Source organism: Aporhodopirellula rubra, from assembly GCF_014192335.1.
Taxonomy (GTDB): Bacteria; Planctomycetota; Planctomycetia; order Pirellulales; family Pirellulaceae; genus Rhodopirellula; species Rhodopirellula rubra.
Map to the genome: position 1 here is coordinate 217158 of NZ_JACHXU010000010.1, position 57671 is coordinate 274828.

A 57671-nucleotide genomic window follows, 5' to 3' on the forward strand; every position below is an offset into this window, starting at 1 on the left:
GGCGATCTTGACGGCGGCGATTCCGTTGCGTTTCCCGGTACGGGTTTGCAACATGAACAGCTTGCCCTTCTCGATGGTGAACTCGATGTCCTGCATTTCTTTGTAATGCGTTTCGAGCGTCTTCTTGATTTCCATCAATTCCTTGTGAGCCGCTTTGTCCCATTTGCCCATTTCTGAAACGGGTTGTGGGGTGCGGATCCCGGCGACGACGTCTTCGCCTTGGGCGTTGATGAGGAACTCACCGTAGAACTTGTTTTGTCCGGTGTTCGGGTCGCGGGTGAAACCGACGCCCGTTCCCGAGTCATCGCCCATGTTGCCATAAACCATGGCTTGGACGTTAACAGCGGTACCGATCAGGTTGGCGATTTCCGAGTTACCCTTGGCTGCTTCGATGCGGCGGTAAGAGATCGCTCGGTCAGCGTTCCACGAACCGAAGACGGCTTCGATTGCGAGTTGGAGTTGCTTGATCGGGTCTTGTGGGAAGTCTTCGCCGGCGTCTTTCTTGTAGACGGCTTTGTAGGCTTCGCAAAGTTCGCGAAGGCCTTCGGCAGGCACGTCGGTGTCTTCGGTGACCTTGTATTTCTTTTTGATCTTATCGAAGGCTTCTTCGAAGCTGTGGTGAGGAAGCCCCATCACGACGTCGCCGTACATGTTGATCAAACGGCGGTAGGCGTCGAAAGCGAACCGCTCGTTCTTGGTCGCTTTGGCGAGACCTTCGACGGCCACGTCGTTAAGACCGAGGTTGAGAATCGTGTTCATCATCCCTGGCATCGAGACGGCCGCACCGCTGCGGACGCTGACCAGGAGTGGGTTGTCGTTGTCACCGAATTTCTTGCCGAGTTCATTTTCGAGCGTTTCGACTGCTTCGTGAACTTCGTCCATCAAACCTTTGGGAAGTTGCTTGCCGCTCTTGTAGTAGTCGCCGCAGACTTCGGTGGTGATGGTGAATCCGGGAGGCACAGGCAGCCCGATCGAGGTCATTTCGGCGAGGTTGAGGCCTTTACCGCCCAGGAGGGCTTTCGGGTGACCCTTGCCTTCGGTTTTCTTTTTACCGAAGTAATAAACCATTTTGGCTGCTTGAGATTTCTTTGCCATCGTCGCTAGATGTCCCTGTGGGGGTTCTTGATTTGGGATCCGAGTCGGCCCAAACCGCAAGTCGACGGCGATCGCGCCGTCAGGAGGCGCTCACTCGCGCCGGGTTCAGTACCGGGAATTAGCCGGAAAGCGTATTTGCCTTGCTAGATTAGGTCAATCGTACCGGGGTCATTCCGCGTCAAAATGACCGCTATTTTCGCAGGCGTGACGGATTATGTCGCGCCGCACGATCTCGTTTGCGAGCAACCGGTGCCCATTGCTCGATGGCCGTTCGGCGCAGTGGCGGCACGCGCGTGCTCAATTTCAGCAGTTGAACCCGATCAACTGATCGCCGTTTGGAATCGAATTGTCGCCGTGAAATTGATGGTCCCGGTGAGATCGTGGGAGACCGACGGCGGTTGGATTTGTTCTCGGCGAAAGCGACCTTGATGCCATGTTGCGGCGGCGATACCCTGATGGCTCGAGTTACATGGATGTTTCACGCGAGTCATGGGCCTGGGAGGCCGAGCGATGCGCAAATCTCGAGATTTCTTGCGTTCCCGCATGCGTCTTTTCTCTAGAGACGATTCTAACTGCTGCGGTGAGGCTCCTTCTGCCCGCCCATCCGGCGCCGGGACGCTGGGAAAAGACGTCGGTACGACCGACGGTCAATCCTCTGTCCATGCCGCGGTCGCGAAGGATTCGGGCTTAGATTCAGCGGTCGATCTGGGCATTTCGGACTCCGATTCTCGCAACGTTTGGGGCTCGTTCGATTCCGGATCGGGGTCAGAAGTGTTCGGCACCGGACCGGCGAATTCCTCAAACGCCACGAACGGCAGCGGCACCGATTCGGGAATATGGCGACGTGGAGCTCCCGTTACCGGATTGCTCCAGCGGCACTCGATCCGGACAAAATTATTTTTCGGCGTGGTCACGCTCGCCTGCACGATCGTTTTGTTGACCATCGTCGGTTTGGTCGGTTTTTACCGATACCGGACTCTCGCGGACGCGATCAGCACGCGGGCGACGGAATTGTCTTTGGCGACCGAACTGAGCCGGTGTGCGACGGCCGCTCGCGACAGTAACACACGGATCTGCCTGATGAAGTCGCGGGAGGGGATGATCGATTCGTCCGTCCTCGCCGAGTCGGGATTGAAATTTGAGCGGACCAATTTCGATCAAGCAATGTTGGAACTGTCCGTCGCCTTCAATCGTTATGCGGTCGCGGTCGGTGTTGACTGCACGATGTGCGAATGTATCGGCGAAGTTCCCGACGGCGCGATCGACACGGCGAGTTTATCGGCGACTGTGATCGACACGCGTGAGCAGCGAGATTCGGTTCTCGATATCGGAAAAACGCTTCATCGATCCGATCGGATGCGTCAGGACCCGCGTGCGGTTGCGGTGTACGCGCAGAGCGGTTGCAACGAATTATCCAGGCATCTCGATCTGCTCGTTACGCAGACGCAAGAACACCTCGGTCTGATCCACGACCAGATGGCCAGTTTCAGTGATCACGTCAAGCTGCAGCACCGGGCGGGGATCGCGGGTGCATGGATCGCGTTGGCACTCGCCGCGTTGATCACGGCCGCGATGGTTTGGTATTTCCAAATGATGGTGATTGGCCCCTTTAGTAATCTCGTGATGGGAGCCCGGTTGGTCGCTCGTGGTCAGTACCGCCACCGGATCGAGATGGGGAGTGAGGACGAAATCGGCGAACTCGGCGAAATCCTAAATCAAATGACGGATCGCTTCCGGCGCAGCATGTTGCACATTCAGAAGATCTGCAAAGAGAAAGACGAAGAAGTCAAAGTGCGGTCCCGCGAAGTGATAAGGAACGAACAGTTGGCGGGTGTCGGATTCCTCGCCGCAGGTTTCGCTCATGAGATCAACAATCCGATGGCCGCGATTGCTTGGAGTGCTGAGGCGCTGGAGTCGCGCGTGAACGATTTGTTGATGTATCCCGCTGACGAACGTTTGCTCGATGGCGAGTTGATGGAGACGATGCAAGAGAACCTGCAGCGGATCCAGGGCGAAGCCTATCGATGCAAATCGATTACCGAGCGGATGCTGAGTTTCAGTCGCGTCGGGCACGTCGATCGAGACAGTATTGATGTCGCCCCGTTGGTCAGCGACGTTGTCGAAATGATCGGCACGCTCGGAAAGTATAAGTGCAAGAAGATCACCGTCGATGCCGCCGATGGCGTGATCGCTCACGCGAACTCGCAAGAAATTCGCCAAGTCATTTTGAACTTGGTGACCAATGCGATGGAAAGCGTTGACAGTGACGGGCACGTGGACATCGTTTTGCGAAATGACGGGATGTACGCGAGCATCCTGGTTCGTGATTCTGGATGTGGGATGACCGCTGACGTGATGCAGCACTTGTTCGAACCGTTCTACACGCGTCGCCGCGACGGAACCGGAACCGGGTTGGGGCTGAGTATCTCCTACCGAATCGTTTCGCAGCACGGTGGGCAACTGATCCCGCGCAGTGACGGCGAAGGTTGCGGGTCGGAGTTCGAGCTTCGCCTGCCGATTCGCGATGCCGCCAAGGGCACAACCGAGGCGAAAGGGCGAGTTCAGCCGGAGCGAGAATGGCAAGAAGCGTCTCCGCAAGCCGCGTAGATTCAGACTTAGATTGTATCGCAGAACAACTGTGTGATTTTCACCAACGAACCGAGTAGCAGACCCATGACTGACAAACGAAAAACATCGGCCAAGGACGCCGCCAAGGCGAAAGCGGCAGCATCGAGTATGCATATTTTGTTTGCCGACGATGAGAAACCGCTGCAAGAGTTAATGCGAAAAGAATTGCCGCGGATGGGCTATCGCGTGACGGTTTGCCCCGACGGCATTACCGCTGTTGAGGCGATCAAGCGTGAGCGGATTGATTGCCTGTTAGTCGATTTGAACATGCCGGGATTCAGCGGCATTGAAGTGATCGCGCAGGCGCGTGAGATTCGGCCCGAGATCGAAGCGATCATCATGACCGCGAATCCGTCGACCGAGACCGCGATCGACGCGATCAAATACGGCACGTTCGACTACCTGACCAAGCCCACTCGGCTCGCGGACATTGCGACGTTGTTGGGGAGAGTGAGCGAGCGACGCGAAGGCAAACGTTTGTTGGCGGCGCTAATGCATCGCCTTAAGCGGGCTGAAGGTCACAGCGACCTGATCGGCGGGCATGAGTCGATGGAGGCCGTGCGGAAACTGATCGGCCGCGTTGCCCCCACCGAATCGACCGTATTGGTACGTGGGGAAACGGGGTGCGGTAAAGAGCTCGTTGCCCGTGCGATCCATGATCAAAGTTTGCGTGCGGACAAACCGTTCGTTGCGGTCAACTGTGGCGCCTTGCCGGAGAATCTGATCGAGAGCGAACTGTTCGGGCATACGAAGGGCGCTTTCACCGGTGCCGACGTGACCCGCGTTGGGTTGTTTGAAGTCGCCAGTGGCGGCACGTTGTTCCTTGACGAGATCGGTGAGTTGCCGTTGGCGGTGCAAGCGAAGCTGTTGCGGGTATTGGAGACGGGGGACATTCGTCGCCTCGGTGACAACGAAAGTTTGCATGTGGATGTGCGGATCGTTTGTGCAACGCACCGTGATCTCGAAACGATGGTCAGCGAGCAAACGTTCCGTGAAGATTTGATGTTCCGGATCAACACATTCGAGTTGCGTGTTCCACCGCTGCGTGAACGGATCGACGATCTCGTGCCTTTGGCGAATCATTTGCTGCGTCGTCATCGCAGCGATGGCGTGGACGACCGGTTGTTCACCGAAGACGCGATTGCTGAATTGAAGAGTCATCAATGGCCGGGCAACGTTCGTGAACTCGCCAATGTAATCGAGCATGCGTCGGTGTTGTGTGACGCGTTGCCTGTCGGAGTCGAGCATCTGCCATCGCATTTCTCGCGTAGAAAACTCCGTGATGATTTGATTGGTAACGCACCGATGTCGCTAAAAGAGCTCGAGCAGATCGCGATTGATCGTTCGATGAAGCGCCATGACGGTAACAAGAAGGCGGTCGCCGAAGAACTCGGCGTTAGCTTGAAGACGCTGTACAACCGGCTGAGCCTGACGTCAGAAAGCGAAGCGGCCTAACGAATCGATCTCCCTGCCGTATCCACCGTCGCATGGCGTGGGTCTCTCCTTTGTAGCCACCGTCGCTAGGCGGTGGACCGAGCTCTGCAGAACGAGGTCGTCGCTGCCGCAGTCCAGGCTCGCACAGGTTTGCCACGCATCACTGCCAGTCGCGACTGTGTCGCGTTCAGCGATGCCTCTGGAACTGCAGCGGCTCATCAGCACGTGCGATCTATCTTCATGAGACGGGGCTCCCGTCTCAGTTTTCTTTTGTAATTGACGATTCCGCCGTCTCTGCGTGTTAGTGCGGGCGTCTTGTGTTTTGTCATCTCGGCTGGGCCGTCGATTGCGATTTCTTGGGCTTCGCGACGATTTGGCGTGTCAAGTTCTTCCGGTTGTATCGATGGCGGGGAGGGGCGGGTCGATAGGGGTCGTGGAAGACGCCGCGATCGTTCCCGATATGCTTCCTGGTACGCGCCAGTTTGGCGACATTGGGGTGGATGATTTGCGACCGCTCTGCCTTGGGGGCCGAAGAAACTCCTCGTAGGAAATCTCGTGTTCATAGCAGCACGGTGTTTTGCTGCATTTCCCTTTCCATGGCTTAGCTGCACTCGTGGGTGCGAAAAGGCCCGTGAGCGTTCGAGTCGATTCCCTGAGCTGGGAGTCGACTCGAGCGTAGGGATGTGGAAGCGGTGGAACGATTATGCAGGTGCCTCCCAGCCGTTCGGTACGGCGACAGAAGCCGGGCCGTCGTGTGATCAATCCTCGCCCAAGCAACCTCATCACCGGTCGAAATCGCTCGTTCGCGAATTTCGCAGATAGGTCTATTGCACGAAGCAAACGAAGCGAAGGAGTCGAAAGATGAAGTACAACATTTTGCGAAGCGTCGCGGCGACCCTCTCGATGGGTCTCTGCACGATCGCGTCTGCACAATATGGCCAGGCACCTCAGGGGCCGTACTCGTACGGCGCTCCGCAGCCAGCACAATATTCTCAGCCCGGGCAGTTTTCGCAGCAGGGCCAGTATTCACAGCAGTCGCAGTTCTCACCGAACCAAGCTGTCCCGTCGAGTCAGCTCGGCGTGCCTCGCACTCAGTCGGTGCAGACGTTTGGTAGCTCGAACTATCAAGCTCCCGCGAAATGGAGCAACTTCGGAAGTTCGAACAGCGGCCCGGAACTGTTCCAGCCCGCCTCGACGGGTGGCTACGACAGCGGATTGCCCGCACCTGAGCAAATCCCAACGCCACAACCCAACTACAGCGGTGGCCATCAGCAATACTCGGCCCCTGCAATTCAGCAGCCCGCACCACAATCGCATCCGGCCCCGGTTGCTCAAGGATCGCCCGTTCACATCGGTGCACCTGTCGATGACTCGTACTGCCAGTCGTGTAATCAAACCCCCGTCGAGACACAGTTCTCGCAAGCGGCTTCGCAGCCTTGGGAAGGCACTTCGTACGCCGCGCAGTCTTGCGGTATGCCAGCCGCTGCGCCGGTTCGCCCGCAATTGTTCCCTTGGTTCGGATCGTTCGATCTGTTGTTCCTGAACATGGACAGCAACGACAAGTATCGTAACGTTGTTTCGCGTTACGACGCGACCGACCCAACGCGTCCGTACCTGCCATACATGGGGATCGATTCGATCGACCCTGACTCGGCGCTCGGGTACCAGCTCAACTTTGGTCGTTACTTCGGCTGCGGCCAGTACGGCGTCGGCGTGAGCTACTTCAACTACGATCCAGATGAAGAAGTCTTCACTTCACCGGTGTACGCTCCGCTGTTTACCGCAGCGGGTGGCGGCAACTTGCGTGCGTCGGGGATGCCACAGTACAACGGTGCTACGATGGCATATTGGTTCGACAACGGAACTCAGCCTGGTGACTCCGGTGACGGTTATCAAGAAATCACTGGTGCTGGTTCGCCTTACACTGTCTACGATATCATTGACGGTCGTGCAGGTGCAGCGGCAGCCGCCGGTGGTGACCTCGATGCGGATTTCGACGGTACCACGACTGGGTCAACGGAATCGTACGCGGAAGCGGTCTACTTCCAGGCACGTCGTGACGTCGACATCCAAGGCCTCGAAATCAACCTGTTCAGCTTCGGCCTGATGGGTGCTCAACGTGCGGCGACGATGAACTGCGGCACCAGCCGATTGGGTTCGTTGTTCGGTGGTGGCGGCTACGGCGGATGCGGCGGTTACGGTGGATACAACCAGTGCAACGACCCGTGTGGTCAAGCCTGCCAGCCTTGCCGTCCCGCTCGTGGGTTCGGTGGAGCAGGCGGACCGCTCGTGCGTCCTTGCACCGGCAAAGTCCAAATTGTCACGAGCCACGGTTTGCGTTGGTTCCAAGTTAAAGACACCATCGATTTTGCCTACGATATCGACGGACGGGCTGGATTCACCATGCACGACTTGCATGATTTCACCTCGACCGAAAACGACCTGTTGGGTTATCAATTCGGCAGTCGCCTGACGTACTGCTTGGCCAGCCGCGTGAACCTGAACGTGGGCGGCAAGTTCGGTCTGTACGGCAACCAAGCTGAATTCCGTCATCGCTTGGGAACCCAAGAGAACGTGGCTCAGCTCGGTGCGATGCCTGGTTTGGATATCGATTATCACACCAAAGAGACCGTGCTCTCGACCCTCGGCGAGTTCGACCTCGGCCTCGGCGTTCGCGTCATCGACGGACTGTCGGTTCGTGGTGGCTATCGCGTGATGGGCGTGACCGGTTTGGCTATGGCCGACAACTACTCGCGTGACTACAGTTCGTCCGCATCGGCCAGTGCCCTGCACGCCGACTCGAGCCTGTTGTTGCACGGTGCCTACGTTGGTGCTGACTTCAACTTCTAAGGAAGTCTTGTGTGGCGGGGTCGGGTAACCGGCCCCGCTGACTAAAACAGCTTTGTCGTGAATGTGGTCTCTGATCCAGACCGCTCGACAAAGCCATCGCCAGCCGACCTGTCCGGGACGCGTCTGGCGGTAGAAAATGAACCCCAGTGTTTTCGAGAGAAAGCTCTGGGGTTTTTTCGTGCAATCTGGTATCACCGCTCCAATGCCAGCACGTCGGTAACCGGATACCCCATTGGAAACCTCGCTTCACCAGCAACTGAAATCGCATTACGCCGCAACACCCGATCAAATCGAGGTGGCGATGGGTGCGTATCGGATTGATGTGGTTCGCGGCGAAGAATTGATCGAGATTCAGTGCGCGTCGTTGTCAGCGATTCGTCGCAAGGTCTGTGATCTTCTGAAGCGTCATGACGTTCGGATCGTCAAACCGTCGGTCGCGCGCACCCGGATCTGTAAACGCGAACGCAAGGGTGGCGAGCCTGTTTCGCGGCGATTGAGTCCCAAACGCGGACATCCTCATGAAATGTTTGAGGAGTTAATCTATCTGCGCGACATATTTCCCCATCCACGCTTAACCTTGGAAATCCCAATCGTGGACGTGAACCAATATCGATTGGTCACCAAGAAAAAGCGTCGTCGCCGACGCGATCCGGGCTACATCGTCGAAGACACCGAGTTGACACAGGTGCATGATTCGATCGAACTGCGAGAAGCCGTCGATCTATGGCGATTATTGGCGGATCCGCAGGAAGCCACCGCGTCGGATTCCGCTGCGTTGATCCCCTCGCATTTAGTCGACGTTGAGTTCAATACGCTCGACCTCGCCGGCGCGATCGGCTGTGCCCGTTGGATCGCTCAGCGGATCGCGTACGTAATGCGGCACGCTGGGGCGATTGAGTCGACATCGCGAGACAAAACGGGCGTTCGCTATCGAGCGGCCGCGTAGCCGCTCGCCGGCCTTGGTTCATGAAAATGCTGGCGCAAAGTCGGGCGGCTGGGGCCCGATTCGGGGCGAATTTTGCAGCTGATTTTGTGACGGTGGTAGGGGTTTAGGCGGAGGGGAATTCGGGTGTCACCCGAGGAATCACGACGCATGGCGTAACCCGTTACGATACGGGGGTTTAGAGGGACTCTCAGGCTGAGGTGCGAGCGATAATGCCACGAAATTTGTGTGGCAATTTTGTTGATATCTTGGCTGGCGGGCTGGGTTGGTCAATTTGCTGCCATTTCACTCTTGTGGTGACGTGCTCGGCATTGGTAGGTACGACACGCAAAGGTTTCTCATCGGTCGCAAAACCAGAAAAGTTGCCTTCGCGCTCCGCGTCCACCACTCACAAGGAACCGCTCGGCGATGCCTTTTCCCGTTGCCTTTCCGCCGTCACCGCCAATGACGAGCCACACGCCGATAACGCGTTCGGTATCGACGCACCGTCCCTGCACGACGGTGTCTCGTGTCGCCGTGATATTTGCACGATTATTGCCTGTCCTGATTTGCTTGCTGTCGTCGGTTGCTTTCGCCCAAATGGGTGGAGGAATGGGCGGCGGTGGTATGGGAGGTGGCGGTGCTCAGGCTCCCGAGGCAGAAGTAAAGACAAAGTTTCGCGATCACATTCACGCACGAGCGGGCATGACGTTCCGTCGCGAACGCGGTGATGCCGTCGTCGCGTCGGTTCGCATCATTGGAAACCGTACGGTATCCGCCGCGGATATCTTTTCGGAATTGCAGACCCGCAAGGGGCGGTTCTACGACAGCGAAACGGTGCTGGCGGACGTTCGGCGTTTGAACGATCTAGGGTCATTCGATCAGGTCACTTTTGAAGTGCAGCCCGTTGGGCCGAACTCGACGATCGATGATGACGTTCAGCCTTCGAATCCCAACGCCGAGCTAACGCCCAGTGTGGTGGTCACGTTCTACGTTCACGAACGCCCCATGGTTGGCAGGGTGGTGTTCCATGGTAATCGTGCCCTCAACGACCGAGAGCTTTCCGGCCGAGCAGGTGTCGCCGCAGGTGATCCTCTGAGCGAATTTTCGGTCGAGTCGGGGCGTCGGCGTTTGCTCGACTACTATCAAGAAGAGGGGTTCAACCAAGCCGCAGTGTCGGCAACGATCACGGGAGCCGAGGGTGGTGCCGCCGCAGGCGTTTCTGCGACTGACTTGCCACCGGGCACGGTGATCTATCGCATCAATGAAGGTCCGCTCGAGCGAATCGCGGACATTCAAATTGAAGGCAGCACGATCGTTACGGAAGCTCGGCTGAAGAAGATCATTCGTAGCCGAGGCCCGATGGCGGGTGTGCTCAGCTACATGGGCAATAAAGCCAATATGAAGATGATCGACGAAGACGTTAATTTGCTCTCGTCCTACTATCACACGCTCGGTTTCTTGACCGCGACCGTTGGGCGGAGATTCGAATATGACGAATCGGGCAAGTGGGTGACGGTTGTCTTTGTGGTCAAGGAAGGCCCACGCTTTACCGTCGGTGACGTTCAGATTGTGGGTAACGAATTTATTACCGAAGAATCGCTGCGGGCCCGGCTCGAACTCCACGTCGGCGACATGTTTGACGGAACGATCATGCGTCGTGACGTCGGCGAAATCGTCTACGGGTACGGAGAGCTCGGTTTTATCTACGCAGAGGTCAAACCCAAAACCATCATGCGTGACGAGAACGGTGTCGCTGACATCGTTTACGAAATTATCGAAGGCGATCGATGGAAAGTCGGTCGGATTTTGGTCAACATCGACGGCGAGCCGCACCTGATGCGTGAAACCACCATGTTGAATTTGGTGGACATGAGAGAAGGTGACTGGATCGACCGGCGCACGTTGGAATTGAGCCGGCGTCGGATTGAACGTAGCCAATTGCTAGAAACTAACCCGGCTATCGCCGAAGCACCCGATATTAAAGTTGTGCCGAAGGAGGATGCTTTGCGATGATCGACGTCATGAAATTCCCAAAGAAGAATATTACCGTGAAACGTGCCGTCGCTCTGCTCACCGTTGTTCATCTCAGTGCGACGACTTTGTTTGCACCGGTAGACGCGTTCGCTCAGCAACCGCCATCGGCGTATTCAGTACCGCAGCCCGCGCCACAGTACGGCGGGTCCACGTACGGAGCGCCGTCAACGACACCGCCTAGTTTTGCCGGTCCCGGTTACAACACCGCGCCTGCACCACAAGCGACACCCAATACGTATGGTGGCGATGTTTACTCGCAACCGCCGGCGTTCAACCCAACGTATTCTGATCCTCCCGTGAATTACCCTCCCGTTGCTCCGTACCCGCCAATGGTGATGGGCCCGGAAGTGCGTGAGGCGGACTTGATCATCCAAGGCTATCCGGCACGAACCGGTCGCGTCATGTTCGGCGGTGCCGTCAACAGTGATGCCGGTGTGACGGGCCAAGTGACGATCGACGAGCGTAACTTTGATATCTCGCGTTGGCCGACGTCATTCCAGGATCTGTTCAGCGGTACGGCGTTTCGTGGTGCGGGGCAAACGTTCCGTCTCGAAGCTGTTCCAGGGAGTCAGTTCCAGCGATACACGGCCCAGTTCGCTGACCCGAACTTGCTCGGCTATTTGCCGATCAGCATGTCGGTCAGTGGATTCTACTACGACCGTCGGTTCGACGATTGGGACGAAGGTCGTTTAGGTGGTCGATTGTCATTCGGATATCGTATCACGCCTGACCTTTCGGTTTCGGCCGGGATCACCGGACAGAACGTGGAGATTTCGGAAGCTGCCGACCCGTCGCTGCCACAGATCGCCGAAGTGCTAGGCGACAACACGCTTTACAGTGGTGTGTTTTCGTTGATCCACGACACGCGAAACAGCCCGTTGCAACCCAGCGAGGGGCATTACATCAAAGCCAGTTATGAGCAAGCGTTCGGTGATTTTGATTATGGTCGCTTCGAAGGCGAGTATCGTAAATATTGGTTGATGAGAGAACGTGCTGACGGATCTGGAAAGCAGACGCTGTCGTTTGGGACTCAAGTAGGAATCAGCGGCGAAGACACGCCTCTCTTTGAAAACTTCTTCGCCGGTGGTTATGCCACGATTCGCGGTTTCGATTTCCGGGGTGCGTCTCCGGTCGTGCCAACAGCGGCAGGGTTGATCGAAGTTGGCGGACGATTCCAGTGGCTCAACTCGGTCGAGTACATGTTCCCGTTAACTGCTGACGATGCATTTCGTGGAGTCGCGTTTGTCGACTTCGGTACCGTGGAGGAGGATATCGAAATCAGCGAAGAGAACTTCCGCGTCGCCCCAGGTTTCGGATTCCGCGTCGCAATTCCAATGCTGGGGCCAGCCCCGCTCGCGTTCGACTTTGCATTCCCAGTCATGAAGTCCGAATTCGACGACGAGCGAATGTTCAGCTTCTACATGAGTGCCGCCCGCTAACGCGGCTTCACCATTGCTATAATGATCCAACGAGTGGTCTTCAAATTGGAGGCTGACTCGTTGAATGGCAGGTCAACGATCGGACAAATTTTGAATTGGGAACGGTCTGCGATCAAGATGCCCGTATAGGCTGAGACGCGACTCCAGGTTAGGCAGCGGGGGCGATGGATCTGCTAACCAATGGACGTCCGCCGCGAAAGGTTCTACCGCCGCTTGGGTACCGGATCTCGCTCGGTTGCTGACCGCATGAAGGGGGGCGGGGTGAACTTGCTCTTCAATCAGGCATGCCAAATCGAATCTGATGCTTCAGCGCAGCGCAGACGTCGCACGCGCTTGACGAGCGAGTGGCTCGTGTCATTCCTGTCTGGCGTTTCTGTTCGAGACGTCTGGTCGGGGCGTCTGGTCAATGCCTCTGCTCGCTATCCAGGTGCGGTGCGTTACATTTCCTGCATGACAACGGCGATCCAGTCGGTCGAGTAGGTTTCAAAACCGGGCGCCTTGGCGTATCCGATGCAATACGTTCGACCGCGATACTGATCGATAAAGAAGCCTTTGCCCCCTGATCTGATTGTTTCCCACCGAGGAAGTGTTCCGTGCAATGGGTCCGTTCCTGATCGGCAAGCCAACGCATTGCCATCCGTATCGAGGATGTACGCGATCGTCTTGCTTTGTTCGTTTTCAGCGATCGGCAAGTCATCGAGAACAGGTTTCGCAAGGCCGTCCCAGTTGAAGATTGCACCGAGTACTCCCACTGTCGGCATCGTTGCCATACCCTGTTCCCGTACCGAACACGAATAGACCAACGAATGTTGCTGAGCAACCAGTTCGGATGCGTGGGCTGATTCGAATCCGAATTCGTTGCCCGTGGAATGGCTTATCGCTTGCGAGTACCAATCGGACGCGGAAACATTGCAGCCAATGGAATCAAATTGGGATTTGCGCCCGTTTGCGGAGACAATCCCATTTCGATTGCAAATTACGAGGTCGAAATAAACGGTATACGCATCGAGAATGACGCCGAGTCGCTGGGACGCGTACTCAAGACTTTGTTTTGTTGGCTCAGACAATGCGTCGACAACGCTGTTGTCGGTTGCCCACCACCGGACGTCACATGTCCGCTCATATAGGTTTCGATCAATGAGGTCGACGCAGTTAAGGGCGAGGTCAGAGAGGCGTACACCTCGAATGCTGGTTTCGATGATCCGCATCAATTGATCCACTCTGGATTTTGTGATGCTCGCCATCTCCTCGGCGACTGCTCCGGTCTTTTGCGAGAGCGTTTGGATTTCTTGAGCGACGACCCCGAATGCAGCACCATGTGCTCCTGCCCGTGATGCTTCGATCCGGGCGTTCAGCGACAGCAGTTTGGTACGGGCGTTGATCGTATCGATCTCATCGATAGCAACTCCGACGGCTCGGGCCAGGTCTTGGATTAACGTCGTTAACTTTTCGTTGCTGTTGGATTGCGAGTCGTCAGCTAAGTCAGGCTGCGAGGTTTTTTCATTCGAAGGACATAATACGGAAGCGGTGGAAATCGACGCGGACATCTCTTTAACTTTTCTAGGGGCATAGAAATTTCTGTTTTATTATTTGACAGATCAAATGAGCCGTTTCCGCCTAGAAAGCTCGGTAATCGATCAAACGAATATAAGACGCTGTGAGCGACAAGGACTGTAGATTTGCGGTCGTCAGCGGCGAATCAATCAGCGGGAATCGAATTGTGTGGAATAAATGCATCAACCACGGCGTAACTTGAGCGTTTATGCATCAGCATGCTCAACCGAGCCCGCGTACACGGATGATTGCCCGCCGCGACTCAGGATGGAGCGTGGTCGCTTTCGTTGCGAATATTGAGCGGCGCTTTGGAGCTGCTGCCGATACCGGTTTAACGCGACGCAATTGGGCGAGTCTCCTTCATCTCGGTCGGCGCCCAGCGAAGTGTCCTCGTCATTGCCGTAGCAATCGAGCGAGTTCTTTCCCCCAAGCAAATCTGACTCGTCGAATCTGGTGGATGTAGATGGAAGATCAACGTAGGTGGCCGATCAGTTCCGCCTCTTCGTGCCCGGAAACACGTACGAAGACGTCGTTTCCGCTGAAGTTCACACCGCTACGATCGGTGGTCAAGAAGAGACAATTTCTCAACACCAAAGTCACGTTCACGATCAATGCAAGTTTGAATCTTCCGCCGCATCACAGGGGCTCTATCTAAACGTTGTTGTTTCATTCTGCACCTCGGTGTGCAGAAATGTTTTCGACGCTACGGCGGGCACGTTAACGAACTTCTGAACAGAATGGCACTGCGTTGCTTGGGTAGTGGAAGGGGGCGTCCCGTTATCGCGTTCAAAACGGGAGTCATCTAATTTTTTAAAGAGCCGCTCTCTATTTGGCGGTAGCTCCTGGGTATTGCTTCAACCTGGACGAATTCGAAAGGCGGGTGATCGTTATCGATCCGTAGTAATGCTGCTTGGTCGCAGGCTGAGGTCAGATACACTTGGATGGGGCGGAACGTGGGGCGGGTACTCGTTGCGGATTGGTCGCAGGCTGAGGTCAGATACACTCCGGTGATGCGAGCGACAGCGAACAGAGTCGGTTGCGGATTGGTCGCAGGCTGAGGTCAGATACACTATTGCTTCATGTAGCTTATGCAATGGATCGGTTGCGGATTGGTCGCAGGCTGAGGTCAGATACACTACCAGCCACGGACTGGTCGGAGGTCGATCCGTTGCGGATTGGTCGCAGGCTGAGGTCAGATACACTCGAGTCGCACCATGATGTCGTTGGAATCGGTTGCGGATTGGTCGCAGGCTGAGGTCAGATACACTTCGGCCGTCCCGCTGCGATGCGAGCATGCGTTGCGGATTGGTCGCAGGCTGAGGTCAGATACACTTTGAGATCGACACCCAGAGCTTCAAATTCTGTTGCGGATTGGTCGCAGGCTGAGGTCAGATACACTCGGTGAAGCGTTTTCTAAATGCGTCTTCGTGTTGCGGATTGGTCGCAGGCTGAGGTCAGATACACTTGCTCGCGATGGTAGGCACCCATGATCTTGGTTGCGGATTGGTCGCAGGCTGAGGTCAGATACACTCGTCGAGGGAATCTTTATACGGGGCGTGAAGTTGCGGATTGGTCGCAGGCTGAGGTCAGATACACTGGTGATGATCGCATGCCGAATCCCCGCAGCGTTGCGGATTGGTCGCAGGCTGAGGTCAGATACACTACCCGGTCAGTCGTGTCGAGTAGTCCATTGGTTGCGGATTGGTCGCAGGCTGAGGTCAGATACACTCGTTGGAACGATATTCGGGTAGATCGCTCTGTTGCGGATTGGTCGCAGGCTGAGGTCAGATACACTTGAGCGTTCCGGATTCGTTGAGTGTGCAGAGTTGCGGATTGGTCGCAGGCTGAGGTCAGATACACTCCAGTATGTGCCGACGATCACGCTGTCTAAGTTGCGGATTGGTCGCAGGCTGAGGTCAGATACACTTCCTTCAGCGTGGTACCGGCGGCGGCACCCGTTGCGGATTGGTCGCAGGCTGAGGTCAGATACACTGAATTCTTCTTTCCGATTTCGCCCAATTCAGTTGCGGATTGGTCGCAGGCTGAGGTCAGATACACTTGTAACCAATCAATTGATTATTGTCGTAGGGTTGCGGATTGGTCGCAGGCTGAGGTCAGATACACTCATGACAAAGCCCAGCCGCGCAGGGCTACAGTTGCGGATTGGTCGCAGGCTGAGGTCAGATACACTACCTCTTCTGTAACACCTTTTTGTAAAACGATTTACGGATTTTTCGGGTTTAGAAAAATTCAAGTTGTTGAGGTGTCGATTCGGGTGGCTGACGTTTTTGGCCCCAAAAAATCTTCATTGCTTCGAACTGCTTGTCTGTCATTTCGAAAATGCGGACTTCGCCGGCGTTGGGTAACCAGCGTTCGATTCTAGCAATATGCACATTCGCAATCTCTTTGCTCGGCGATGGGCGAGCGTAGACACTGTACTGCAACTTGAAAAAGCCGTCACGTAGTAGTTCCTTGCGGAACGACGCGTAGGCTTTTCGTGCTTTTGGCGTGTCGACCGGTAGGTCAAACATGACAATCGTCCACATGCTTCGATATCCACTCAGTTCCACGACGATGCCCTTTTTGGGTAATCCAACGTTTTCGTTTCACCTCTCAAACATGCGCCAAACTGGTTCACGTAGCGGTGCACCACAACGTTCAGCGGGCCGTGCTCACCATCAAATTCGGTCGTTGAGTCGAGTAAACCAAGTAATTGTGTTTTCGATTCCCGATCGATCTCACGATGACCAGCCAAGAACAGGTTTCGGACGCAACCGTCGATGAGTGGTCGTAGCGGCTCGATCAAGTCATCGGACAAACAGAATGGATTGCCACGATGGTGGTGATGGATGCCGATTGCAGGAGTGTAGCCAGCGGAGACGATCGCACGCGAAATTAGTGCGCGGACAATTGCATAACCATAGTTGAGCAACCCATTGAATTCGTCGCCGTCATGGTCGCGTCGAAATGCAAATTCCTTGGGAAGCCACGCCTGCCAGAATAGCTTCGCTGCTCTCGCTTCAACGTTCGTAGGATCTCCCGAACGAACCTGATTGACTAAGACTCGCAACCTCTTTCCGGCATCTGATTTGTCGAGCACCTTGGACGCTTCCAGAATCTTTCCGCGGATCAGTTGCTGCCAAATGCGTTTCTTAGTTGGCAGTGTCGCTTCGATCTGTTCTCGGGTGCGTTGCACGATTTGGCAGTGGCTTCCTAATGGGATTAAAACGCCAGCGGGTTGGTGATCGTGACCGCAGATAACGACACTGCCACCTTGCACCACAATGTCTCGCAGGACCGCGTGCGTGTATGTCGTTTGCGGATGATCCACGACGACCGTACCAACGTCCTCGCATGGCACACTGCCAATCAGTTCGCCGTCGCGTGAGAGTGTGACTTGCCCGTGACGCATCGACAGATGCGTTGGCTGAGAGCTGATTTCAATGGTGCGTTTTAGCACGTCGACACCTTTAGGAACGGTGATACATGCCGTCCCTGGGTGAATACTCAGACGCCTAGAATAGTTCAACTAGCGCGGACTTGCACTGGCTGTCGATATAAATGTTTTTACTTTGCGATCGATGCCTACAAATTACTTATGAAACCGGTGTCCCAAATCGCGAAGATGCTGAACTCTTATTCTCCCGATGCCATTGCCCGCATGACAGCCGAAAGGTCGGCGGCGAGATGTTCCTTCTTGCATTTCCGCAGACGCTCTCTCATCCATGTCCAGGATCCGTAACAGCGACGCCCTCTCCTTTTCTCTGCGTTGCGAGATTTTCTTGCAGCAATGGCTTCGCGGGCGATTGCGACCACCTCTGCATCGAGCTCATCGAGGTCAACGGTTCTCGGCTCGTGTGGTTCAACAACGGTAATCTGCCCGATCGGTGACACCGATATTTTTACTGGAGTGTCGTATCCCGGAGGGGCAAGAGATTGCATCTTTGACGGTGGATAGGGAAGCGTACGGCGTTTTGTGCCTTCAGTAACCAATCCGCTTTCATTCTTCTCACCTACTGATCGGCGTGCATCCCAGTGTGCACACAAAAATACGCGATTCGATTCGGAATCGAGTTTCGTTACAACAAAATATCCCGGTTGATCCGTCTCCTTGTCTCTCATGTACACCGTCTCGCCAATTGCCAACGACATTACGTAGGTGCCCCGATCATCATCGCAGCTGCGATCAACTGGATCGACGCCCAGTTTCTTCGCTCGGTGCGCTGCTTCGTACATGGAAACCACGGTGCCAACCCATTTTCCACGCAGATTTCGGCGAATTTCTAGATGATGATTGTTGCCGCTGAGATGGGCACGGGGCGACGTTGGCTTGTTCTTTGAGTCCAGCTGGGTCCATTGCATCATTTCGTAGTCGAATTCGCGTCGGGACATTACAACAGGTCCGTTCATCGTTCGCAGCAATCGAAATGACTTAATTGGAACTCCTGATTCTTGTCGAAATGGACCAAAGGGCTCTGCAAGCATCTTCTTCAAATCACTCTTGGTGAAACTGTCCGCATCCCGAGGGATACCAAGTTTCTCGGCTCGTTCCGTGATCTGTTTTCGCAGGACCCTTCGCAAACCGATGTCTCGAATTAACCCGCTCTTTTCAGGTGATGGATCGCCCATCCGAGGTTGGTAGCCGCGCCCTTCGACGACGTTTTTCGCCCGAGCTTTCGCATCCTTGGCGGATAGCTTGCGATCAGCCTGCTGATACCGTTTTGCCAGTCGCGCAATCGCATCATTAGGCTTCTCGGCAACCTGCATTCGTAGGTGCTTGGGGGTGAGATCACCAATGGCTTTTTTAGCGATGAAAGTGTTCTCTTGTTGGGCAACTGGTCCGAAAAGACTTTCTTCGTGCAGTTGCCCTGAAAGCTTGCGGCCAACAGCACGATGAGAGACCACGAGTGGCGTGTTGCTCGATTCGTCTGCGCCGGTTGGATAGATCAGTGATATTACCTGCTGTCTGAAAGACTGAACGTCACCCCAGGGTGGCGGCAGCGGTTTTCGACGCAATTGCTTTGGTCGCTGACCAGTACGACGGGCCCGAGTCCAGGCATCGTTGTGGTCATTAACGTCCTTCGCCATTTTCTGCAGGCGTGATTCACTGGTGAGGGCGATGATAACCGCATCGATCGCGTGCTCTCGATGATCCCCACGGTTCTTCGCGTCCCGACGTTCTTGTTCGTCCGGTCCAAGTGGAAGCTCATGTGGGGCCGCTTGACGATAGAGTTGCCAGTCGCGACGAAGCCGGGCGGTGTGCCCACCGCGTGTCACGAAAATTCTCCGCCGTCCGCCTTCCAAATGGCCTGGTTCCTCGGGCCACAGCGCCGCTTCTAGATACTCCTGGACCTCCCGAGCGGCATAGGCGGTGTCAGAGAGCTGGCTGCCTTGCCATTCCTTCGGGACCTTGTCGGCCGATAGATTTCGCCACTTCTTGGTGTAGTCTCGAACCTCAAAGTAGTCGCCCTTGGCTGGTCGAGCGTTCTCAAAGAATCGCATGGGTTTAATCCGTTCATCGAACTGATCATCCCACCATTCTCGCAGTGTTCGATTGCCCTTGTCTCGGTTGCTGTCGATGTAGCAAAGGACTTTGTTGTTCATCGAATTGTCGCCACATCGACTGTAGGGAACGATATGATCTACTTCTAAATTGGTGCCCAGAGCCGCCTGTCGTGGCGTGATGCTGCGCCCCGAATAACCACACATTCCGTTGTCATCATCCAGGATGGATTCGAGCGAATAGGCGCAGACGCCTCGCTGCTGTAAGCACAGAAGAACTCGAGTCTCGGCTGCTTTGATTTGGTTTGTCGTCAGCGAATCAAACTTAGCACCCCATGCGGGACGAATGATGGATTCGCGAATTTGGCGTCTGATTTGATCTCGGTTTCGGTTGCGGGCCAGCATTCGATCATTGACGATCGCGGGCTTAGTTGCCTCCCGTGCGAACTCGATCACTATGCGATCTGGCCGACGTCCGTCGTGTTTTTTTAAATAAGCGATGATGTGACGTCGGACTTCGTAGATCGCTTTCCGCACAACCGGGTTGGACAATACCGGCGGCAGCGGCAGATATTCCTCGGGGTGTTTCTTGAGATAGTGCCGGGCGGCGGAGTTCAATCGGCCACGACCCAATCGATAACGTTTTCGCTGTTCGTCCGTTGGTGGTTTTCCAGTTGCGGAGTCCGCTGCATGTTCGTCGTCGGCAAACGCACATCTCGCTTCATTTTGCGTTCGCCAGTGACCATCACTATCACGCTGTTCCATGTACGGCAACAAGTTTCGAATGGCCCTGCGTGAGAGTTTGAGGCGGTTCTCAAGCTTTGGACGTGTTCGCCAGCCTTCGATGACGGCATCAATGCCTTGTTGGCTAAGTTTTAGATGAACGAGTTTATTGCGAAGTCGAGCTTCGTCGTCAGGTTCGGCTGGATCGAACCGCAGGATGGCTTTGTTCAACTTCGCAAGCTGAACGGTGGAAGATAACAAATCCGTGTGCCCTGCTTGCTCAAGTGGCAATGCGATGGCGCATGCGAACCAGTCCGTGTTCGGTGGACGCTGTTCATCTCGCTCCAGGTTGAGCACAAAGTCATCTGTACTGAAATTTGACTTCTTCAGGCTTTTTGTGTCAATTTTCAATGCTTGGCGGACTGTTGAAATTGTTGCGGTCTTTTGCTTGCCTAACCTCTCAACAATTGCGGCATGTTCATCCTGCGATAGCGGTTGGAATTCCGTTTCACCTGGTCGTTGAATGCGAATATTGTTGACATATTCGATGACCCGAAAGCGAGATGCGTAGCAATCGGCCAAGGGAGCGACACGATCGGAAGGTTCCAAGTCACATCGGCCCAGTGTGCCAACGTCCCAATATGTTTTCCGTTGACCGAACATCAAGCCGCGATGCCGCCAGGTTTCGTCACGTGTCGGATCGTCGAGTGCGAGTCGGACTTCGTCGGTCAGCAGAGTCGCAAGCTCTCCGCCCCGTTCTTTTTGCTTTTCCCACAAGATACGGAACTCATCACGAATCATCTCACGATCGGCGTGATACAAAAACTCGCCCGTTGAGTTGCGTATCTTGTTCTGATACTTAACGACATGATTGTTTGCGTTTCGCTTTGGCTTGCCGTCCTGGTCATTCACTGCGACAGCTTGCTCCTCAGCAATATCAGCGATTAATTGCCCAAAGGTGTGGCAACCGCGCGCAAGCATCTTCTTTCGAGTCTCGTCGATCGCCTCTTTGATTGGACCATCACTATCGTTTGCTGGTTTGGCGTCTTCTTCGACGACCGGACGCAAACCCGCTGCACCACGACGCTGAGCAAGATGCAACAAAACGCGGCCGAATTGATGTGGAGTCAGCGATTCAGTTAATCCGAGGCGACGCACTTGCCACGGATCTTGGCGAAACAGCGCTTCAGCGGATTCACGATCACGGGGAAGCAGTCCGACTTCAATTAAGAACTTTCGCAAGTTTCGCTTGCGTTGACTGCGTCGGGCGATATTACGGCGTGCGGATCGTTTCTGGCGTCGATCTTGATTCTTGGGAGCTCCTCGTCCCTTATCTGAATCTTCAACGCCGGCAGGAAAAACACTGCAACCAACTTCGATTTCTTGCTTGTCTTCGTCTACCCAAGCGCTACCGACTGAATTGGAACCAATGTCCAGACCGATAGTGACGCCCCGCTTCATTTCTTTGCCTGCGATTTATTAAATAGATTTGGTTTCTTTATGGAGTGCTCATTTATAGCATGTTTTCAGGCTGGTTGGGTTGTCGTGAAAGCTCGATAGAGGTATTATTTTCGCAGTGTATCTGACCTCGGCCTGCTGCTTTTTCGCAACAAGTAATTCACTTGTTGAAAATACGCAGGCACCGCCTTCGGGCGACCAAAGCCAGCACATGCTAGTCATGTCCTGGCTTTTTTTGTGACCATTCTGCGTTGGTGCTCACTGGCTACTGGGAGCACATGGGACTGTGTCGGGTTCCAAGAGCATCGGCACCGAGTGCGAAGGTTTGATGCACAGCAGACCGTATGTAGTTAACGGTTCGTGCTTACCCCCAATTGAGCCAATCATTCAAAAACAAAACTGCCGCTCGCGATCTGACGTGCACGCGAGCGAGCCGCCTCGAATCCCTCGATAGCACATCAATTGTGAAGTATCGCGGAATACACCGGTACGCAGACCTGCAGGGATTTTTTGTTTGTATATGGCGTCATTGCATTTCGATCAGTCCCACGGTGTCGAGTTGATAGTTCGTGTAGGTTTTGAAGTCGCCGCGATTCCAGAGGATGACTCGGCGGTTGTCGTCGCGCAGCACGACGGGTCTGATATTTCGCACCGGTGAGTTTTTCGTTATTGGCTGCCACTCAATCGATCCGACCGTGTCTTTGGATGTGATCTTGGCACGATAAATCTCATGCCGCCCGCCGAGATCTTCGCCGGTTGTCGGGTTCACATCGGTGGAGATCACGACGACGGTCGGGTCAACCGGATCCAGTGTGATCAGTCCCGTGTAGCTGGACTCACGGTCGTAGAGGCATTTTCCGCCATAGGCGACTTCACGATCGATCCATTGACTGCCGTTCCACGATGCGATTCGGTAGCGATGATCAGTATTGCTGTTGTAGACGGTGTATCCGATGTGAGGATGCCCCGACTCGTCGACTTCGATCGAACTGGTCCATGCGGCACCAATGGCACTTAAGTTCGCACCTCGGCCGGGGGTGCCGGTTCCTTGGTAAACCAGTCCCGTCTCGCTCGGTCGCAGTGGTCCGTCGGTGCTGAGGTTTTTGATCAACGTGTTGTCGGCGGCATAGAAGTTTCCGTCGCGGAATTGGAAGTAGTAGATGCTGTTACCGAAGTCGCGAGGGTGCGCGTCGGTGATCGCAACATGAATGGTGTCTCGGCCGTTGCCAGCGTACCGGGCGTAGGGCCGATGGCGTCCTCCGACTTCGCTCTTGAAGAAATGCACTGGATCGCTCCATGTTTCGCCGTGATCATTCGACGTAACAAAAGTCGGGTCAAAGTTGATTCCGCGGAAGAAAAGATAGAGGTCGTTTTCGTTTTTCAACTCGTGAAGGTTCATGTACGTGACGTTGTCCCGTGGGTTGGACATCACACGTTCGTGTCGAACTTCGTCGGTCCATTCGAGCGGGTTGCCGGGTTGGGAGTACCGCGAATGATGAAGTCGATCCCGGTTGTGTCTCGCGTAGACCGTCAGCACACGCCCATCGGGGCAGACATGAAACACGGGGGAGTTGTGATCGTCTCGATCGAACTTCGGATGCACGGTCACGGTTCCGAGCGGTTGGTCGCGATTGAGGTCGTAGACGCCGACCAAGGCGGGACCGGCACCGTTGCCTGATACTGAACCGATAAAGATCTTGCCTTCGTGCAATATTGCCCGCGGGTCTTGGTACCAGCACCATCCGCCTTCGGTCATGAAGACCGTGAAATCGTGTGGGTCGTCCTCGCGGTTGTACGCGGCAGATTCTTCGCCGAAGACGGGTGCCGTCATCAGAAACAAGAGAGTTAAGACGTGGGGAGTTTTCATCGTGATGACGGAGCAAGGGAGGCGGGAATTCGGCGATCGTTCATTGGTAGTGTACGTAACTTAATCATTGGCAACGCGACAGTCGATCTTCCCCAGGCGTGGGGCGTTGTCGCATGTGCGTTGGAGGCGAAGCGAGTGCGTTGTCTGTCAATCCCCGCTGACTTCGGCGGGGAAGGACAGTCCAATGCTCCGAATCACTCTCCGTTCCACCGACAACTCGCATGAAATCTGACCGACTGACTCACGGCCGCCAACCAAGCCCGCGTTTCGCTAACTTTCCATTCGATCCATCGGCCCTGCCGTTCTTTTATGGAACGGTGGTGTTGGTGTGTGGGACGTTGGGAGTGTTGGCCAGTGCGCCGGGGCAAACGGTGGGTGTGTCCGTGTTCACAGACTTCCTGATTGAAGCCCACGCGTTGTCTCGCAGTTGGATCAGTTTTGCGTATCTCGCCGGTACGATCGGCAGCGCGTTGTTGATCAGTCGAGCGGGACGCTATTACGATCGGTTTGGCGGTCGATGGGTTTCGGCGATCTCGGCCGCGATGTTGGCGATTGTCTTGGTGGGAATGAGTTTTTCCGACGTGATCGCGCGAGCGGTGGCATCTGTTTTGCCGGGCGGTTATCGAGATAGTGTCTCGTTTTTTGTTTTAATGCTCGGCTTCTTCGCGATGCGTTTCTTCGGGCAAGGCATGCTGACGTTGTCATCACGCAACATGGTTTTGGAATGGTTTGAGCAACGCCGAGGGATGGCGTTGGCGTTCATTGGGATTTCGATCGCGTTTGGTTTCTCGGCCACGCCTCCCTTTTTCGAGTGGCTGATTCAACGTGGTGGATGGTCGTGGGCGTGGCAGGTGATCGCAACGATCGTCGGGGGATTTTCGTTGTTGGCGTTTTGTTTCGCCCGATCGCGACCTGAGGAGCATGGCATGCTGCCAGACGGGCCGTTTGCAAAAGAGGGGCGAAAGACGCACGCCGAAACACTCAGTGGTCGTCAATTCACGCTCTCCGAAGCCCGGCGCACCTACAGTTTTTGGGTGTTCACGTTCAGTGTCGTGTTGTCCGGTTTATTGTTAACGGCGTTCTCGTTTCATGTCGTCTCGATTTTTGCGGACGCGGGGATGTCGCGCAGTCGAGCGGTTGCGATTTTTGTTCCGGCGGCGTGCGTCAGTGTCGTGGTGGAGTTCGCGGGAAGTTGGTTGAGCGATTTCGTCAAACTGAAATATCTCGCGATGGTCCAGTCGACCGGCAGCCTGATGCTTGCTTTGGGGTTGTCGTTTTTGGACGCGGGCGGTTCGATCGTGTTTGTCGTGGTGGGGATGGGGTTGATGCAAGGAATGTTTGGCATCATCTCCGGGGTAACATGGCCTCGCTTTTTTGGGCGTCTGCACCTCGGTGCCATCTCAGGTTTTTCCACTTCGATCGTGGTCGCCGGAACCGCGGTCGGTCCGTATCTGTTCAGCGTGTCGCACGATCAGGTTGGGAGATATCAGCCCGCGACATTGTTATGCGCGGCCGCCGCGATCGTGCTGATCGGGTTGTCGTGGCGGGCGGATCGTCCCGAATAGTCAGTCGCAGAAAACGGGCGATACCGAAGCGATTCGCTTTCGTAAGATGCTGCCGATACGGCGAGGTCAATTCGCGTCCACTATGACGGCATCGGAACGCGTGCGGTAGAGAAACGCATCGGAGGTAAGCAGCGATACGAGCAACGCCTTCATGCTGCCGTTGGATTCTTTGTAGGCTCGATACGCATCCTGCAAAACAGGAGCGTCGTGGAGCGTTTCGTTTCGTCCCATCCAAAATCGGAAGGCGTGACGAACGAAAACCTGTTCGGCGCGTTCGCTCTCGGCGAGCTTTTGGATCATCTCGATCGCGTTGGCGACTTTGCCGTCGAGTTCCGGATCGCCGGAGTCGATGATTTCGCCGCTCGTGTCGACTGGTTCGCCATATTCCGTTTCTCGGTACAAACCCGCGTGATTATACATTTCAAACGGAAGGCCGAGCGGGTCCATTTTTTGATGGCACGTCCAGCAGTAGTCTTCTCGCGTCACTCGCATTCGTTCGCGGAGAGGCGTACGTGGTTCGTCAGGGAGCATCGCGTCGACGGTAATCGGCACATCGGGAATCGCACCACCGATGAGGCGTTCTTGTATCCAGCGGCCTCGGCGGATCGCATGATTGTCCATCGCGTCGGAGTGCGACACGAGCCAGCTCGGATGAGTCAAGATGCCGAGACGTTCGCCCTCAGGGACGGTCGCCAACGTGCGTTCGGGCTTCATCGAGCCCCGACCAAAACTCCGCCGACTGACGCGAGCGAAAATTGGTGGTCCATTCAGTTCGACTTCCGTGACAGCGTGATTGACTTTGTTTTTTTTGGCCGCTGGTTTCTTTTCCGGCAGCTCTTCGTCGGGGTTCGCTTTCTGTCGTTCTGCACGCGCGATCGCTGCTTTCTTAGCGGCTGCTTTCTCGGCGGCGATGGATGCGGCAATCTCTTCACGTGATCGCTGTTTGCCAAAATAGGTGGTGTCGGCTTTTCCGGCGACAACCTTGTCCGTCGTCAGCAGCTGTCGTAGGACGTCGGTGTCCTCTTGCAGGATCAATTCGATCAAACGATCGGTGCTGGCCGTCGCGTCGAACATTGCGTTGTAGTGAGCGACTCCCTTGTTGTTGACGCCCGTTTCGCCCAACGCTTTGGTGTCTTTGCAGATGTATCCGCCGAGGTCGTAATCGAAGTAGTCGCGAAAAAATCGCAAAATTCGAGGCTTGCGAATACTATCGTCACCGAGCATCCGTACGACTTCACGCTCGACGTCGCTTCGTGTTCGCATGCGACCTTCGACGATCGCACGACGAAGGTCCGCGTCGGGTTTGAGATAGCAGAGGGCATGATTGACGGCCAATCCCAGTTCCCAATCCCGCAGCATGATACGTCCGTGTTTGTCCGGTTTGCCGGCCGCGGCTAACTCGGGTCGGAAGAGTGCGTCGCGATCGAGAAAGATGGATGACAGCCCGAGGACGGAACCGTCTTTCGTGCCGAGCTTTTCGATCGATTGTTCGAGGATCGCCAAATACGCGTTCGATTCCTCGTCACTGGGCGGGCGAAACGTTAACGCCTCGAAGAGGAAGTCGACCGCGGCGCGCATGCGTTCGGCGGTGACGTCGTCATCTTTCATGAGATCATAGACGGGCGTCAGCGGGCGCAGCGTTTTCGTGCTGTACACCAGACTCGTGGGGAGACCACGCAGGTCGCCCTTCATCTTGTCCTCGATCGATTTGGGATCGTCCGTAATTTGGTAGGGCTCGGCGATGCTGAGTGGCCCATCGGCCATGTACCGGATGATGTCGTTGGCGATCCCCATGATTTGGGTCGCTTCGGCGCTGTTGACGGTGTAGAAGTCGGGGTAGTTTTCCAACCCGTGGTTGCGTGCCGACGACAGGACCACGGGCACGCTCTTAACGGACGTGGCGTAGGCAACGGTGCCGCCCTGCCATTTGATGATGCGGTCGGTGCCGAAGTACAGTTTCAGTTCGCCGCCATGGTTAGTCGGGACGACATCGCCGTGCGTTCGGAGTCCGGGTTTGGCGGGATCGAATTCAGGTTCGGTGTTGATCAGTTCGTTCAGTCGCGTGATGTGTTCCTGGGGAGTCACCCGCCAAATGCGAGCAGGCGACGACGTTGGTTCGAGTTTGATTCCCTCGGGCAGCGAACCGAACAGCAATTCATGATCGAGGAAGTTGCCTTTGTTGGGATCGCGATGAGCGTGGAACCCGCCCTTGTCTTGCATCTCCCGCGTGAGTTCACTGACGATCCAATCTGAGAATTTTATTCGCTCGACGACTTCAGGCTGCGTCATGTCCGGCGGCGGCATTTGTTTCAGGCTGACCTGTGCCCACACGCTGGTCCAAACACTCGCGTTGATTGCATCGACGGGACCTAGGCCTTCAAGCGATAGATCGCCTTCGGGATCCGACTCGCCGTGACAGTCGACGCAGTAGTTCGCGAGAAACGGTTCTGCCAACTCCGCGTAGTCTTGGTCGATCGGTTCGCCGGGTATGTAGGTTTCCGCGGTTGCCGGGCGGCCGATACCCAACAACACGATTACGATCGAGACCACGCGTGGGAATTCAAATCGGGAGGACATTCGCATTGTTATGCCAATACTTCTCTAAGCGGTCCGGTGCTGTCGTCGAACTTCTTCGCCATTTTGTCGTCCATGTTGAAGCGATCCACGTTTTGACCGGCGGCTCTCAACAGCGACGTGTAGAGGGCATTGATCGGACGTTTGCCTTCGACGTTGGTGAAGCATCCGCTCTTGAAGGCACCGTCGAAATTGCCCAGCAACATGACCGGCCAATTGGCCCCGTTGGTGTGCTGTTTATCCGCGTTGTTGCTGGTGTAAACGATGACGGTGTTGTCCATCATCGTGCCGCTGCCTTCGGGCACGCTCTCGAGCTTTTCCATGATTCGAACCAACATCCGGCTGTTGTATTGGCGGATCTTAATCCAGATCGGGTTGTCGGGTTGGTCCATGTGCCCCAGATTGTGACCCTGTTGATCAATACCGAGTCCTTTCCACGCGCCGAAGATCTCGCCACGTCCTGAACCGATCGTCAGCGTGTTGGTGACGCCTGATGTGAGCGCCGAGATACCGAGGTCGAGCAAGCAATCATGCCAGTCGGTTTCGAATTCCGGATTGGTGTATCGATCGTCCACCTTCGGTGCGAATTGACGTAAGTGATCCGAAACGGTGTCGAGCCGGTCACGCAGTCCGTTGACTTCTTGGAATCCTTGGACGTATTGGCCGTAGCGTTGTTGGTCCGATGCGGGGAGCGACTGGCCTTTCGCCGCAGCGAGCAATTCGATTTGGCTGAGCACGCTCGATCGGGCTTCGTGTTGCAATCGAATTTCGCCCGTTGAGATACCGCCGTAGAGTATCTGGTACAAGTGATTCGGATTCGAATGCATGAAGATCGGTTGGCCCGCACCACTGGCGGACAACGTCGCGATCGTCGGTTTGGCTTTCATGTTCTCGATCGAGTCCATGCCGATGCACAAATGCGGTAGCAATGTTTGCGGCAGAACCTTGCTCAGTTCATAGTCGATCGTCGAAGCGCTCGGCGGCACACCGTCGCTGCCGCGATACCCACCGAGTGCGCCGAAGAACGCACTGTGCGAGGGACTCGTATGGAGGCCGTGTAGACCGTTGATGATGTGAAGCCGTTCTTTATAGGGCTCCAGTGCACTGATTGGTTCGGGAAGTTTTGCGTTTGCCAACGTGCCGCTGTGTTTCATTCCCTCGGGAATGCACGTCTTGGGATCGAATCCCTGGTTCTGCATGAAGAAGATGACTCGTTTGGGAGTCGTGTTCCCCAAGGGAGACGCGAGAACACGCTCCGAAAGAAGCGGCGCGCCGAACGCGGCACCGGTGCTGGCTGCGAGTCCCCGCAACATTTGTCGACGGCTGAGCATGATCGAACTTTCAACGTGTAAAACGGTCGATTGTTTTGATTCAGAAGACCGGACGGAGGTGCCGGCCAGGCGATGCCGCGGAACGTCACACGACCCGAGGCATCGAGATAGCAGCCTCAAAGCGATGCTGCAGTGTTTTGGTGGGGCAAAGGTTGGAAGGTGGGAGCGTCGATGGTTGCTCGAAGCAATCTTTATAGTCTAACCATCCTGCATGGTGCCGCAACAGAGTTTTTGTTGCCGGATTGCAAGAGGGCTTCGATGAGTCACTTCGGAGTGCTTATCGGAGTCAAGTCGCCCGCTGTTGTGGAATGTCGCCCCGGTTCAATGTTGGCGAATTTGAATGCGTTTTTTGCGGTGAAATGCGATTGTGCGCCGATCGTTCGGATCGTAACGTTTTCGCAATAACGGTCGGGCGGTGCTGAGTCTTTCGATCGATCGTTGGCTTTCGAAACGCATGAATTTGGATGCTGATCTCACGGTGACGATGGCGTGTTGCGCATGGTGGTGTTCCGTGTTGAGTTGACGATCTCGATGAGTTCGGGCCAACGTTCCGCGTCGGCGGGGTGAAGGTTGTCGGGAGAGAACGCGATCCCCGAACCATCTGGGAATTCGACTTGGACGGTGCCGTTGACGAACTCTCGCCGCGTGGCGTCGTGCAATGAACGCTGCCAAGTTTGTCCGGGCAGAAAGCCGTGAATGGCGTCGGATGTGATCCAGCCCCACATGCGGAAAACGTAGGCATCGGGCTGGCTGCGATGGATCTCGTGTCGAAAGAACCAGTAGGCGAGGCCTTGAGTCCCTGCCATGAAAGCAATCGCGACTTCAATTCCGTAGAACCACCAGAGGCCGACCGAGTTCGCCCAGCTTGCAGTCATGATTCCGTTGTAGATTTTGACGCGGCGAGCTTCGCGGGGCGAGAGTGGCGGTTTTACGGGAACGAACGACTGATAGCGGATTGCGTGCGTGGGGGCTTCGTCCCAGTCGGGCACGACTTCGGCAATGGCGGGCTCGGTCGCGTTCTTTCGATAACGACGGACCTTTGACGCAATGGCATGGGCGGGGCAATTGATGATGCACATTGCCGGAATCGCGATTGTCGTCGGTACGCCTTTGGACCAACCCAAACGAATGCCCTTGGGTGTCACGGCAACATCGGAGAAGGTCGCCCACGAAATTTGGTAATCGCGTTCGCCTGAATCGGATCGATAGGTCAGACCGAATTCATCGAGGCGTCCGTTGAGCGGGCCAATGATGCCTGGATGTGTTTTGGTGAGACGTCGGCCACGTTGCTTTCCAGAGCACCACCAATTCACTAGCGTTAGCGTTGCGAGAGTTACCACACCGAGACCGAGCATCCCCAACGCCTCGGTGGTCTTGTTGAGATTCGCGACCCCAAACACAATCGGCAGCACACCCGCGCTCAATGCCCCGATCACACTGGCAATTTGCAGAATGCGAATGATCAACGGGGTTCCGATCAACGCGACGAGGTCATCAAAACTGACGTGACCGTTCAGTTCGATGGTTTCTTCGTTGCCCGTGTCCGCGGTTTGGTCGATGAACGATGGCGGCTGGTACGGGTTCGTCGCATCGGCCATGGCGGGGAATCGGTAGCGGTAAGATCGATCTACGGCGCGTCGCCGGGATATTGGAACCCGAACGACGCCGCCATGTTTCGAACGGAAGGCTACTTTCGGTATCGGCGGTCAGACGGGTTACCGCCCGACATCAGATATCCTAATAGATCCCGTACCTCGCCGTCGTTCATGCCGTCGAGCAATTCGAGTGGCATTTGCGAAACGGATGAGGGAACGACTTCTTCGACGTCATCGGCATCGACTTCGATTGGTTCGGCGTCCGCTAGATTTGGATAAACGGTCAAGTTGCCTTGGTCGCGTTTGATTACCAATCCGGTCAGCAGGCTGCCGTCGGCAAGCAAGACCGTGGACGAACCGTATTGATCGGAGATCACCTTACTGGGATCAATGATCGCTTCGACAACGTATTTCTGATCGAATTTGCTCGGGATGCTGGTCAAGTCTGGGCCAATGTTTCCGCCCAATCCGGCGATCCGATGGCATGACGCACACTTGCCGCTGAAGTAAAGCGATCGGCCCCGTTCGAAGTCGGGTTTGCCCTGGGATGCTGCAGCCAGTACCGAGGCGATGTCCCACTTGCGACCAGGGCCTTCGATGGGGGCGATCTCGAAATCGGGGGCGGGATCGAAATTTTCGCCCGTGATCTCATTGAGTGCCGTGCGTTCCTCGTTGCTGCATCCCGTGAGAGCTTCGTCGCGGATGCGAGTCAGGTAGCCCGGGAAGCTCGAGCCGCCCGAGGTTTTCGCGGCTTCGTTGAGGAATTGGAAATACTCGCGTCGCAGATCCAGCGACCAGCCATTGCGTAGGGTCCGCAGCATGAATGCGATCATGATCTCCTGCGATGGCGGCGGGTTCTCCAGCATTCGATTCACTGCGCTCCCGTAGCTACTGTTACGCGAGGCCAACGTGCCCCAGTCGGGCATCTCCGGTGCAGTCCGGTTGCGAATCAAATCGATTGCGTTTCTAGCAACGGTCGGACTCTGCAGGAAAGTGAACAGCCGAATTAATTCGATATTAACGTTGGGCAACGTGCTCGGCATGAGCGGATCGAGTTGGGCAAGAACATGCTGAGTTTGCGTCTCGCTCGGCTTTTCGAGTTGCATGAAAATCAGTGCGTAGGCTCGCAGCAATCCGAGCAGTTCGCCTTCGCTGAGTTCTTCGGCACGCAAGCGGAGCAGGTTTTCAATCAACGGTGCCGCATGCGACGCGTCCCCACGACGGGCAAGGGCAACGGCCGAGGTGATCGCACGTTGTGGCTGGGTTTCGGAGAGCGCGCGGTCCGCCCAATCGGCGACGTCTTGGCTTTCGACGGCGATGCGTGCGGCGTGACGGATGAAGCGATCCGGGCTGGCCAGGTGCGGCCACGCTTGATCGATTGCGGTGGGGGCTTTCACGCCGTGGAACGATTCGAGCGATCGGCGTAGTTCACGTGCCGCCACATTTTCCGGGTTCACGTGCGTCGGTGCCTCGGTGGATTCGTTGCCGACATAGCGGATTCGGAACAACGCAGACTCGGTGCCTCGGCCGCCCACGGCAAAATACAACGCACCGTCGAGTCCGACGACCGCGTCGGTGACGGGCAGCGGCGTGCCGTACGCGAACGGTTCGGCTTCGCCACGGTAGCTCGCACCTTCCGGGGTGAGGTGTATGGCGTAGATGGTACCGAAGGTCCAGTCGAGACCGAAAAGGGCGTCTTGGTATCGCGTTGGGAAACGAGTGCCTGCACCGGAGATCATTCCGGTGGGCGAGCCTGGGCCGATGTCAACAACCGGTGGCAAGCTGTCTTCGTAATAGGCAGGCCATTTTCCGCTACCGCTTCGCCATCCAAAGTCCGATCCGCTGACGACATTGCAGATTCGGGTGGGACGATACCACGGCGTGCCCATGTCCCATTCCATGTCAGCGTCGTAGGTGAACAGGTCGCCGAATCGGTTGAGCGTGATGTCGTATTGGTTGCGGTAACCGATCGAGTGCAGCGTTTGGGTTTTCGATTCGGGATCGACACGAGTGACCCAACCGCCCGGCGCGAGCAGACCACGAGCGTGACCGTTGGAGTCCCACATCCGAGGCAGGAGCAATCCTTCGTACCACGTCGGCACACGGCTGGCAGCGATGTCGCCCATCGGTGCGTGGTTGCCGCCGTCCAGATAGAGTGCGTTGCCGTCTTCGGTCACGATTACGGCGTGGTTGCCGTGTTCGCCGCCGCCCGTTCCCCCAGGATACGATTCGGCGGTATCGAGCCGATCGTCACCGTCGGAATCGGTCAACCGATACAGATTCCCGCCGCTGCGGTGGAACCATAAACTGTCCTGCGCCCACACCAGCCCTTGAGCACCGGAAAAATCGGAGAGGGCTCCCGTGGATACTTTCTCGACAATGGGAGGACCAGTCGTTTTCAGCGTAACGCGGTACAAGCCCTGTCCACCCTGATCGGATGCGTAGATGCGACCTTGAGGATCGATCGCCATCGATACCCAACTGCCTTGATCGTTCGGGATGCTGTAAACGCGGTCGATTTCGAAACCGGGAGGAACCATGACGTTTTTCGCGTGCAACGGGTCGCCACTGCGCGATCCCGCGTTGCCACCTCGGCCGGGAACGTTCCACGGATCGGCGCCCAACTCTTTGCTGGCGATGGCGGATTGCCAATTGGAATCGTCGAATGACGCGTTCTGCCAATCTGCGATCTGCTTCTCGCTGAGTCTCCAGTCACCGTTGGAAACGATGGTTGCCTGTTTACCGTTTTTCAATTCGATTGACATTTTGAAAACGAACGCGGCGATCCCCTCCTGGTTGCCGCATTCCGCGGTGACCACGTTTCGACCTGTTTGCAGATATTTTGTCACGTTCTTCTGCAGTGGCTTTGCCCATTCATTGGAGCTCCCGACCGGTTTGCCGTTGATTGACAATTTGAGCGAGTTGTCACAGGTCGAATACAACCATGCCGCGTCGACATCGCCGGCGACATCAAACGTGTGACGCAACCAAACCTTTTGTTTCGGTTTGGATTCGTTCGCCCAGATCCAGGTCGGGTTGGGGTTGGCCAACAACCACTCGCTGCCTTTGTAAGTGTTCGGGGCTTCTGCCTGATCCGTGTTCGATCCGCTCGTGCCAGCAGAGACCGTAGCGGGCGCCGGTTGATGCAGAACCTCCGAGAGCGTGGACTCGGCATCGCGTCCGGAAAGAGGTCGCATCAGCAGGCCTCGAAATTCGACTTTCATCGGCGGTCCCGCGTGCAATTGCAAGCCGAGTTTGCCCGACGTGGTGGCGTCTTTGTGATGGTCCGTTAGGTCGAGTGTTGTGATCCCGTTGACTTGGTGGATCATGCGATTTCCGACGGCGACGATACGAAGGTCGTTCCATTCTTCGCCAATCAGTTCGGTATCGTTGCCAACCTTGCCGATGACTTTGGACTTACCATCAGTGCCGACGATGACACGCTGACCGCGCGTCGCGATGATGCCTCGTCCGGTTCGCTCGCCGTACATCATCCCGAAATATTCCTGTTTAGGATGCAAATCGGCTTGGTAACCCGCTAAGGCGAACGTGTCGGCGTCGACCAGTTTGCTGCGATACTGCACGCCGGAGTTATTGCCCTCGAAACGGACTTTGCAGCGAAACTCAAAATCGCCTACATCGCCGCCCTGCCAAATTAGAAAAGTGTTGCCGTTTGTTGGGCGATCCGCGGTCGTCTGTCCCTGAATGGCGCCATTAACGACAGACCAAAATTCGTCGAGGCCTTTCCAGCCGTCGAGTGTTTTGCCGTCGAATAGGATTTCGAATTGGCGGGCAGTTTGATCGGTCTCGGGAGGGTTTGCCTTCGTGGTTGCGTCATCGGCGTGGGCACCGCCGGCGAACAGAAGAAGGCAGAGTCCGACGAAGATGGCAGGCGCGGGACGCATTTTCAGCATAAATAATGCTCGTGTAGGCGGGTGGGTAGGGAAAGGAGGCGGGGCGACCGGCCACCGGGGTGGCTCGGTCTACGGATAACGTATTTAGTCTATAGATGTTGTGCAAGCATTCGTTGTAGATTTCAGGGGGAATCGAGGCCGAACAGGGGTGGTGCCTCGACGAATTGGGGTGCGGTTCGTACCATTCCCTGACGCGCCGGCGCAGAGCGGGGAACCCCTCCCCGGTGAGCGAACGATTGACACCGCGTTCGTTCGAATCCGTTTGTTATGAATCGCCGCGATCGCAAACCTCCTTTTTTATCTCATCCAGGAAACGCCAACAGATGGCTGATTATTTAGAACCAGGCAAGAAAGCTCCCGCGTTCACGTTGAAGGATCAAGACGGCAACACGGTGCGATTGAAAGACTTGGCTGGCAACGCCGTCGTGCTGTACTTCTATCCTCGCGACAACACGCCGGGATGCACGAAAGAGGCGTGTGCGTTTCGCGACCGCTATGACGAGATGAAAGCCACCGGAGCGCAACTGTTTGGCATCAGCACGGACTCGGCCGAGAGCCACATCAAGTTCCGCGACGAATATGAGTTGCCGTTCCCGTTGTTGGTCGACGCTGACCACGCGATGAGCGAAAAGTACGGCGCGTGGCGTGAGAAGAACAACTACGGCAAAAAGTCGATGGGCATGCAGCGATGCACGTACGTTCTCGACGGTGCCGGCAAGGTGGTTAAAGTTTGGAAACGGGTCAAAGTCGACGGACACGATCAACAAGTTATCGACGTGCTCACTGAGTTGGAATCGAATTCGTGATTGAAAAGTATTGCATCGGCATCGACCTCGGAACGACCAACAGCGTTGTTGCTTACACGACCGCGAAGGACGCCGGAGAAGACGGATCGCAACCGGTTCGGCGCGACGACGCGCCGGAGGTACATCTGCTGCCGATCCCTCAGATCGTTGGTCCCGGGCAAGTTGAATCGTTGACGTCGTTGCCGTCGTTCTTGTATCTGCCACGTGAGAACGAGGTCGACTCGTTGCGAATCGATCCGGCGACGCTGCCTCACGGTGAGTGCCCGACATCGTTTCCAGATCCGAGTGAAGGCGTGGTCGGCGCCTATGCGAGGCAGCAATCCGCCGATAACCCGCAGCGAGTCGTCGTGGCGGCGAAGAGTTGGCTTTGTCATGCAAAGATCGGACGCACCGACGCGGTCTTGCCGTGGCAGTCACCGAGCGACGTGCCGAAGGTTTCGGCGTTTGAGTGCACGCGGCGATACCTACAACATTTGATCGCGGCGTGGCATGCGGCGTTCCCGGATGCACCGATCGACCAGCAACAGGTCGTGTTGACGGTGCCCGCGTCGTTCGATCCGGCGGCGCGTGACCTGACGCGACAAGCCGCGATCGAAGCGGGACTGAGTGATCAGTTCGTGCTGTTGGAGGAACCGCAGGCGGCGGTCTATCGTTACCTGGCATCAACGGGTGGTTCATGGCGAGAGTCGATGAAGCCCGGCGATACGCTGTTGGTTGTCGATGTCGGCGGCGGAACGACCGACTTGACGTTGGTCGGTGTTGGCGAGGACGACGGTGATTTCGTGCTACGTCGTCACGCGGTCGGTAACCACTTGTTGGTCGGCGGTGACAACATGGACCTTGCCCTGGCGTATCAAGCGTCGGAGAAGTTTCGCGAGCAGGGCCACGACCTCGATCCATGGCAGAGCACCTCGTTGTGGCATGCGTGTCGCGAAGCGAAAGAGCGATTGATGTCCGACGACGGACCGGAAGAGCATTCGATCTCGGTTCTCGGTCGAGGCAGTTCGCTGATCGGTGGAACGATCACGATCGAGATGTCGAAGACGCAAGCCGCAGAGACTTTGGTCGAAGGTTTCTTCCCGATGTGCGGCGCTGGCGAACGGCCTCAGATGAACGTGCAGAGCGGTTTCCAGGACATCGGTTTGCCTTATGAATCGGATCCCGCGATCACGAAACAGGTGGCGTCTTTCTTGGCGGACCATTTGAGCGGTGGTGAAGGATCGGATCAGGGCGACCGCGGTACGACCGTCACGCACCTGTTGCTCAACGGTGGTGTGTTTCGTGCCGATTCGATCCGGTCGCGGATGGAGTCGACGGTGGGCAGTTGGTTCGACAATTCGCCGACGCTGCTCAGTGGTGCTGCTGATTTGGATCACTCCGTGGCGATCGGGGCTGCGTTCTACGGTTGGGCCAAAGTTGCCGGTGGGATTCGAATTCGAGGTGGGACGGCGAAGTCGTATTACATCGGTATCGAGACCGCGGGACTGGCCATTCCCGGTGCCCCACGGCCGCTGCGTGCGGTGTGCGTCGCGGCGCAAGGCATGGAGGAAGGCAGCGAGGCGGACGTGCCCGGCGAAGAGGTCGGTGTGGTCGTCGGAACGCCAGCCCGGTTCCGGTTCTTTTCGTCAACGACGCGGCCCGGTGACCAGCCCGGCGTGAGGCTCGATCGATGGTCGCCCGATGACCTGCAGGAGAGCGAACCGATCGAATTGACGTTGGAGGACGAAGGATCGGAGTCGGGTGAGGAGTCATCCGGTTTGCCGTCGCGTCCGTTTGTTCCGGTGAGGTTTCAGTCGCGAGTGACTGAGCTAGGAATGTTTGAATTGTGGTGCCACGGCAGCCAATCGGATCGCCGTTGGAAATTGGAATTCAACGCGAGGTCGTAGGAGCGGGCCCGCCGAGACGAATGCGACGGTGTCTCGGGGCGTCGGTATCGCAGCGTGGTTGTTTCTGGTGCGGTTGTTTCCGGTGCGGTTGTTTCCGGTGTAGCTGGACAGGCGGATAACGATGCTGGACGATTTCGCGGGCCATCCGCGGTTGGCCTCTGGTGGTCCGCCTGCGGTGCTCGGTCCGGAACGTGCTGGGCATCCGCGAATGTCCAAGGGGCAGGGACGATGCCGGTCGCGAGGCCTGTGACGTTGGCGAGGCGGATCTTGGCCGGATCTGGGCATTGACGGCTCGAGATCTGATTTTGCCACCCGTCGAAACCTGCTATGATTCGGTGAAGACCATATTTCTCGAAGGCGACGCATGCTGACCAAGCAAAAAAAACTCATCCTTTCCAATGCCCAGCGTGACCTGATGCGACGGGCCGGCAAAGCGAACGGCGAACTGATGGATTTCGTTCGGCCTCACGTGAAGGCGGGCGTGACGACCAACGAGATCGATCGTCTCGTCCACGATTGGACCTACGATCACGGATACAAGGCCGCGACGTTGGGCTATCACAAGTTTCCCAAATCGTGCTGCACCAGTGTTAACGAGGTGATCTGCCACGGGATTCCAGATGACTACGAACTGAAAGATGGCGACATCGTCAATGTCGACATTACGACGATCGTCGACGGATGGCACGGCGACCAGAGCGAAACGTTCATCATCGGAGAAACGACCGAGGAACGCCGCGCCGTCGTGCAGTGTGCCTTCGATTGCATGCACATGGCGATCGACGCACTGACTCCGGGATGCCGCGTGGCGACGATCGGCGAAACCGTCGTTCCGGAGGCTCACCGCCGTGGGTTCACCGTTGTTCGCGAATACGTCGGCCATGGTCTCGGTCGCCAGTTCCATCTCGATCCTTCGATCCCTCACTTCCCGAACCGTCAGAGCCGCATCGATCGGTTGTTCCCGGGAATGTGTTTCACCGTCGAGCCTATGATCAACGCGGGCAGCCGGTACACCAAGAGTGACAAGGTCGATGGATGGACAGTTCGCACCAAGGACGGACGACCGTCGGCACAATTCGAGCACTCCGTGTTGATGACCGAGAAGGGCCCTGAAATTCTGACGCTGACGAAAAACGGGCCTCAGAAGGGGCACCGGTTCTAGGCCGGTCGATTTTATGCTGCCACGCAACCTGACGATCATCTGCATCACGTTGGTCGTCTCGAGCGCTTGCCATGTCCTGCAACAACGCACACACACCGCGTTGTTGGTCGGTGAAGCGTTGGAGATGATTGACCGTTACTACGTCGAACCGGTCGACGATCGAGAATTGATTCTGTCGGCGCTTGCAGGCATGACGTCGCAATTGGACCAACACAGCGAGTTCATCCCGCCGACGGATTATCAAGCGTTCCAGGACAGTATTCAGCAAGAGTTTGCGGGCATCGGAATCTATGTCGATCAGCCGCAGACCGGTAAACCGGTGCGAGTGATCACGCCGTTGGTCGGCTCGCCTGCGCTCGCGGCGGGCGTGTTGCCGGGTGACGAAATTTTGATCGTCGACGGTACCTCCGTCGCAACGCTGAACATCCGCGAGGTCAGCGAGCGGTTACGTGGACCGATCGGCACGACGGTGAAACTGACGCTCCGGCGAGGTGACAAGGAAGTCGAAACGACGATCGTACGCGACCGAATTCAGATGGAGTCGGTGATCGGCGACCACCGTGATGAAAACAACCGATGGGTGTATCGCCTCGCAGAAAATCCACGTGTCGCGTATGTGCGGATGACCAGTTTTGGGGACAAGACGGTCGGTGAACTCGGAACGGTTTTGCGAGATCTCAACAACAATTTCGACGCCTTGGTCCTCGATCTTCGAGGCAACGGTGGCGGTCTGCTCAACGCAGCGGTCGAGGTCGCGGACATGTTTCTGGATTCCGGGAAAATCGTTTCGACGAAGACTCGCGGCGGCCGGCTCGAATCGGAAGAGGTCGCGACGTCGGGAACCCTCGTCGACACCGACAAACCGATGGCGATCCTGATCGATCACGACTCTGCGAGTGCGAGTGAAATTGTCACCGCGGCGCTGCAGGATCACGGCCGCGCGATCGTCGGCGGTACTCGCAGTTTCGGGAAAGGGACCGTGCAAAATATTCTGCCCTTGGAATATGGCCGCAGCGCGCTACGATTAACGGTTGCTAAGTATTTCCGGCCGAGTGACCAAAATATTCATCGCGGTAAAGACGACGATGAGGACGACGTTTGGGGAGTGACTCCGGACGAAGGTTTGGCCGTCGAGCTGGATTTGGCGACGCTGCGGCGTTTGATGACGCTGTGGCAGGAGGCCTCGTATCCGTCCTTGAAAGGCATCGATCGAACCCAGTTCGCATCGGCAGCCCAACAAGCCGCGGATCAGAATGCGACGGACGACGGCAGCGAACCGGGTGGTGAGGCCGAGATCCCCGAGAACGCGACCGTTTGGCTGCTCGACAAACCTCTCGTTACTGTCGTTCAGAGAATGCTAACGCAGGTCAACGGGGACCAGATAGGCGACCAGTCGGCCGAAACCGAAAACGAATCAGAAGACGCGGCCTCGGATGAACCGCAAAACCAAGCCGCGTAAACGCACTCGAATGAACAAAGAATGAGATAGGCCTGCCGCCTGTCGTTCCAGCATCGACGGGCGGGATTCCTGTCCCGCATCGATGTCGGTGGGACGTCGGAATTCGTCGGGCCTTCGTCTATCATGAGAGAGTGACGGGTCGCAACGAATCAAAATTGCCTCAATCAAACCAAACCTACTTCAACCTCTAAGGTTCAGTCAGATGAAATCTGTTGTTTACGCCGTCGCTGGTGTCATCGCGTTGGGAATCATGATCGTGTTGATCGCGTCACCAACCGCCAACATGCCGAACACGACCGACGCCCCTGCCACGGCGGTTTCGACGGAGCATTTCGTCGCGACCGGACCTGGCGAGTTGACTCTGGAAGTTCCGGGCATGCACTGCCAGTTCGCGTGTTACCCACACGTGAAGGAAACGCTCGAAAAGGCGAGCGGTGTCAGTGAAGTCGCACTCGTCGAACAACCCGATCCCGAGGTGCTGACGGTCAAAAAAGTCATCGTCAAATACGACACCGGATTCGACGTCGATGCCGCTTTGGCGAGCCTGAAGCAGGAAGGCTTCAACGACGCGACCCGCATTCAGTAGTTTGAGTGAAACCCGCGGCGTGCTATTGGTCGGCCATGGCACGCGAGACAACGTCGGAACAGAAGAGTTCTTTCGGCTGAGCGATCGCTTGGCCGAACGGTTGCAGGGTGCCTCTCTGGTGCGTCCCTGTTTGCTGGAATTTCAGCAACCTGACATTGCCGCGGCATGGGATTCATTGATGCAGTGCGGTTGCCACGAGGTGACCGTTGCCCCGTTGTTGCTGTTCTCAGCAGGGCATGCGAAGTCGGATATCCCGGGCGAAGTCGAGTCGGCGAGGGCGTCATCGGCCGGAGGTGAATCGGTGTGCGTCCGCTTCGCGAAACCGATCACACGCCATGCCGCGATGATCAATGCCGCACGTGTACGATTGCGGCAAACGATCACGGGCGGACCGCTTGCCGATCCTGAACGCACCGCGATCGTCATGGTGGGACGAGGCAGTCGCGACGTTTGTGCGTCGTCCGACATGCGTGTGCTGACGGAAGTCGTCGTCGCCGGGCGTGTCGAAGGTCGATCGATCGCGGACGAGTTTTCGATTTCTCGAACCGGATTGCAAACAACTTTCTATGCGATGGCCGAGCCTCGTTTACCGGTGACACTGGACGAGGTCGCCGGTTCGGGACGTTTCGATCGAGTGATCGTGCAACCCCATCTGCTTTTCGCCGGGCGATTGTATGAGGCGATCGAGAGGCAAGTTGCTGATGCGAACGCTAAATTCCCGAATGTTCGGTTTGACGTCTCGGACTACCTCGGACCAACCGACTTAATCGCAGCAGCCCTGGCCGCTCGAATCGAGTCCGCGGTTTAGTCGACGATCGCGTCGTCACGGAAATCGCGATGTCTTCCGGGGCATCGGGTGTATCCGGAATTCCATACAAGCTTTTGATTGCTCAGGAGATCATGTACGCCTCGGGCGTATTCGAACTCGCGCACGATTAACGGTTTATTGCGAGTTCCAACGCCGTTCCCGCCTCCTCAACAAAAAGAGCCTTCAGCGTTTACTGAAGGCTCCAGGGAGATGGGGCGCCCATCTTTATTTAGAACGAGACTGAGAGTCTCGGTTGCTTGAACAGATTTCTATTTGCGTTCGATCTTTCCGAATGCGACTCGTCCACCGGCATCGCCTGTGGGTTGGGTGAATTGGTCTTCACCATCGTGGATCATGAGCGATCGGCCGATGATCGAATTCGGACCACTGAGGGTGATCACGTCGTCGGTCATTTCGATCTTCGCGACGCCATTCTCATCGGCTTCGATATTTCCGAGGTCTCCGACATGGCGTTGTTCGTCGCTCGGTTTGCCGTGTGGTTGGTCTGTCGGGTTGAAGTGACCGCCTGCAGATTTGCCGGTTTGCGTGTCGGACAAGTCGCCCTTCTCGTGAACGTGAAATCCGTGCTTACCAGGCTGGAGGCCGCGGACTTCGCCTGTGATTTTTACTTTGTCGGCGTTTTGGACGAATTCAATCGTGCCCTCCACTCCGCTGTCACCGATCGCGATGAGGTTACATGTCGCGTTCATTGTTTCGGCGGTATTGGTGTTCTCCGAGTCGCTCTTCGTTTGGCTCGCGGTGGCGGCGTCATTTTCGACCGAAGCGGGCGGCGTGTCGCTCAGCGGTGCGTTGGAATCCACGTCACTGTCGCATCCCGCCAAAACAACGATGAGCAGACACTGTGCTGTGATACGGAGAGGTGAAAGGAGGTACATCTTTGCGTCCTTTAGGTCGAGTCGTGGAGCGGACAACGCGGGGAGGTGCGTTGGTCATACGACGAGCGGTGGTTGCAAAGTTTGTGCCAGTTAAGCCATTGTCCTTTCGCGACTCTGCTGACATCCGACCAATTCGAGCCACGACGTTGGCGGATGCCGAGATTGTCGGATTTCGAGCGAGCAGAACAGAGGCAGCATCGCGTACCGGGGTCGATAATCCGGTGACCGACGTGTGAGCGTTACGGTTGCGAGAGGCCACGCCGGAAAGCTTCGAACGCGTCTCGAATGTCGGCGGGTGCTGGGCGGCGATTGCCCGAATCACGCAGTCCACGAATGTCGTCGGACTGGTCGCGGCGGTTGGATTCGGCGGTTCCCGGTGGTCGCATCCCAAGGCTACGCAACGCCTCTTCGATTTCGCTTTGCGGTGGAGCGTCGACGCGTGGGCCGCCGTCGATCGGTTTGATGTCCTGCCACCGTTGGCGGAATCGTTTCAGGTCCTGATCCGTCCATTTCAGCCGTTCGAGCAGTTCCGGATCCGGATCCGTCCGTGTTTCATCGAGATAATCGAGCACCATGTCGGTAGCCGCTTTGGTGTACTCCAGGTCCACGGGATCGGGGAGTTCATTCTCGATCGATTGTTCTTCGCCGACACCGCCGCCGGATTGTCCAGAGCCACCACCTTGAGCGGATTCGCCTCCCGATTCATCGCTCGTTGGCGAAGGTTGGCCCGATTGGTCACCGCTCTGTGTTCCTGAATCCGAATTACCCGACGGTTGGTCGTTAAGTCCGGATTCTGAGTCGGTGTCTTCGGATGGGTTCGGTTGTTGATCGCGGTTTTGATTAGGGGCTCCTTTGTCAGGTGCTCCGTTTGGGTTAGAGCGGGACGATTCGGAATCATCACCTCCCGATTTGGAGCCACTGTCGCCGGCTTCGGAATCGCCTGCATCGGAATCGCTCGACGAGGAATCATCGCCGCTTTCGGAAGGCTGGTTCTCGCCCTTCCCGGATGATGGATCACCGCTTTGGGAATCGCTGCCCTGTTTGCCGCTGTCGCCATCGGGAGTGGACTCGTTGGGTTGGACGTTTTTTCCGGAAGCGGATTCGGATTGACTGCCGTCCTCACCAGACGCGCTCTCACCGGATGAGTTATCGCCAGCCTCTTTTTCGCCCGCCCCCTCTTTTTCGTTCGCGCCGTCTTCGCCGGGCTCAGTGCTGCTTTGTTCCTGGGAACCCTCGCTGCCGCTCTGTCCGCCCGCGTCGTCGTTCATGCCGGTGCCTTGTTTACCAGCGTCTTGCTCGCTGTCACCTTGCCGGTCATCGTTTTGTCGGCCGTCACTTTGCTGTCCGTCTTCCTGCTGGCCTGTTCCCTTCTCGCCGTCACCCTGCTCGCTATCGCCCTGTTTGGGGCCGCCTTCGGGTTGGCCTGCTGAATCGCCTTTCTCCGAATCTGAACCCGAATCGCCTTCGTTCGGATTCGTCATGGAGTCATTGTCGGATCCCGAGTTCTGAGGATCACGTTGCGATCCCGCATCGTCGTTGGGGTTCGTATTGCGATCTTCTGAAGATTGGCCGGAGGAACCGTCTCCGGATTCGTCGTTCGAGTTGCGATTCTCCGGTGTATCGTTTGGTTGGTTTTGGTCGGACGACTGGCCTGGAGGTTGGTTCTGTCCGCGAGATTGGTTTTCGCGTTTCTCGTTTAAGTAGTCCTGAATTCGTTCGAACGCTTCGGCGTCGTCTTGCGGTGGTTGTTCGGGCGCGTTGTCGGATTTGCCATCAGAGGCACCCGATGTTTGACCCTGGTTCGGCTTGCCACCTTGATTGCGTGAACCGGCGTTTTGATCCGACGAAGCTTGTTGTTCGGCGTCTGAGGGGTCGCTGGATTCGCCGGATTGCCCCTGTGAATCCTGTGGTTGCCCGCCCTGGGGATCAGTCTGTTCGCCCGACTCGGAGGAACCGGCGTCCTGAGACATGTCCTGCTGCCCGTCGCTTTGCTGCCCCTCTCCCTGTTGGCCTTCTCCTTGTTGCCCTTCTCCCTGCTGTCCTTCTCCCTGCTGTCCTTCTCCCTGTTGGCCTTCTCCTTGTTGTCCTTCTCCTTGTTGTCCTTCTCCCTGCTGTCCTTCTCCCTGCTGCCCTTCTCCCTGCTGTCCTTCTCCTTGTTGTCCTTCTCCCTGCTGGCCTTTTCCTGATTGGCCGCCTCCGGAGCCTCCCTGTTCACCTTCCCCGGATTGGCCTTCGCCTTGTTCTTGGGACGAATCGCCTTCACCTTGTTTCGGCTGCTGTGTGGAATCTTGATTGTTCGGTACGGCCGAGGCGGCGGTGATGCGCAGGAGAACCGGTTGGGTTCGGGTAACGCCGGGGACGATCGTTTTGTCGTTCGGATCAGTGCGGTTGTCAGTGGCGATCGCAACGACTTCGACTTCGTCACCGACGATCAGGCCACCACCGCGACGACCACGGATCCCGTTATCGCGGCCGACGACGATCATTCGCGACGGTCGGAACCGATACTCGATGACTTGGTTTCCACGTTTGCCGACGGGGTCTTTCCAAAGCGTTGAGCGGGCGATCAAGTCGATGCCACGATGGATTTCAATTTCGACTTCGGCGAGCCCGTAGTCGACATCAGCGGCATGGATTTCGAACACCTGTTCGGAATCGATCGGTACATCTTTGGTCGATTGTTGCGGAACGACGATCGTGATTTCAGGCGGAAGATCTTCGATCACCCGAATCGGATAAATGATCGGGTCACCGTTCGTTTGCCCCGCATCGTCCCATACTCGGATTCGGTAATCCTGCAGTTCGATTGCGCCGCCTTTGCGTGAACGTAATGCAAAATCAAAACGCACGGTCGTTCCGTCGCCGGAAATTTGCATCTCGCTGGCACCGGCGGTTGCCTGAATGTCTTGGCCGACTTTACGTGGGTTGAATTCGATGATGGCACGCGTGATCGGTCGGTTGATCGTCGCGATCAGTTCGACTTTCGTGCCGTCGACGCCTTGGATCGAACCGGTGTGTCCGGTGTGTTTTGTTTTGCCCGTGTAGGCGGGGGGCAGATAGATGACTTCGCGGATTTGCACGACCGGTGTGTCGCGGATGGTGACTTCGTATGGCCCCGATGACGCGTCGCCTGCGACGATATGATAGCGCCGTGTGCCGTGCGCGTGGTGCGAGATCGGAACGGTCGCGATGTATTGATCGAGTTGACCGTCGGTTTCGTTGGCGATCATCCGGGTTTGTTGTTGATTCCCGGTGGCGGAGTCGTCGGTGGGCTGTGTTAGAGATGCGGACGTTTTCGTGATTGCCGATTGATTGGATTCCCACCGGAAGTAAACCGGTTCGTCATCGCGAAGGTTTTTCACAGTGGCTGCGATCTCAAGACTGCGGCCGGCGAGGGTTTCGGTATCGCCGGGGGAGACGTCGGTGATTTGGACACGACGCGGGGCATCGAGAGAGGCCAGCGGGCGAACGAGGCGCGCCACTGACTGCGCCGAATTTTTCGGCGATGCCAAAGCGTAAGCCGCGATCACGGCTAGCAACGCGATCGCGGTTACCCACCATGAAATCAACCCGGTCGCTTCGCTGGGCGGTGCGTCGATGTGTTTGAGCTTCGTCGCCGCGTTAGCACCGACGGACTGGACGACACGGTCGGCGAGTTGGCCTCGGGGGTGATTGACGCGTTGTTGCCGGAGACTGACGTAACTCGACAGCGAGTGGCCGAGTTCGGGGTGATCGCGTTCAAGGGCTCGGGCGGCATAGTCCTCACGGACGCGCAGATGCATGACCGGCCACAGGCGCAGATATGTATACGCGGCACCGGCGGCCGTCAGAGCGATCGCGATCAGGCTGCGTCCGGCCACTCCAGGGGACCAAATCCACTGGTCGACGACGATCCAAAATAGCGTGATCGCCATGACGGATATCACCAAAACCAGCACACGTCGGGTCAGTTCGGCGCGCCAAAGTGCCGATTGTGCCGCCTCAATCCTGCCTAACACGAAAGATTCGATCGGATCGGCGGAAACGGGCGTCGACGGCCGAACCGGTCGGGTGGGACCTCCGGCTCGTACTTCGGTTGGGTGGGTGGAGGAGTTAGGCAAGGGCGAGCTAACGGAAGTTGGAGAAGAGGTTGGGGAGCTCGGCGGTGTTCAAATTGTGTTTTCGAGCGAACAAATCACCCGCCATGTGGTTTGCTCTTAATGTGGTTTTAAGTAACGCTAGCGATGTCCGGCGGTGGAATCACGAGAGACGATTGCTGCGAGCGAATATTCCGGCGGGATTACTGACCGTTTGGACATCACAGGGGCTGCTCAACGCACCGAAAATTTTGGCCTCGACGGCTGTCCGCTGATTGAACTTGAACACAACATTTATTTTACCGCAGTTACAAGTCGCAGCGAACGTTTGTTTTGGTTTGGATTTCGCTTTTTGCCCTGAAGTGGGGACGTGGTCGTCGGAAATTCCGAATGATCCTGTCGAATCCACCGCCTGAGTCACCGTTAGCGGTCATAATTCGAATAGAATGTGGCCTTCGATGCGGTTCATTCCGGCAAGGTATGATTTTACCTAATGTAGGCGACTTCCCCCTTCGGCATTCTTCGTACAAGATGTGTCGTGAAGGTTTTGGTGATTGAGCGTAATTGGTCCCTTGTCAAGTCAGGTTTGGGGCGAGTGACGCTTCAATTTAGGCGACACCTCAGCCGCTTTCCCTCCTCTCCCTCTCTCCGTTCGCTAAAAAATTACCTATGAGATACGCTTTTCGGCTTGCTGAACTCCTCGGGCACACCCCCGACCGTCGCAAACGCCCCGGGACGATCAAAGCGATCGTTGAGCACACGGGTTTGGATCGTCACCAAGTTGCCTCATTGCTCAAGAATGAAGCCAAATACATTCCGCTCGATGCCCTCTCTCGATTGTGCGATTACCTGATTGATCAAGGTCACGCGACGGCTGAAGAGTTGCCGGGGGCACTGTTTGCGATCAACGCGGAGAACTTCTGGGAGTTGTTGGCTCGACGAAGCGACATCGAAATTGTTGTCGGTGTTCGTCAGGGCGAAGGAGAGGCATCTCCTGAAAACGCAATGGTCGTCGCGAGTGACTCAGTCCTGGTCGGCGAATTGCTTAACGGCATTTCGACGCTTGGTGGCGTTGCAAAGCACTTTGGCGAAAGCACGGGGGCGGAACCGACTGGACGCCCCGCCGATGTTCCGAGCCCAGACCGAATTCAGCAATCGCTCGTGTGGAGTCCCGGGCAAGTTTCGCTCGAGGATGCACGTGCCCGAGCGACGGACGTGTTCGACGGTTTCCAAAACGCAACCGGCGACCGCGGCATGATCTGCATCGGTAGTGTGAAGAGTAACCCGACGGTTGAACTGTTGTTCTCCGATGCGTTCGGCTGTACGCCTTTCGTGACCGAAGACGATGTCGATGACGTTTCGGCTCGTTCGTGCCCGTTCTTCCTGCGTTACCGAGACAGCGATCCGAAACCGGACGGAGCGTCGGCGGGGATGCGTTTGAGCAAGAACGAAGACGCACCCCATCCCGGCTTCTACTACGAAAAAGACGACGGCACGTGGGAATACGCGGGCGGCAACGGCAAAGACACCGCGCTCGTGTTCTACCTCTTCCGCGAAGCCCTCGGCCGGTTGGACATGGTTCTCAGTGGTTTCTCGGGACGGGCGACTCGCCTGTTGGCGAAAACCTTGGCGATCCGCGCCGAAGAGTTCTGGCCACCGGTTTACGAGGAAAACGGCATCCAAGTCGGTGCGTTCCTGGTGCAGTACGAAGACGCGGAAGGGAAACCCGACCGTGCAGACTTGTTGCACAATACCGGCGGCGCAGCCAAGATTATGCCGTTGCCTCGTGAGGCAATCGCACGCCGTATGGATCGTCGTTAATCGGCGGCCGTTCTCCTCATCCGAAGTCGCTTCCGATGTCGTTGCGACGTTCGGATGACCTAACCCTCTGACCCTTACGTTTGCCATCGTGTTTGATTGTGTTGCTCTGGTCGGTGCTACTGGCGCCGTCGGTCGTATTGTTTTGGACCAGCTTCACGCTCGGAAGTTTCCGATGCGGCGACTCCGTTTGCTCGCATCGGCTCGCAGTGCGGGCACGAAGGTTCGTTATGGTGACGAGGAAATCACGGTCGAATTGCTCGAACCGTCCGCCTTCGCCGGTGTCGATCTGGTCATCGCCAGCACGCCGGACGAGGTGTCTGCGGAGTTCGCACCTTGGGCCGTTGAGGCCGGTGCGGTTGTTGTCGACGAGAGTGGTTATTGGCGGATGGACCCGAAGGTTCCTTTGGTGATCCCCGAAGTCAACCCGCAGGCGATCGAAAACCACCAAGGCATCATTGCCAGCCCGAACTGCAGCACCACGCAGATGGTCGTTGCACTGGCGCCGATCCACGCCGCCGTTGGGATTCGCCGTGTGGTGGTGAGTACTTACCAAGCCACCAGTGGTGCGGGACTGGCGGGCAACGTTGAGTTGGAAGCCAGCGTCCGTGCGTCGCTCGACAACGGATCGCACACACCGTCGACGTTCCAACATCCGATCGGTTTCAATCTGATCCCGCAAATCGGATCCGAGAAGGAAAGCGGCTACACCAGCGAAGAGATGAAGATGGTGTACGAAACCCGCAAAATCCTCGGTGACGAATCGATTGCCGTTTGTCCGACGGCGGTACGCGTCCCGGTCGCGATCGGGCACAGCGAATCGATTTTGGTCGAAACGAAGAAACCGATCACCGCCCAACAGGCCCGCGAACTTTGGGACGCCGCCGAAGGCGTGACGGTGGTCGATGATCTGGACAATCACGTTTATCCCATGCCGCGTGATTGCGACGGACGTGATGACGTGTTCGTCGGACGGATTCGCCAAGACATCAGTTCGGAATCAGGAATCGCGTTTTGGTGCGTGAGCGATAACCTGAGAAAGGGCGCTGCGACCAACGCGGTCCAGATCGCCGAATTGCTGGCCCGTAAAGCGGTCGCGAGTTCATAGATCCAATGCGATGAAGCAAGTCGTTACCGTTGTCGCACCTCATCTCGCTGAACAGGTCCTGATCGCGCTGCAACGCGCGCCATTGGAAGGGCTCAGCGTGTTCGAAGTGAAAGGCTACGGGCGGCAGAAAAGCTATCTCGATCAGTACCAAGACACCGAGTACTCCGAAGCGTTCGTGCCCAAAGTGCAGATCACATTGTGGGTCGACGACACGCGGCTCGATGGCGTGTTGGAGAAAATCGTATCGGTGACTCGCACCGGGCGAATCGGTGACGGCAAGATCATGGTTATGCCGGTCCACAGTTTTCTGTAATTTTGACCGCCCCGTTATTCACGCGTTTCAGCCTTACTCTACTGAGGCGATATCATTGCCCACGCCGTTTTCATACTGCGTGTGACGGGCATTGAAACAACGCCTCGACGTGAGCGGTTATCCTATCGGGCCGATTGATAACGGGGGCCTGATTGAGTGACGCGATTGGACGTTCTGCATTTTGCAGTGGTACCGCTGACGCCTCACAAACGGTCGCTGCGCCTCTGGCGTCTGATTTCCTTCGCTCCTTGCATTTGAACTTCCTAACGCATTGAATTCGATGGCATCCGCACCTGTGACCACATCCCCTTCGACGGAGATTGCCTGCCAATCTTGCGGAGCGGTGTTGACGGTGGATGCGAGTGTACGGTCGACCACGTGTCCGTATTGTGCGTCCCCGTCGATCATCCGGCGCCCGCCGACGCCGAACCGACCGTCACCAACGTTTCTAGTCGGGTTTGTTGTCAATCACGAACAGGCGACCCAGGCGGTCCGCAATTGGATGTCGAAGAGCCATGCGTTCGCGCGATCGGATTTCAAGGCCGCCGTTCCGGAGCTAACGCACGGGATCTATCTGCCCGCGTACTTGTATGGCGCCGTGGCGCGTGCGAACTATTCGGCGAGCATTGGTGAGAACTACACCGAGACCGAAACGTACACGACGACGGATTCTCAGGGCAAAAGCGTCCGACGCACACGAACGGTTACGAAAACCGAGTGGAGACCGCTGTCGGGACAATTTCAGTGCTACGTGGTCGACGTGATCGTCACCGCATCCGGCGGCGTCAGCAACCAGGCCTTGGAAGCGATCGAGCCGTTCGATTTACGTTCGTTGCGGGCGTATTCAGATTCGTTTGTCGCGGGGTGGTTGGCCGAAGAGCCGACACGATCGCAAGCGGAGTGCTTTCGGTTTGCTCACGATGAAACGATCGCGATGGTCGAGCGTCGGTTGAAGTCCTTCATGCCCGGCGACAGCCATCGTGGGTTGCAATTTCACGCGAACCTCGACAACGAAGTCATCGATTTGGTGCTGTTGCCGGTCTGGTCGTATGCCGTTCGGTATGCTGAGGATCAACCTCCGGTGCAGATTCTGGTGAACGGACAAACCGGCCGTGTCGGTGGCAAGGTCCCGGTCTCGACAACCAAAATTGTATTCGCCGTGTTGTCCGTGCTCGCACTCGTGTTGATCGTTGCCATTCTGTTGAGTGTGGCGTCATGAATGAGCCGATTGAAGTTCATCCGGTCGACGAACCGCCGCACTGTTCGCGGTGCGAGTCACCGTTGGAAGAGGGCGATCTGCGTTGTGCGATCTGCGGCCAAGCGGCACCGCATGCGGACCATTCGCACGCCAAACACGTTTCGGTCACGTTGCTGCGGTGCACGGGCTGTGGCGCCGCGATCACGTACGATCCTGATCATCAGGCACCAGCGTGTTCGTTCTGCGGTGAGGTTTTACGGGTCGAAACGATCGACGATCCGATGGAGCAGACCGAAACGTACTTGCCGATGACGGTGAGCATCGAGGAGGCTCGCGCGGCATTGAAGGCGTGGTTGGATTCTCTTGGCTGGTTTCGACCGTCGGATCTCTCATCGGCCTCGACGCTTACCGAGATCAAACCGCTGTGGTGGGTGGCTTGGATTTTCGATGCCGAAGCCTTGGTCAGTTGGACGGCGGATTCGAATGCGGGCGCGGGGCGGTCCGCCTGGGCACCTCATTCAGGACAGACACCGTTGCGGTTCGATGACATGCTGGTTTCCGGATCTCGCGGATTGACCGATCAAGAGGCATATGCCATTACGCCCGGCATGCAATTGGGGTCAGGCACCGATTCCGTGGTTGGCGGCGGCGATCAGCCGACGCTCGAGCGATTCGACGTGCCACGCAGTCAAGCTCGACAACAGGTGTTGGCGGCGATCGAACGAACCGCAGCGGATCGGATTCGGGCTCACCACATCCCGGGCACGAGTTTTCGAAAGGTGCGAGTTGCGATCGTTCTGCGAAGGTTGATTACGCGGCGTTATTCGCTGCCCGCATACGTGCTCGCCTATCGATACCGCGATGAGTTGTACCGCGTCGTGATCTGTGGCCAAAACGCGAGATTCATTGTTGGTTCGTCGCCATTCTCGTATGCGAAGCTGTTCCTACTGGTCGGTGGGATCATACTCGTTGTCCTCTTTTTCGCAGTAATTGCAGCAGCCTCTTCGTGAGCGACCGGTGGATCGATCTCGGCTGAGGACTCGTACTCGTCGTCGTAACAACGGGGTGAACTCGAACGGGACGTATCGGTATCGCGTGGGTTGCATTCGGCAACGGGAAAACAAGCTAGAATTCTCGGCGGTGGCGCAGGTTTTCACGTTTCGTGGGCTCTCGTTCACCAGACGACGGCCTCATCACCGCTCTGTCGATATCGAATGCTGCAAAGACATTCAGGAATCGACGTATCCTGCCGAAACGACCGATGAGTCCCGTTGCTGTCGAAATTTGTTAGTGACGCACGCTAACGCTGTTTTTCCGATCTCAACTGTTTTCGTTTTATGACCGTTATTCTCGATCGTCCTTATACCTTCGTGCCGCCCCACCGGGGAAACCTGTGGCCGACCGCGATTCAAAAGCTTCGGTTGATCGATCGGCATCTGCGGAAACGAGAAGCCGTCATTGATTACGAGCTTCGGCACGCGGATCGTTTTGCCGAATCGTTGGCCGCGGGGCATGGAATCCTGTTGGCCCCGAACCACTGCCGCTACGCCGATCCGATCGTGTTGGGTTGGCTGTCGCGAGAGGTTGGCACGCATTTGTTCGCGATGGCGTCGTGGCACTTGTTTAACACGAACTCATTCGAGGCGTTCGCGTTACGGCGTATGGGAGCGTTCAGTGTCAATCGCGAAGGCAACGACCGGCAAGCGATCGAGACGGCGATTGATACTCTCGTCAGTGCCGAACGTCCGCTCGTGTTGTTTCCCGAAGGCACCACCAATCGTACCAACGATCTGCTCAAACCGTTGCTCGAGGGCGTCAGCTTCATTGCACGAACGGCGGCCAAAAAACGAGCGAAGGCCAACGGCGGGAAGGTCGTGATGCACCCTATCGGGTTGAAATACCTTTGCATCGGTGACGCGTGGGAATGGGCGGATGAAAAACTGCGTGAACTGGAACTGGCGCTGAGCTGGCAGCCGCGGCAAACGGGCACGGACCCGCAGTCAATTTTGAAACGTTTGTTTCGCGTTTCGGAAGCGTATCTCGCGCTCAAGGAGATCGAACATGTCGGCCAAGCGTCATCGGGCGATCTGCGTCCACGTCGTGATGCGTTGATCCAGTTCTTGCTCGCTCGCAGCGAGGGGCGTTATGGATTGGCGTCTCCGCGTGACGCGTGCGTGCGTGAACGCGTACGGAAGGTTCGCACGGCTGTGGCGGCCGCGTACTTCGCGCCCGATCCCGAAACCGGCAAACCGGTCACGCGTGATCCGGCAGAATATCTCGACGATTCGTCGGCCGTCGATCTGGCTCAGTTCCTGTTGTCGTTTCCGGACAAGTATCTCACGCCGGGCGAGATCACTGACACACGCATTGTCGAGACGATCCAAAGGATCCAAGAGGCGATCTACGGTGAAGCCAAAGAGACGATGCCGATGAGTGTCGTGATCGAGGTCGATCATGCGATCGAAGTGCCAACCGAACGCGGGCCGCGTGGCGAACCCGATCCGCTACTCTGCCATCTCGACGCACGATTGCGTACAATGATTGATGCGTTATCAAAAGAAGCTCGAGACTTCGAGCGGCGAGATCCCGTGGTGCCGAGCCGCTGAGGATTCAGACGCTTTTGATCGCGGTTTTCGATGCCACGCGTCTTCGATGATGACGTGTTCGCCCTCCCCAATAGTCTCTCGGTGCCGGTTGTAGGATGAATCATGACCTTGCTGAACTTTGATAAAACGAGCCGTTCCACTTTGCTCCGTCACGGCCACGCGTCGGGTGACGGACAAAACGGATGCGGTAATTTGTCACGCATGACTCGATCCGTTCAGGCAGCGGTCGCGGCGATCGGAACGATCTGTTCGCTCGGCGTTGTGACGCTGATCGGCGGCTGCAACAGCGAGCCGAAACCGCTCGAGTTCGAACCGAACTTGGTTTATGCGATGAAGTATCAAATGAAGGAAGGCGTGCCGACGGAACAGGCGAGTGAGGACGCGTTCTGGTTGGTGACGGAAATGTTCGGCACTCCTGAAAATCCCAAATTGCCAACCGTCGTGACCGAAGACGATGATCTGGCATCGGTCGTCTCGTTAGAAAACTTGGTGAAGGCGTCCGGTCGCATTGGCGAAGAAGGACGCGGGCTGTACCAGACACACTGCGTCACGTGTCACGGCGTGACCGGAAACGGGCGCGGGGAGTTGTCGGCGACGATGAACCCTTACCCACGCGACTATCGCAAAGGTGTGTTCAAATTCAAATCGACCGAACGTGGTGAAAAGCCGACCCGCGAAGATCTCGCCGGTTTGATCAAAAATGGCATCAACGGTTCGCGGATGGTGGCGATCCCGAACCTGACCGATGAAGACGTCGAGGCTCTCGTCGACTACGTCATCTATCTGTCATGGCGTGGCGAGCTGGAACGAATGTTGATGGACGACGCGATCTACGAATTGGACTTCGAAGAAGGTGATCGAATCATCAACCCTGCCAACCGCAACGCAGCCGATGAAGAATTGAAAGAGGAATTTGATGACGCGTGGGAATTGGCCGAAGAGTTCGTGATGGACATCGGTGACGCGTGGTTGGAAGCTCCCGATGCGGTGGTCGAGGTTCCTGATCCACCGGCGGATTTCGTGGTGCCGGATTCTCACGAAGAGTACGTTGCCGCGATGGGGGATGATCGTGCCGAGACGTTAGTGGCGTCGGTTGCCCGTGGACGTGAACTGTTCAAAGGCAAGATTGCCGCGTGCAGCAAATGCCATGGTGAAAACGGCCGAGGCGATGGTCAGAACACGGACTACGACGATTGGACGAAGGAATGGACATTGGGTATCGGAATCAAACCGGAGAATCGCGACGAGCTGATCAAGTTGCTTGCTCGCGGTGCGCTGCCGCCGGTTAATGCGAAACCACGTAACTTTGCCTTGGGTGCGTTCCATGGTGGGGCGAAAGCGAAAGACTTGTACATGCGAATCACGCAAGGCATCGAGGGATCACCCATGCCCGCGGTGACGTTTGTCGACGGTCAATTTGAAGAGGACGACGTCTGGCACCTGATCAACTTCATCCGGTCGCTCCAAGAAGACGCCGAAGAAGAGTCCACGCCCGAACCCGCCCCACAACAAACCTAGAGCATTTTCATTTCTGTCGTAGCCACCGTCGCCCGACGGTGGACCACGTTCTCGCGAACGTAGCTACCTTTTGAAAACGACATCATTGAAAAAACGCTCTAAACGCACCGCAGCATCCGAGTCTTCAGTTGATATCCGTAACGCAGGCTGCCAGCCTGCTAGTCCAGAACACGCACCCCAGTCTCCCAACCTGCCGCCCAGAATCGCACCCCAGTCTCCCAACCTGCCGTCCGAAACCGCACCCCAGTCTCCCAACCTGCGCTCCAAAACCGTAACGCAGGCTGCTAGCCTGCCAGGCCCCAAAAACCACGACCCCGCCCTCGATCCGGCTAAGCTTCGAACATAGCCTTCGAACAAACCGATCGTGCCTATCCGCGGCGACGCCAGCAACCAACCGAGAGTATTGATGGATCGACCGGCGCCGCCCGACCTTCCGAACGGTTCGCTTGGCCAATGGTCACTCGCCACCCTCGTCATCGCGAGCATGATCGGTGCGGGCGTGTTTACGACGAGTGGGTTTGCGATCGCTGACCTGGGAGATCCTCGCTGGGTTATGGTCGCGTGGGCGATCGGCGGCGTGATCGCCATCAGTGGCGCGATCAGTTACGGGCAACTCGCCCGGTTGTTGACCGACAACGGTGGCGAGTATTTGTTCTTGTCGCGGTTCGTTCATCCCGCAGTCGGTTTCATTGCGGGATGGGTTTCGGTCTTGGCCGGATTCACCGGTGCCGGGGCGCTTGCCGCGATTGCGATGGAAACGTATGCGATCGGAGATTGGGAGCGACCCTCGTGGCTGCCTCCCGGTGGGATCGCGATTTGTTTGGTCGTCGTTTGTACGGTCGCGCATGCATTTCATACTCGACGCGGCGCGATTCGGCACAATGTTCTCGTGGCGGTGAAACTCCTGCTCATCGGTTGGTTCATTGTATGGTCGATCGGGTTATGGCCGAACTGGCATGTCGCCAACTCGTCGATGCCGCCAACGACGAAGCCGTCGTTGTTCACGATGGCCACCAGCGTGATGTGGATCTCGCTGAGTTATTGTGGATTCAATGCGGCGATCTATGTCGGACGTGAAGCCCGGCAGGGATGGAACGACATCGCCGGTGCGATGGTCAAAGCGACCGTTGGGGTGACACTGCTGTATCTCGTGCTCAACGCGATCATGGTGTTCGGCGCGGCACCCGACGAAATTCTCGGCAAACAGGACGTGGCAGCCGTGGCCGCGAAAGCGATCGGTGGCACGTCGCTCGCGAATCTGGTTCGTGTCGCGATCTGTTTGGGACTCGCGTCGAGCGTGTCGTCGACAATCATGGCGGGGCCGCGGGTTTATGCGAAGATGGCATCCGACGGTGTGCTGCCTCGTTGGTTTGACTCTGAGCAATCACCGCCGACGCGATCAGTCGTCCTGCAGGGCATCGCGATCGCGATCGTGGTGAGCTTCGCCAGTCTGCAAGATTTGCTCTCGTATCTCGGTTTAACCTTGTCGCTGTGTTCGGCCGCGACGGTCGCAATCCTGCTCGGCAGCGGGCGATTGGGAGTGTCAATCAACCGGATCGGAATGGCTGCGGCCTGGTTCTATGTCGTCGCGACATCCGTCACGATCGGGTTGGCGGCGTGGCATCGTCCCGACAACGTCATCGCGACGGTGTTAACGATTGTTTCCGGTTTGATCGTCTACTCGCTCACGCTCCGGCGAGAAGCCGCGTAGATCGGAGCCTTCCAATTGGACGGCACGGCGAAGTCCGTTTCGGCGACAAAGAGTTTCCCGGCGTTGGGGCACTGTCGTTGATCTTCCGGCGGCATCGCCTCCGTCGCGGTCGTGATCACCAGACGCATCGAATCGCCCATCGGCACCAAAGCCGGACACGTGTTTCGAGGTGAACCTAGCGTACGCCAAACACCTTCGAGCCGACCGGTTGCGAGATCGTACCAACGTGTTTCCCCGAAATCCGCCACATCGGGGCGGAAGATCGACACGATCACGCCATTGCCGTCGGGTGTCAAAATAGCACCGTCGGGGACGCCCGGATCGTCCGTTAGATCAATCAACGTATCGGGATCGCCGATCGATCCGTTTTCAACGTCGAGATCGTATTGGACGATCAGTTTGGTCGGCGAATCGATATCGACCAACTTCGTCTGGCCGGCCTGGTCGGTGCGAATCATCTTTCCGTTGCTGCAGATCTGGTCATCACGCAGCCGGATTAATCTCTCGTCGCTCACGCGATACAGGTACAGACCTGCTTTCTTGTTTTCGAACTCGAGATCTTTCGTCCCGAAGATGAGATTGTCATTCCAAAGGACGCCATCGTTGATAATGGTGTTTTCAACATCCGCATCGATTCCCTCGCAGAACGTTTTCCAGGAACCGTCCGATGTGTCAAAGATTCCGAGTGATCGTTCGACGCCCGCAACGAATCGAGTCGGCATGGCGTCTGGCTGCGTCGTGGCACATGCGAACGCGAACCCGGGGCGACCAGGCAAATCAAACGATTGGTTCGTGGCGTTTTTAAGGTCCAGCAAATTGATCGAACCACGCGTCGATGATTCACCGTGTTGGATCGCGACCCATGAGAGCCAACCGGCGACCGATAGGGGCGACGGACCTTCGGGCAAGAAACGCAACGCCGCGTTGTCCGGAATCGGGATCACCGAGGCGTCACGAACAACGGGATTGGATTGTAAACTCATCAGAGGGACGCGGGGTTAGCGTTTGGGATTGATTCACCAAGTAGGCTCATCGCAATGAGTCGTACCAGACAGCAAGTGCTATTCCAGAACGAACATTAGCGTTCGATACGACGCGAATTCATTGACGACCCGAATTCGTTGTTCAGCTACTTCGTAATCGGATTGCTAATACGGGACGTCGATTGCGTCGCAAAGGAAACGCATCCACGGTTTGACGTCGCGAATCAGGCCGACGATTCGTTTAACAAT

Annotated in this window: 36 protein-coding genes and 1 CRISPR repeat array (2 of these 37 cut by a window edge); of the genes, 22 read left to right on the forward strand and 14 right to left on the reverse strand. The window is 56.7% G+C overall.

What is annotated here, in order from left to right:
* Nucleotides 1-1095, reverse strand: partial view of a pyruvate, phosphate dikinase gene (gene ppdK, locus FHS27_RS15255; RefSeq protein WP_184305765.1) — the 5' end (the start) only. The gene continues 1593 nt to the left of window position 1, outside the view; 1095 of the gene's 2688 nt are visible here — the first part of the coding sequence; its start codon is at nt 1093-1095; its stop codon lies off the left edge, out of view.
* A 510-nt stretch (nt 1096-1605) separates the two neighbouring features.
* On the opposite strand from ppdK, the gene FHS27_RS15260 reads away from it, so the two are divergent.
* The 6 genes from FHS27_RS15260 to FHS27_RS15285 all read left to right on the forward strand — a co-directional run bounded on the left by FHS27_RS15260 (nt 1606) and on the right by FHS27_RS15285 (nt 12405).
* Nucleotides 1606-3702, forward strand: coding sequence for a sensor histidine kinase (locus tag FHS27_RS15260; RefSeq protein WP_184305766.1), 2097 nt, complete (start codon nt 1606-1608; stop codon nt 3700-3702).
* Between the two features lie 129 nt (nt 3703-3831).
* The gene (locus FHS27_RS15265) at nt 3832-5178 is read left to right on the forward strand and encodes a sigma-54-dependent transcriptional regulator (protein ID WP_184305819.1); all 1347 of its coding nucleotides are present in this window, start codon (nt 3832-3834) and stop codon (nt 5176-5178) included.
* Between the two features lie 840 nt (nt 5179-6018).
* Nucleotides 6019-8007 (forward strand): hypothetical protein, encoded by a 1989-nt coding sequence (locus FHS27_RS15270; RefSeq protein WP_184305767.1) that lies wholly within the window; start codon nt 6019-6021, stop codon nt 8005-8007.
* Between the two features lie 232 nt (nt 8008-8239).
* Nucleotides 8240-8953 (forward strand): hypothetical protein, encoded by a 714-nt coding sequence (locus FHS27_RS15275; protein ID WP_184305768.1) that lies wholly within the window; start codon nt 8240-8242, stop codon nt 8951-8953.
* Nucleotides 8954-9358: 405 nt separating this feature from the next.
* Nucleotides 9359-10945: a BamA/OMP85 family outer membrane protein gene (locus FHS27_RS15280; protein ID WP_184305769.1), complete on the forward strand. Its 1587-nt coding sequence runs from the start codon at nt 9359-9361 to the stop codon at nt 10943-10945.
* Nucleotides 10942-12405 carry a BamA/OMP85 family outer membrane protein gene (locus FHS27_RS15285; protein ID WP_184305770.1) on the forward strand — a complete coding sequence of 488 codons (1464 nt, stop codon included), beginning with the start codon at nt 10942-10944 and terminating at the stop codon, nt 12403-12405. Before FHS27_RS15280 ends, FHS27_RS15285 begins: the two co-directional genes overlap by 4 nt.
* Nucleotides 12406-12842: 437 nt before the next feature.
* Here the strand turns inward: FHS27_RS15285 and FHS27_RS15290 are convergent, their stop codons facing one another.
* The 5 genes from FHS27_RS15290 to FHS27_RS15310 form a co-directional block, all read right to left on the reverse strand.
* Nucleotides 12843-13952: a methyl-accepting chemotaxis protein gene (locus tag FHS27_RS15290; RefSeq protein ID WP_184305771.1), complete on the reverse strand. Its 1110-nt coding sequence runs from the start codon at nt 13950-13952 to the stop codon at nt 12843-12845.
* A gap of 909 nt (nt 13953-14861) precedes the next feature.
* Nucleotides 14862-16150: direct repeats of the CRISPR family, unit length 36 nt; unit sequence GTTGCGGATTGGTCGCAGGCTGAGGTCAGATACACT.
* 49 nt (nt 16151-16199) lie between these two features.
* Nucleotides 16200-16505 (reverse strand): CRISPR-associated endonuclease Cas2, encoded by a 306-nt coding sequence (gene cas2 / locus FHS27_RS15295; RefSeq protein ID WP_184305772.1) that lies wholly within the window; start codon nt 16503-16505, stop codon nt 16200-16202.
* A gap of 14 nt (nt 16506-16519) precedes the next feature.
* Nucleotides 16520-17419, reverse strand: a complete 900-nt coding sequence (cas1, locus tag FHS27_RS15300; RefSeq protein WP_184305773.1) for a type II CRISPR-associated endonuclease Cas1 — start codon at nt 17417-17419, stop codon at nt 16520-16522.
* A 176-nt stretch (nt 17420-17595) separates the two neighbouring features.
* Complete coding sequence (gene cas9 / locus FHS27_RS15305) at nt 17596-21645, reverse strand: type II CRISPR RNA-guided endonuclease Cas9 (RefSeq protein ID WP_184305774.1); 4050 nt, start codon at nt 21643-21645, stop codon at nt 17596-17598.
* Between the two features lie 523 nt (nt 21646-22168).
* On the reverse strand, nt 22169-23509 hold the full coding sequence (locus FHS27_RS15310) for a BNR-4 repeat-containing protein (protein WP_246419839.1): 1341 nt from the start codon (nt 23507-23509) through the stop codon (nt 22169-22171).
* 221 nt (nt 23510-23730) lie between these two features.
* Here FHS27_RS15310 and FHS27_RS15315 point away from each other — a divergent pair, with 221 nt between their 5' ends.
* Nucleotides 23731-25074, forward strand: a complete 1344-nt coding sequence (locus FHS27_RS15315) for an MFS transporter (protein ID WP_184305775.1) — start codon at nt 23731-23733, stop codon at nt 25072-25074.
* A gap of 66 nt (nt 25075-25140) precedes the next feature.
* Here the strand turns inward: FHS27_RS15315 and FHS27_RS15320 are convergent, their stop codons facing one another.
* From FHS27_RS15320 to FHS27_RS15335, 4 genes are all read right to left on the reverse strand, one after another.
* The gene (locus FHS27_RS15320; protein ID WP_390853640.1) at nt 25141-27651 is read right to left on the reverse strand and encodes a DUF1588 domain-containing protein; all 2511 of its coding nucleotides are present in this window, start codon (nt 27649-27651) and stop codon (nt 25141-25143) included.
* An 8-nt stretch (nt 27652-27659) separates the two neighbouring features.
* A complete protein-coding gene (locus FHS27_RS15325) occupies nt 27660-28979 on the reverse strand; it encodes a DUF1552 domain-containing protein (RefSeq protein ID WP_184305776.1) in 1320 nt (439 codons plus the stop codon).
* 473 nt (nt 28980-29452) lie between these two features.
* The gene (locus FHS27_RS15330) at nt 29453-30577 is read right to left on the reverse strand and encodes a hypothetical protein (RefSeq protein ID WP_184305777.1); all 1125 of its coding nucleotides are present in this window, start codon (nt 30575-30577) and stop codon (nt 29453-29455) included.
* Nucleotides 30578-30666: 89 nt separating this feature from the next.
* Complete coding sequence (locus FHS27_RS15335; protein ID WP_184305778.1) at nt 30667-34488, reverse strand: family 16 glycoside hydrolase; 3822 nt, start codon at nt 34486-34488, stop codon at nt 30667-30669.
* Nucleotides 34489-34811: 323 nt separating this feature from the next.
* On the opposite strand from FHS27_RS15335, the gene bcp reads away from it, so the two are divergent.
* From bcp to FHS27_RS15365, 6 genes are all read left to right on the forward strand, one after another.
* Nucleotides 34812-35294, forward strand: a complete 483-nt coding sequence (bcp, locus tag FHS27_RS15340) for a thioredoxin-dependent thiol peroxidase (RefSeq protein WP_184305779.1) — start codon at nt 34812-34814, stop codon at nt 35292-35294.
* Nucleotides 35291-37180 (forward strand): Hsp70 family protein, encoded by a 1890-nt coding sequence (locus FHS27_RS15345; protein WP_184305780.1) that lies wholly within the window; start codon nt 35291-35293, stop codon nt 37178-37180. Before bcp ends, FHS27_RS15345 begins: the two co-directional genes overlap by 4 nt.
* Nucleotides 37181-37544: 364 nt before the next feature.
* Nucleotides 37545-38342, forward strand: a complete 798-nt coding sequence (gene map, locus FHS27_RS15350) for a type I methionyl aminopeptidase (RefSeq protein WP_009094729.1) — start codon at nt 37545-37547, stop codon at nt 38340-38342.
* 13 nt (nt 38343-38355) lie between these two features.
* A complete protein-coding gene (locus FHS27_RS15355; RefSeq protein WP_184305781.1) occupies nt 38356-39801 on the forward strand; it encodes a S41 family peptidase in 1446 nt (481 codons plus the stop codon).
* A gap of 202 nt (nt 39802-40003) precedes the next feature.
* Nucleotides 40004-40387 carry a heavy-metal-associated domain-containing protein gene (locus tag FHS27_RS15360; RefSeq protein ID WP_184305782.1) on the forward strand — a complete coding sequence of 128 codons (384 nt, stop codon included), beginning with the start codon at nt 40004-40006 and terminating at the stop codon, nt 40385-40387.
* 1 nt (nt 40388) lies between these two features.
* Nucleotides 40389-41195 (forward strand): sirohydrochlorin chelatase, encoded by an 807-nt coding sequence (locus FHS27_RS15365; RefSeq protein ID WP_221225129.1) that lies wholly within the window; start codon nt 40389-40391, stop codon nt 41193-41195.
* A 269-nt stretch (nt 41196-41464) separates the two neighbouring features.
* On the opposite strand, the gene FHS27_RS15370 is transcribed toward FHS27_RS15365, so the two are convergent.
* Both FHS27_RS15370 and FHS27_RS15375 read right to left on the reverse strand, forming a co-directional pair.
* Nucleotides 41465-42127, reverse strand: coding sequence for a superoxide dismutase family protein (locus FHS27_RS15370; RefSeq protein ID WP_246419840.1), 663 nt, complete (start codon nt 42125-42127; stop codon nt 41465-41467).
* Between the two features lie 203 nt (nt 42128-42330).
* Complete coding sequence (locus FHS27_RS15375; protein ID WP_246419842.1) at nt 42331-46005, reverse strand: circumsporozoite protein-membrane associated protein; 3675 nt, start codon at nt 46003-46005, stop codon at nt 42331-42333.
* Here FHS27_RS15375 and FHS27_RS31135 point away from each other — a divergent pair.
* The 9 genes from FHS27_RS31135 (at nt 46004) to FHS27_RS15415 (ending at nt 56439) form a co-directional block, all read left to right on the forward strand.
* Nucleotides 46004-46291, forward strand: coding sequence for a hypothetical protein (locus tag FHS27_RS31135; RefSeq protein ID WP_246419846.1), 288 nt, complete (start codon nt 46004-46006; stop codon nt 46289-46291). The two genes, FHS27_RS15375 and FHS27_RS31135, sit on opposite strands and share 2 nt — an antisense overlap.
* A gap of 545 nt (nt 46292-46836) precedes the next feature.
* Nucleotides 46837-47988 carry a helix-turn-helix domain-containing protein gene (locus tag FHS27_RS15380; RefSeq protein ID WP_184305784.1) on the forward strand — a complete coding sequence of 384 codons (1152 nt, stop codon included), beginning with the start codon at nt 46837-46839 and terminating at the stop codon, nt 47986-47988.
* Nucleotides 47989-48076: 88 nt separating this feature from the next.
* A complete protein-coding gene (locus FHS27_RS15385) occupies nt 48077-49093 on the forward strand; it encodes an aspartate-semialdehyde dehydrogenase (RefSeq protein ID WP_184305785.1) in 1017 nt (338 codons plus the stop codon).
* Nucleotides 49094-49103: 10 nt separating this feature from the next.
* Nucleotides 49104-49406 carry a P-II family nitrogen regulator gene (locus tag FHS27_RS15390; RefSeq protein ID WP_009094716.1) on the forward strand — a complete coding sequence of 101 codons (303 nt, stop codon included), beginning with the start codon at nt 49104-49106 and terminating at the stop codon, nt 49404-49406.
* A 280-nt stretch (nt 49407-49686) separates the two neighbouring features.
* Nucleotides 49687-50625 carry a hypothetical protein gene (locus FHS27_RS15395; protein WP_184305786.1) on the forward strand — a complete coding sequence of 313 codons (939 nt, stop codon included), beginning with the start codon at nt 49687-49689 and terminating at the stop codon, nt 50623-50625.
* Entirely contained in the window at nt 50622-51614 is a 993-nt protein-coding gene (locus FHS27_RS15400) for a hypothetical protein (protein WP_184305787.1), read from the forward strand. The genes FHS27_RS15395 and FHS27_RS15400 overlap by 4 nt, the downstream gene beginning before the upstream one ends.
* Before the next feature lie 327 nt (nt 51615-51941).
* Nucleotides 51942-53210 carry a lysophospholipid acyltransferase family protein gene (locus FHS27_RS15405; protein ID WP_184305788.1) on the forward strand — a complete coding sequence of 423 codons (1269 nt, stop codon included), beginning with the start codon at nt 51942-51944 and terminating at the stop codon, nt 53208-53210.
* Nucleotides 53211-53312: 102 nt separating this feature from the next.
* Nucleotides 53313-54728 (forward strand): cytochrome c, encoded by a 1416-nt coding sequence (locus tag FHS27_RS15410; protein WP_184305789.1) that lies wholly within the window; start codon nt 53313-53315, stop codon nt 54726-54728.
* A 364-nt stretch (nt 54729-55092) separates the two neighbouring features.
* A complete protein-coding gene (locus FHS27_RS15415) occupies nt 55093-56439 on the forward strand; it encodes an APC family permease (protein WP_184305790.1) in 1347 nt (448 codons plus the stop codon).
* Here FHS27_RS15415 and FHS27_RS15420 read toward each other — a convergent pair.
* Complete coding sequence (locus FHS27_RS15420) at nt 56406-57422, reverse strand: SMP-30/gluconolactonase/LRE family protein (RefSeq protein ID WP_184305791.1); 1017 nt, start codon at nt 57420-57422, stop codon at nt 56406-56408. The two genes, FHS27_RS15415 and FHS27_RS15420, sit on opposite strands and share 34 nt — an antisense overlap.
* 165 nt (nt 57423-57587) lie before the next feature.
* A protein-coding gene (locus FHS27_RS15425) for a DUF2461 domain-containing protein (RefSeq protein ID WP_184305792.1) crosses the window boundary here: on the reverse strand, nt 57588-57671 show its final stretch. It continues 606 nt past the right edge of the window; the window shows 84 of its 690 coding nt (coding positions 607-690); its start codon lies off the right edge, out of view; it ends in the stop codon at nt 57588-57590.

Coding starts and splice junctions, on each gene's coding strand:
- FHS27_RS15260 (WP_184305766.1), top strand. CDS start 1,606: ATGCGCAAATCTCGAGATTTCTTGCGTTCCCGCATGCGTCTTTTCTCT.
- FHS27_RS15265 (WP_184305819.1), top strand. CDS start 3,832: ATGCATATTTTGTTTGCCGACGATGAGAAACCGCTGCAAGAGTTAATG.
- FHS27_RS15270 (WP_184305767.1), top strand. CDS start 6,019: ATGAAGTACAACATTTTGCGAAGCGTCGCGGCGACCCTCTCGATGGGT.
- FHS27_RS15280 (WP_184305769.1), top strand. CDS start 9,359: ATGCCTTTTCCCGTTGCCTTTCCGCCGTCACCGCCAATGACGAGCCAC.
- FHS27_RS15285 (WP_184305770.1), top strand. CDS start 10,942: ATGATCGACGTCATGAAATTCCCAAAGAAGAATATTACCGTGAAACGT.
- FHS27_RS15290 (WP_184305771.1), bottom strand. CDS start 13,952: ATGTCCGCGTCGATTTCCACCGCTTCCGTATTATGTCCTTCGAATGAA.
- cas2 (WP_184305772.1), bottom strand. CDS start 16,505: ATGTGGACGATTGTCATGTTTGACCTACCGGTCGACACGCCAAAAGCA.
- cas9 (WP_184305774.1), bottom strand. CDS start 21,645: ATGAAGCGGGGCGTCACTATCGGTCTGGACATTGGTTCCAATTCAGTC.
- FHS27_RS15310 (WP_246419839.1), bottom strand. CDS start 23,509: ATGAAAACTCCCCACGTCTTAACTCTCTTGTTTCTGATGACGGCACCC.
- FHS27_RS15315 (WP_184305775.1), top strand. CDS start 23,731: ATGAAATCTGACCGACTGACTCACGGCCGCCAACCAAGCCCGCGTTTC.
- FHS27_RS15320 (WP_390853640.1), bottom strand. CDS start 27,651: ATGTCCTCCCGATTTGAATTCCCACGCGTGGTCTCGATCGTAATCGTG.
- FHS27_RS15325 (WP_184305776.1), bottom strand. CDS start 28,979: ATGCTCAGCCGTCGACAAATGTTGCGGGGACTCGCAGCCAGCACCGGT.
- FHS27_RS15330 (WP_184305777.1), bottom strand. CDS start 30,577: ATGGCCGATGCGACGAACCCGTACCAGCCGCCATCGTTCATCGACCAA.
- FHS27_RS15335 (WP_184305778.1), bottom strand. CDS start 34,488: ATGCTGAAAATGCGTCCCGCGCCTGCCATCTTCGTCGGACTCTGCCTT.
- bcp (WP_184305779.1), top strand. CDS start 34,812: ATGGCTGATTATTTAGAACCAGGCAAGAAAGCTCCCGCGTTCACGTTG.
- map (WP_009094729.1), top strand. CDS start 37,545: ATGCTGACCAAGCAAAAAAAACTCATCCTTTCCAATGCCCAGCGTGAC.
- FHS27_RS15355 (WP_184305781.1), top strand. CDS start 38,356: ATGCTGCCACGCAACCTGACGATCATCTGCATCACGTTGGTCGTCTCG.
- FHS27_RS15360 (WP_184305782.1), top strand. CDS start 40,004: ATGAAATCTGTTGTTTACGCCGTCGCTGGTGTCATCGCGTTGGGAATC.
- FHS27_RS31135 (WP_246419846.1), top strand. CDS start 46,004: ATGACGGATATCACCAAAACCAGCACACGTCGGGTCAGTTCGGCGCGC.
- FHS27_RS15375 (WP_246419842.1), bottom strand. CDS start 46,005: ATGGCGATCACGCTATTTTGGATCGTCGTCGACCAGTGGATTTGGTCC.
- FHS27_RS15380 (WP_184305784.1), top strand. CDS start 46,837: ATGAGATACGCTTTTCGGCTTGCTGAACTCCTCGGGCACACCCCCGAC.
- FHS27_RS15390 (WP_009094716.1), top strand. CDS start 49,104: ATGAAGCAAGTCGTTACCGTTGTCGCACCTCATCTCGCTGAACAGGTC.
- FHS27_RS15395 (WP_184305786.1), top strand. CDS start 49,687: ATGGCATCCGCACCTGTGACCACATCCCCTTCGACGGAGATTGCCTGC.
- FHS27_RS15400 (WP_184305787.1), top strand. CDS start 50,622: ATGAATGAGCCGATTGAAGTTCATCCGGTCGACGAACCGCCGCACTGT.
- FHS27_RS15405 (WP_184305788.1), top strand. CDS start 51,942: ATGACCGTTATTCTCGATCGTCCTTATACCTTCGTGCCGCCCCACCGG.
- FHS27_RS15410 (WP_184305789.1), top strand. CDS start 53,313: ATGACCTTGCTGAACTTTGATAAAACGAGCCGTTCCACTTTGCTCCGT.
- FHS27_RS15420 (WP_184305791.1), bottom strand. CDS start 57,422: ATGAGTTTACAATCCAATCCCGTTGTTCGTGACGCCTCGGTGATCCCG.